We start from the raw sequence: 57,010 nt of genomic DNA, 5'->3' as shown, positions 1-57,010 counted from the left end.
GAATTCGGCCACTACTGGGTCGCCCGCCGCTGCGGGGTGAAGGTGCTGCGCTTCTCGGTGGGCTTCGGCAAGCCGCTGTGGTCGCGCCGCGACCGCCATGGCACCGAGTTCGCGGTCGCCGCGATCCCGCTGGGCGGTTACGTCAAGATGCTGGACGAGGCCGAGGGCAACGTGCCCGCCTCGCAGCTCGGCCAGGCCTTCAACCGCAAGCCCGTCCTGCAGCGCATCGCGGTGGTGGCCGCCGGCCCGATCGCCAACCTGGTGCTGTGCGTGGCCCTGCTGTGGGCCATGTTCGTGCTGGGCAAGCAGGATTTCTCCGCCACGCTGGGCAACGTGAAGGGCATCGCCGCCGAGGCGGGCTTCCAGCGCGGCGACCGCCTGCTGCGGATCGGCGACCGCGACATCGCCACCTGGACCGAGGCGACGATGGCGCTGACCAAGTCCGCCATCGACGCCGCCGACGTGCCGGTGCGGGTGGAAACCGCCGAGGGCCGCATCCAGTCGCGCACGCTGCCGCTGTCGCGCCTGCCGGTCGGCTTCGACCAGGAGAACGCCACCACGCTTGCCGGCTTGGCGTGGCGCCACTGGCAGACGCCGGCGGTGATCGGCGAAGTCAGCCCCGGCGGACCCGCCGACGGCAGGCTGAAGACCGGCGACCTGGTCACCGCCGTCGATGGCCAGCCGGTCAGCGACTTCAGCCAGATCTCCCCGCTGGTGCAGGCGCTGGGCGAGCGCGGCGGCAACGCCATGGTCGAAGTGGACCGCGCCGGCGAACGGCTGGCGCTGGAACTGGCCCCACGCCGCATGCGCGACCCGCAGACCGGTACCGAGTACTGGGGGCTGGGGCTGGCCTCGCCCAAGACCCGCGAACTGCCGCCCTACGACGCCATCCAGCAGTTCGGCCTGCTGGCCGCGGTCCCGGCCGCGTTCCGCGAGACCGGCAAGCTGGCCACCGACGCGCTGGGCATGATGCGCCGCATGCTGACCGGCGACGCGTCCCTGAAGAACATTTCCGGTCCCATCACCATTGCGCGCACCGCCAATGTGACAGCCAAGCGCGGGGCGGACTGGTTCCTGTATTTCCTCGCCCTGCTGTCCCTGAGCCTGGCGATCATCAACCTGCTGCCCATCCCCGTCTTGGACGGCGGGCACCTGCTGTATTACCTTATCGAGTTGGTCAAAGGCAGCCCGCTGAGCGAACGCGCCATGGTCACCGGGCAATACGTCGGCCTGGCCTTGCTGGCCGGCCTGATGGGCCTGGCGTTCTACAACGACATCCTCCGTCTGGTGACTTGATGCCCTTGAACTTTTTTGCGCCGGCCCGCTCCAAAACGGCTTGCTCCCCACCGGCAGGCCCCACGCCAACAAGCTCCACGCCAGCCTTTCCCCGGCAAACCCCTGCCTTGCAGGAACGACCCCAATCGGATGTGATGATGACGCGACCGCCTTCCCGCCGCCTGCTCGCCCTCGCCCTGGCCTCGGCCATCGCCATGCCGGCCCTGGCACAGACGACGGAACCGGCGCCCGCCGCCCCGGCGGCCGCACTGCGCGGCAACCAGGCCTTCACCGCCACCGATATCCGCATCGACGGCCTGCAGCGCATTTCCGCCGGCACGGTGCTGACCTACCTGCCGATCGAGCGTGGCGACACGGTCACCCAGAGCGGCGTGGTGGAGTCGATCCGTGCGCTCTACAAGACCGGCTTCTTCGAGGACGTCCGCCTGGACCGCCAGGGCGACATCCTGGTGGTGACCGTCACCGAACGCCCCGCCATCAACAAGTTGACGCTGACCGGCAACAAGGACATCAAGACCGACGACCTGCTGAAGGGCCTGAAGGACATCGGCCTGGCCGAAGGCGAAACCTTCGATCGCCTCAGCCTGGACCGGGTGACCCAGGAACTGGTCCGCCAGTACAACAACCGCGGCAAGTACAACGTGGAGATCACGCCCACGGTCAGCCAGCTGGACCGCAACCGCGTGGACGTGACCATCGCGGTGAAGGAAGGCAAGGCCGCCAAGATCCGCCACGTCAATGTCGTGGGCGCCGAGAAATTCCCCACCGAGGACCTGCTGGACAGCTGGGAATCCAAGGAAACCAGCTGGCTGTCGTGGTACCGCCGCGACGACCAGTATTCCAAGGAAAAGCTGTCCGGCGACATCGAGCGCCTGAACTCCTACTACCTTGACCGCGGCTACGTGGACTTCAGCATCGACTCCACCCAGGTGTCGATCAGCCCCGACAAGCGCGACATGTTCATCACCGCCGGCATCACCGAGGGCGAGCGGTACACGATCTCCGACGTCAAGGTCACCGGCGACACCGTGCTGCCGAAGGAAGAGATCGAGAAGCTGGTCATCGTGAGGAAGGACCAGACCTTCTCGCGCGTGCTGCTGGAACTGACCTCGGATTCGATCACCGCCACGCTGGGCAACATCGGCCATGCCTTCGCGCAGGTGAACCCCATCCCGACCATCGACCGCGAGAACCGCACCGTCGCCATCAACCTGCAGGTGGTGCCCGGCCCGCGCGTCAACGTGCGCCGCATCGTCTTCAAGGGCAATACCCGCACTTCGGACGAGGTCCTGCGCCGCGAGATGCGCCAGTTCGAAGGCAGCTGGTTCTCGCAGGTCGCCGTCGACCGTTCGCGCGTGCGCCTGCGCCGCCTGGGCTACTTCGAGACGGTCGAAGTGGAAACGCCCGCCGTGCCCGGCACCAACGACCAGGTCGACGTGGTGTTCAACGTCAAGGAAACCACGTCGGGCAGCTTCGTGTTCGGCCTGGGCTACTCGCAGCTGTCCGGCCTGACCACCTCGATCCAGCTGTCGCAGAACAACTTCCTGGGCGGCGGCAACCGCGTGTCGGTGGAGGCGCAGCGCAGCGATTACCTGCAGCGGTACTCGTTCTCCTTCATGAACCCGTTCTTCACCGACGAGGGCATGTCGCTGGGCTACAACCTGTGGTGGCGCGAGTTCGATTATTCGGACTTCAACACCGCCCAGTACTCCACCACCAGCGCCGCCGCGCAGGGCGTGCTGGGCCTGCCGATCACCGAGAACGATACCGTCTCGCTGCTGTTCGGCATCGACAGCAACGAGATCCTGACCTTCGGCGGCTCCACCCCGCGATCGATCATCGACTACATCGATGCGGTCGGCCAGCGCACCTTCCATGCCTGGCGCACCGAACTGGGCTGGGCGCGCGATACCCGCAACGACTACTTCATGCCCACCGGCGGCACCTACCAGCGCATCTGGACCGAGATCGCGCTGCCGGGCTCCACGGTCGAGTACTACAAGCTCAACTACGAGTTCTCCAAGTACTGGTCGCTCAGCCCGTCCTTCGTGCTCAACACCCGCGCGGAACTGGGTTATGGCGATAGCTATGGCTCGGACAAGGTGCGCTACATCTGCCTCGCCAATGGCTCCGATCCGCAGATTCCGGGGCAGCCGCCCTCCAGCGGCAACGCGGGCAGTGACTCCTCCTGCGCCGACGGTGGCACCCTTCACCGCACGCTGGTGGCCAACGGCCTGCCGTTCTTCGAGAACTTCTACGCGGGTGGCGTGCGCTCGGTCCGTGGTTTCCGCGACAACACGCTGGGCCCGCGCTCGGAGGTCATCGCTGGTTTCCGCGGACAGCCGCTGGGCGGCTCGCTGAAGACCACCGGCTCGGTGGAACTGGTCTTCCCGAAACTGTTCGACTCCAACGCAGCGCGCGTCTCCGCGTTCTTCGACTTCGGCAACGTGTTCGATGGCGTGGACAACTTCGAGACCAGCGAACTGCGCGCATCGACGGGCGTCGCGCTGCTGTGGCGTGCGCCGGTGGGCCCGATCTCGATCAGCTACGCCTTCCCGCTGCGCAAGCAGGACGGCGACGAACTGGAACGCCTGCAATTCACCTTCGGCGGCGCGTTCTGATAGATACGGGCGCAAACGTTTCCATGCCGACGGGGGCCTTCCATGGGCCCCCGTATGTTTTTGGGGCGTCCGTGCGAAGCGGCATCCCCATGGCCGCAGGCGCTAAACTAGGCGCATCATGACCGTTTCCAGTTTCTCCGCCGCCGAACTCGCCGAACGCTTCGGGCTTGCCCTGCGCGGCGATGGCGACCTGCGCATCGAGGGCGTCGCCACGCTGGCGCGCGCCGGAGTCGGCCAGCTCGCCTTCCTCGCCAACTCCCGTTACCGCGCGCAGCTGGCGGACAGCCAGGCGAGCCTGGTGGTGCTGCGCGCCGACGACGCCGAAGCGGCGCCCGGCGCCGTGCTGATCGCCAAGGACCCCTACACCGCCTTCGCCAAGATGGCGGCGCTGTTCGACAACAAGCCGGTGCGCGAACCCGGCGTGCACCCCAGTGCGGTGATCGACCCCAGCGCGCGTATCGCCCCGAGCGCCCACATCGGTCCTTTCGTCGCCATCGGCGCGCACAGCACGGTAGGCGATGGCTGCATCGTCGGACCGGGCTGCGTGATCGGCGACCACTGCGAAGTAGGCGACGGCAGCGAACTGATCGCGCGCGTCACCCTGGTCACCCGCGCGCGGCTGGGCAAGCGCGTACTGGTGCATCCCGGCGCGGTGATCGGTGCGGACGGCTTCGGCCTGGCGATGGACAGCGGCCACTGGATCAAGGTGCCGCAGCTGGGCGGCGTGGTGATCGGCGACGACTGCGAGATCGGCGCCAACACCACCATCGACCGCGGCGCGCTGGACGACACCGTGCTGGAAGAGGACGTGCGCCTGGACAACCAGATCCAGATCGGCCACAACGTGCGGATCGGCGCGCATACCGCGATGGCCGGTTGCAGCGCGGCGGCCGGCAGCGCGCGCATCGGCCGTTACTGCCTGATAGGCGGCGCGGCCGGCGTGCTCGGCCACCTGGAAATCTGCGACCGCGTCGTCGTCACCGCCATGTCGCTGGTGACCAGTTCGATCACCGAGCCGGGCGAATACTCCTCCGGCACGCCGCTCACCGACAACCGTACCTGGCGCAAGAACGCCGCCCGCTTCAAGCAACTGGACGTACTGGCCCGCCGCGTGCTGGCGGCCGACAAGGAAACCCGATGAACCAAGACGTGCAACTCCCCATCGACGCCACCACCATCCGCAAGCTGCTGCCGCATCGCTATCCGTTCCTGCTGGTGGATCGCGTGGTCGAGTTGGAACACAACAAGCGGGTGCTGGCCTACAAGAACGTCACCCAGAACGAGCCCTTCTTCACCGGCCATTTCCCCGAACGTCCGATCATGCCGGGCGTGCTGATCATCGAGGCGCTGGCGCAGGCCGGCGGCCTGCTGACCCAGCTCTCGCACGAGGGCGACACCGCCGGCCGCATGTTCTACATGGTGAAGGTCGAGAACGCGCGCTTCACGAAGATGGTGGCGCCGGGCGACCGCCTGGACCTGGAGGTCACCCTGAAGCGCCTGATCCGCAACATGGCCTTCTACTCCGGCGTGGCGTCGGTGAACGGCGAGCAGGTCGCCTGCGCCGACGTGCTGTGCGCCGAGGACACCCGCTGAGATGAGCGCCCCCACCGTCATCCATCCCAGTGCGGTCGTCGATCCCGGCGCGCGGCTGGGCGAAGGCGTGCGCGTGGGTGCGTTCGCCTACATCGGTCCCGAAGTGGAGATCGGCAACGGCACGATCATCGGCCCCCACTGCACGGTCACCGGCCCCACCCGCATCGGCCGCGACAACCATTTCATCGGCCACGCCGCGATCGGCGGCGACCCGCAGGACAAGAAGTTCAAGGGCGAGCGCGTGGAACTGGTGATCGGCGACCGCAACCAGGTGCGCGAGTTCGTCACCCTCAACCGCGGCACCGGCACCGGCGGCGGCATCACCCGCATCGGCAGCGACAACATGCTGCTGGCGTACACGCACGTGGCGCACGACTGCCACATCGGCAACCACTGCGTGTTCTCCAACAATTCGACGCTGGCCGGGCACGTGACCGTGGAAGACTGGGTGATCACCAGCGGCTTCTCCGGCGCGCACCAGTTCTGCCGCATCGGCGCGCATGCCTTCATCGGCATGGGCGTGCTGCTGAGCGGCGACGTGCCGCCGTTCACCATGATGGCGGGCGAGCCCTCCGGCCGCCCGCGCGGCATCAACAGCGAAGGCCTGAAGCGCCGCGGCTTCGATGCCGAACGCATCAGCGCCATCAAGCGCGCCTACCGCACGCTGTACGTCGCCGGCCTGCCGCTGGCCGAGGCCAAGCAGCAACTGGCCGAGCAGGCGCAGGCCAGCGACGACGTGAAGGCGCTGCTGCACTTCATCGAAAGCGGCGAACGGCCGTTGCAGCGGTGAATCCGGGGAATCGGGAATCGGGAATCGGGAATGGGCAAGGCGATGCATCGCGGCCGACGATCTTCGCTTCATCCATTCCCCATTCCCCGCTCCCCATTCCCGGCGCACGCGCCTTGCACGTGGCCCTCGTCGCCGGCGAAGCCTCCGGCGACGGCCTGGGCGCGGGCCTGATCGCGAAACTGCGCGAGCGCTTCCCCGATGCGCGGTTCGCCGGCATCGGCGGCGATGCGATGCGCGCCGCCGATTGCGAGACGTGGTTCGACGCCGGCGAACTGGCGGTGATGGGACTGGCCGAAGTGCTGCGCCACCTGCCCCGCCTGCTGCGTCTGCGCACATCCTTCCGTCGACGCGTGCTGGACTGGAAACCGGATGTCTTCATCGGCATCGACGCCCCGGACTTCAACCTGGGCGTGGAGCGCTGGCTGAAACAGCGCGGCGTGCGCACCGTGCACTACGTCAGTCCGTCCGTATGGGCCTGGCGCGAGAAGCGCGCGGAGAAGATCGGCCAGAGCGCCGACCGCGTGCTCTGCCTGTTCCCGATGGAGCCACCCATCTACGCGCGCCATGCCGTCGATGCGCGCTTCGTCGGGCATCCGATGGCCGATGCGATCCCCCTGCATCCGGATCGCGGCGCCGCGCGCGCGGTCTTGGGACTTCGCGCGGACGCTCCGGTCCTGGCCGTGCTGCCGGGCAGCCGGCTGGGCGAGATCCATCGCCTGGCGCCGGTGTTCCTGGAAGCCGCGCGCAAGGTGGCGGCTGAAATCCCCGAACTGCAGGTGGTGGTTCCCGCCGCCAATGCCGCATGCCGGCAGGCGCTGGAAAACCTGCTGTCCGACACACACTCCCCTCATTCCGGCTTCCGGCTCATCGACGGGCAAGCCCGCGAAGCGATGATCGCCAGCGACGCGGTGCTGCTGGCTTCCGGCACCGCCACACTGGAAGCGATGCTGTGCAAGCGCCCGATGGTGGTGGGCTACCGCATCGCGCCGCTGACCTACACGCTGGTGAAGGGGCTGGGCATGCTGAAGGTGGAACGTTACGCGCTGCCCAATGTGCTGGCCGGCGAGGACCTGGCGCCGGAACTGATGCAGGACGACTGCACGCCGGAGAAGCTGGCCGCTGCCGTGCTGCGCTGGTTCCGCCATCCCGACGCCGTCGCCGCGCTGCGGCCCGCCTACCTGCGCCTGCACGAGCAACTGCGACAGGATGCCTCCGCGCGCGCGGCCGATGCGGTGGCGGAGCTGGTCGCCGAACCGACCCCTGTAGGAGCGACGTAAGTCGCGACCGCACGGCATGAACGTCCTCGGCATCACACCGCCCCCGATGATCGATATCCGCATCCGCCGTGTGCATATACGGCGGACAGGCTATTCCGCGTGGCCCGGATCGATCCGGTCGCGACTTACGTCGCTCCTACAAGGAGGCACGGAATGACCACCGGCTCGCTGTTTCCCATGGCCGAGTTCCGCCTGATCGCCGGCGTGGACGAAGCCGGGCGCGGGCCGCTGGCCGGTCCGGTATCGGTGGCGGCGGTGATCCTGGACCCGCAGCGCCCCATCGCCGGACTGGACGACTCCAAGAAGCTCAGCGAAGCCAGGCGCGAGGCGCTGTTCCCGCTGATCGTGGAGCGCGCATTGGCGTGGCGCGTCGAATTCGTCGGGCCGGAGGAAATCGACCGGCTCAACATCCTGCAGGCCACGCTGGAAGGCATGCGCCGTGCGATCGCCGCGCTGCAACCCGCACCGGAACTGGCCCGCATCGACGGCAACCGCGCACCGAAGGGATTGCGCTGTTCTTCGGAAACGCTGGTGGGCGGCGACCGCCTGGACCCGGCGATCATGGCCGCGTCGATCCTGGCCAAGGTGTCGCGCGACCGCGCCATGGTCGCGCTGCATGCGGAATTCCCGGCCTACGGCTTCGCCGTGCACAAGGGCTATCCCACGCCCGCGCACCTGGCGGCCCTCGCGCAACACGGACCCTGCCCGCAGCACCGGCGCAGTTTCGCGCCGGTGCGTGCCTGCCTGGAACCCCGCTGAGCGCACGCGTCAGCGTGGGCGGATGATGATGGCCGGGTCCAGCCGCTTGCCGTTGGCGATGACGTCGTACTTCAATCGCGTTTCCAGGGCCACGTCCCGCGCCTCGATCTTCACCTTCTGCCGCCCGCCCTGCGGCGAGGACGGGAAGTTGCGCTGCTCGCGCCCGCTGGCGCCGAGCCGTGCCGTGCCGGGCGAACCATCGCGGAAATCCAGGTCGAACGCGGCCGTCACCGACGCCGGCGTGCGCCAGACGATTTCGGTGCCGGAAAGCACCCGGCAAACCTGCGGGTTGACCGCTGGCATGCCGTTGGCGGCATAGGTGATCTCGATATAGACATTGCCCTCGACGGCGGTGCCGCAGAGCGCGCCGTCCGCATCGGGCGAGGCGACGGGAGGCAATGGGACGGGCTTGACCTCGGGCGTACAGCCGGCAAGCGCCAATGAACCCGCCGTCGACAACACAAGCGACATGAGACGCATAACATTCTCCTCAGGCTGACCCGCACGCGCGGGATGGGTCTTGCGGGATTCCCCCTGGATGAGTCGTGGTCATCGCGTGGCCACCAATGGCTGCAATGCCGGCGCGGTGGCGATGCGCTGTTCCGGGATGCCTTCGCGCCGCGCGCGCGCGATGCGCTGTTGCGCCGCCGCCCTATCGCCAAGGCGCGCCAGCGACTGCGCGCCCCACAGCGCCACCTCGCCCGCCTGCGTGCCCGCGGCCTCGGCCCTGGCCAACCACTCGCGCGCCGCCTGCGCCTGGCCCAGGTTGGCGTGGTACCAGGACAGCACGGCCAACGCGTAGGCATCGTCGGATTTCACCGCCACGAAACCCTCGGCCTGGCGCGCCGCACGCGCATAGGCCTCGTGCGCCATGGCTTCGTTGCCCGGCAGCATGGCCAGCGCATCGCCCAGGTTGCCCCAGGTCAGGTAGTCGTCCGGCTGCAGGGCGGCGGCGCGGCGGTACATGTCGGCCGCGTTCTCGTAATCGCCCTGCTCGAACTTGATCGTGCCCAGGTTGCTCAACGCGGCGTAATTGGGCTCGATCGACAGCGAGAGCGAGAACGCGCGCCCCGCCTGCGTCGCATCGCCCTTGGCCAGATACAGGCCGCCCAGGCTGCTCCACAGCCGGCTGTCGCGCGGTTGCAGGGTCGTGGCGGTCGAATACGCCTGGATCGCCTTGTCCAGGTCGCCCCGCAGATAGTGGTGGTAGCCCAGTTGGCTGTAGATCAGGGCGTCGCCGGGCCGCAGCGCGGCGGCCTGCTGGAACAGGCGCAGCGCCGTCTCGTTCTTCCCCAGCGCCGCGTGCGTGCGCGCCATGCCGATGGAGGCATCGGCACGCAGCGAAGGATCCTCCATCGCTTGCTCGTACAACCGCAATGCGCGCTCGTGCTCGCCGCTGACGCGGGCGATCTCGGCCATGGCCAGGTTCACCTCGCGCAGCGTGGGGTCCATCTGCGACGCGAGGCGGCAGGCGGCCTGCGCGCGCGCGAACGCGACGGCTTCGCGCGCGCTCTCCAAGCGGTTGATCTCGGCGCGGCAGATGCCGGCCTGCGCGCGCGCGAACCCCTTGTCCGCCTGCAGCGCCGCGCGGAAATGGCGGATCGCGCGATCCAGGCTGTCCTCGCCGCTGGGACGCTGCAGCTCGGCCAGGCCACGCAGGTAACTGTCGTAGGCGCCCATGTCGGCGGTGGTGGCGAAACGTGTTTCCAACGCCTGCGGTTGCCCGGGCAGGTGTCCAAGCAGGGCCTCGACCACTTCGCGGGCGATGTCGCTCTGCAATGCGAAGACATCGGCGGCCTCGCGGTCGTAGGTGTCGCTCCACAAGGTGAAGCCGCTGCGGGTATCGGCCAGGCGCGCGTTGATGCGCACGCGCGGGCCATCGCGGCGCACGCTGGCGTCCAGCACCGCGGCCACGCCCAGGCGCGCGCCCTGCGCCCGCATGTCCTCGGGCTTGTCGCCCTGCCTGGCGCCAGCGCCGTGCGCGGCGACCTTCAGCCCCGGCACGCCGGCCAGCGCGTCGTGCATTTCCACCGCCAGTCCCTCGGCGAAGTAGCGATCGTCCGGATCGTCGCTCAGGCTGATGAACGGCAATACCGCGATCGAGGCTTCCGTCGCCATGCCCGCGCGCGGGTCGCGCCATGGCCCCCATCCCCACACGGCCAGCGCGACGACCAGCAGCAGCGCGGATCCGGCCCATGCCCATCGGTGCGGGAGACGCGCACCTGGCGGCATGCGAGCGTCGTCGTCTCGCGGATGGAATGGCACGGCCGGCTCGACCTTCGCACCAGAAGCTTCGGCCGTCGCTGGATCAGCGCCGGCATCCGGCGCCAAGGCGGGCGCCGCCGCATCCTCGCGGGTGGTCCGCAGCACGCCGATGAACCGGTAGCCCAATGCATGCTGGGTCTGGATGTAGCGCGGGCGCTGGGAGTCGTCGTCCAGCGCGCTGCGCAGTTGGGCGATGGCGCGGGTCAGCACGCCTGGGGTGACGTGGCGGTGCCCCCACACGTCATCCAGCAGTTCGTCCCGGCCCAGCAGCTCACCCGGACGCCGCAACAGTGCCAGCAACACGGCGAACGCCTTCGGCTCGAGCGGCTGCGGCCGGCCATCGCGCAGCAGCGTGTGCGCGGCCTCGTCCACCACCACGTCGTCGAAGCAGTAACGCCCGTTCTCCGCGCCGTTGCCGGGGGCGTGGCCGTCGATCGCCGGCTTCATCGCCACTTCCTCATGATTGCCTCATGAATTCAGCCAAGACTGGCGGAAAGGTCGCGCTTACCTCATGACTCGTCGTTGCCTTGCCGGGAATCTGGCCCGGCGCCGGCACTGCCGCGCCCATCCCCTTCCTGGAGAAACACCATGAACGCCATGCTGAACATCCCGAACCCGAGCCACCCGCTGCCGGCCATCCTGGATACCGTGCCGACCTCCAGCCTGCCGCGCCGTCGCAAGAGCATCGGCCACTACCGGCTGAACTCGGTGGACCTGGACCGCTTCAACCGCCTGCTGGCGCGGCTGGGCCGCCGCCAGGGGCCGTTGGCGATGGACCAGGTGGCCACCGCGGCCCGCCAGCTGGCGGCGCCGGGGGGCGACAAGGCGCCCGAATGTATTGCCCAACGGATTGCGCGGCTCGAATCGGTCGCGGCCATGGTCGGCGATACCGCCTGGGAAGCCGCCAACGACGCCGCCGACTGCGCACGGCTGGTGCTGGACTACGCCAGCGACCACGAGGACCTGATCCCGGACTGGCTGCCGCGGATCGGCCGGCTGGACGACGCCATCGTGGTGGAGGCCGCCTGGCCCACGCTGGCGCGCGAAGTGGCCAGCTACCGCGATTTCCAGCGCCTGCGCGCGCTGGAAGCCCATCTGCGCGGCTGCGCGCCGCAGGAGCTGCCCTTCAGCCGCGAGGCCTGGGAGGCCACCCGCCGCCACGAGGCCGCGTTGAACGCCCACCGCCGGCGGGTGCGCGAAAGCAGCTACGCCCCGGTCGAGGCCCCTTGCTTCCGCGTGCATTGAGTGCCGCCCCCATGACCGTCGGCCGGGTGGACCGGAACCACCCTGCCCATGGTCACGGTGGCTTCCAGCAGACGCCCGCGCGGTTCCGACCCGGCACCATGGAACCGCATCCCACCGACAAGGACGTCGGGATTCCCCCGTCCCCCGTGAGGTGTTCCATGTCCATTTCCCTTGTTTCCGCCCCGGCATTGCCGTCGGAGCGAACCGCACCCCGCGATGCGCCATCGGGCGCGGCCGGCGCCGAGCGCCTGCAGTTGCTGCGCTGCATGCTGGCCGACCGCGACTGGAGCAGCGATCCCCTGGTGCGTGCGCGCCTTGAGCGCATCGTCGAGCAACTGCGCCGGCCCGGCGGGGCGCCCGCCATCGACGAGGCCGGTTGGACCCTGCTGGCCGACGAGACCGCCAACTACCTGGACTACCGCCGACTGGGCAAGGTGGAAGCCGAACTGCGCGGCTGCGCGCGCAACGAGTTGCGCTTCACCCGCGCCGACTGGGAAGTCTCCCGCCTCGCCGAAGCCGCCCTGCACGCCCACCACCGCCAGGTCCGCGAAGGCAGTTACGCCCCCGAACCCGCCCCGCTGTTCCGCATCCACTGACCCCACTCAGCCAAGCGCGCCCCAGAGCGCGTCCGCAGCCCCCGACCCGAGCCCCCGAGATTTCCCCAATGCCGCCCACCCGGGCGGCTTTTTTTCTGAGGCAGCCGGATTTCCCGGGGCAGTGGCCCCGTTGATGGGAGAAGTTGGCCGGATAAGGGGGAGCGGAACCAGGCGACGCGACGCTCGTCGTGGCGGATAGAGCGCGCAAGGGGCTGGAATCCCGCACGCGATGCCTCTGCCGGGCACCGAATCGCAGCGGCGCCGTCGGCCCCCCACCCACCCGCCTCCGGCACCCTTTCCCCGCAAGCGGGGAGAGGGGAGCAACCCAGGCGATCCATGGTTGCCGGCCCTCATTTCCGCTGGCAAACCCGCGCCGTTGGGCGTGCGGCGATGTCAAGCCTTGCCCCACCCTACCCCCACCGGTACGCTGGCCCGACAGCATTCCCGAGTCAGCATGTCCCCCCGCTTCGTTCATCTCCACCTGCACACCGAGTTCTCGTTGGCGGATTCCATCATCCGCGTGCCCGAGAAACCGGATCAGGCCGACCCGAAAAAGGCCAAGCAGCCCAATGTGCTGAGCCGCGCGGTGGAGCTGGGCATGCCGGCGCTGGCGGTCACCGACCGCAACAACCTGTTCGCGCTGGTCAAGTTCTACAAAGCCGCCGAAAGCGTGGGCATCAAACCCATCGCCGGCGCCGACATCAGCATCGCCGAAGGCAACGAATCGCCGTGGCAGATGACCCTGCTGTGTCGCGACCGCACCGGCTATCTGTCGCTATCGCGCCTGCTGACGCGCGCGTGGATGGAAGGCCATCGCACCGACGGCGTGGCCATCGACCCGGAATGGCTGCGCGCCGACCATGAGGGCCTGTTCGCCATCGTCGGCCGCCCCAGCATGGCCGGCCGGCTGGCCCTGGGCGGCCGCCACGACCTGGCCGAACAGCACCTGGCCGACTGGCAGCGCTGCTTCGGCGACGACCTGCACCTGGAACTGACGCGCACGCAGCGCGACGGCGAGGAAGCCTTCAACGCCTTCGCGTTGCACGCGTCCTCGACGCGCAGCTTGCCGGTGATCGCCAGCAACGACGTGCGCTTCCTGTCGCCGGACGGCTTCGAGGCGCACGAGGCGCGGGTGTGCATTTCCTCCGGCCGCGTGCTGGACGACCCCAAGCGCCCGCGCGACTACAGCGCCGAGCAGTACATGAAGTCGGCCGAACAGATGGCCGGACTGTTCGCCGACGTGCCCGACGCCATCGACAACACGCTGGCGCTGGCGCAACGCTGCAACATCGAACTGAAGCTGGGCGAATACGCGCTGCCCGCCTATCCCGTGCCCAGCAACGAGACGCTGGACAGCTGGATCCGCAGCCAGTCGCACGCCGGCCTGGCGCAGCGGCTGGAGAAGAATCCGCTGGCGCCGGGCCACACGCGCGAGGATTACGAGCAGCGGCTGGACTTCGAGCTGGACACCATCTGCAAGATGGGTTTCCCCGGCTACTTCCTGATCGTGGCCGACTTCATCCAGTGGGGCAAAAGCCACGGCATCCCGATCGGCCCCGGGCGCGGTTCCGGCGCCGGCTCGCTGGTGGCGTGGGCGCTGCAGATCACCGACCTGGACCCGCTGCCGTACGGCCTGCTGTTCGAGCGCTTCCTGAATCCCGAACGCGTGTCGATGCCCGACTTCGACATCGACTTCTGCATGGACCGCCGCGACGAGGTGATCGAATACGTCGCCGGCAAGTACGGCCGCGACCGCGTCAGCCAGATCATCACCTACGGCACCATGGCCGCGAAGGCCGTGGTGCGCGATTCCGGCCGCGTGCTGGGCTATCCGTACGGCCTGGTCGATGGCGTCGCCAAGCTGATCCCCAACATCCTGGGCGTGACGCTGAAGGATGCGATGGGCGAAGGCAACAGCGAGATGGCCTCGCAGGAACTGATCGAGCGCTACCGCGACGAGGACGACGTCCGCGACCTGATCGACCTGGCGCGCCAGTTGGAGGACCTGACCCGCAACGCCGGCAAGCACGCCGGCGGCGTGGTGATCTCGCCGTCGCCGCTGTCGGACTTCTGCCCGCTGTACGCCGAACACGACGAAGGCGGACGCGGCAAGTCGCCGGTCACCCAGTTCGACAAGGACGACGTGGAAGCGGTGGGCCTGGTGAAGTTCGACTTCCTGGGCCTGCGCACGCTGACCATCATCGACTGGGCGGTGAAGGCGGTGAACGCGCGCCGCGCGCAGGGCGGGCTGGAACCGATCGACATTTCCGCGATCCCGCTGGACGATGCCAGCGTCTACCGCGACGTCTTCGCCAACGGCAATACCGGCTCGGTGTTCCAATTCGAATCCTCGGGCATGCGCCGCGCGCTGAAGGAAGCCAAGCCCGACCGGTTCGAGGACCTGATCGCGCTGAACGCGCTGTACCGTCCCGGCCCCATGGACATGATTCCCTCGTTCGTCGAGCGCAAGCACGGGCGCGAGGAGTTCGAGTATCCCGATCCGCGCACCGAGATCATGCTGAAGGAGACCTACGGCATCATGGTCTACCAGGAGCAGGTCATGCAGATGGCGCAGATCGTCGGCGGCTACTCGCTGGGCGGCGCCGACCTGCTGCGCCGCGCGATGGGCAAGAAGGTGCCGGCCGAGATGGCCAAGCACCGCGAGATCTTCCGCGAGGGCGCCGGCAAGGAAGGCGTGAGCGAGCGCAAGGCCGACGAGATCTTCGACCTGATGGAGAAGTTCGCTGGCTACGGCTTCAACAAGTCGCACGCCGCCGCGTACTCGCTGGTCGCCTACCAGACCGCCTGGCTGAAGAAGCACTACCCGGCCGAGTTCATGGCCGCCACGCTGTCGTCGGACATGGACAAGACCGACAAGGTGGTCGGCTTCCTGGACGAAGCGCGCGGGCTGGGCCTGACCGTCCTGCCGCCGGACGTGAACCATTCGGACTTCATGTTCGTCGCCGACGACGCGCGCACCGTCCGCTACGGCCTGGGCGCGGTGAAGGGCGTCGGCCAGGGCGTGTGCGAGGCGATCGTCGAGGGGCGCCGCGACGGCGGCCCGTACCGCGACCTGCTGGATTTCTGCAAGCGCGTCGATTCCTCCAAGCTCAACAAGCGTGCGCTGGAGGCACTGACCAATGCCGGCGCGCTGGATGCGCTGGGCAGGAACCGCGCCTCGCTGGCGCTGCAGTTGCCGGAAGTGCTGAAGGCCGTCGACCAGCTCAGCAAGAACCGCAGCGCCGGCATCGTGGACATGTTCGGTTCCAGCGGCGGCCACGACGACATCCACGTCGACCTGCCGGAAACAGACGAATGGCCGTTGTCGCAGAAGCTGCACGGCGAACGCGAAACGCTGGGCCACTACCTCAGCGGCCACCCGATGGATCCCTACCGCGACGACCTGCGTTCATTGGTCGGCAACGACCTGGGCGACCTGGACCGCATCTGGGCCTCGCAGCCCACGGGCGAGAAGAAGGGCTGGCGCCCGGAAGTCACCACGGTGATCGCCGGCCAGGTGATCGGCGTGCGCCGCAAGGGCGACAGCCAGGTGTTCGTGCAACTGGAAGACGGCCAAGGCCGGATCGAATGCAGCGCGTTCTCCGACGCGCTGGCCGAGTTCGGCCCGCTGCTCACGCGCGACCGCATCCTGGTGATCAAGGGCGGACTGCGCGAGGACGAATTCAGCGGCGGCTTCAGCCTGCGCATCCGCCAGGTGTGGGACTACGCGCAGCTCTGCCAGCACCACGCCCAGCGCCTGCAACTGCGGCTGGACCTGCGCGTGCCCGGCCTGTGGGAGCGCGTGGACGCACTGATGGCCAAGCACCGCCCCGGCGGCACGCCGTTGCGCGTGGACCTGCTGATGGACGCCGGCGACACGCCCATCGCCGGCATGCTGGACCTCAACGGCCAGAAGGCCGTGCGCGTGGACACCGAACTGCTGGACGCCTTGCGCGCCCTGCCCGGCGTGCGCACGGCCAAGCCGGCGTTCCACCGGCCCTGGGTCAACTGATCTGCCGACCCTGTAGGAGGGGCTTCAGCCCCGACCGCACTCCACGCAAAAGGCATCGGGGCTGAAGCCCCTCCTACAGGGACCCCTACCCCCCCGTACGTAACCGTGAAGCCGCTTCGGCTACACTTTCCCCCTTTCCGGCCCATGGCCCGCAGATGAATCCGAACTACCTCGATTTCGAACAGCCCATCGCCGATCTGGAAGCCAAGATCCAGGAACTGCGCAACGCCAGCACGGGTCCGGCGGTCAATGTCGATACCGAGGTACACGCCCTGCAGGACAAGCTGCGGGTGCGCACCGCGCAGATCTTCCGCGACCTGACCCCCTGGCAGGTCTCCCAGTTGGCCCGCCACCCGGCACGGCCCTATACGCTGGACTACATCCGCGTGTTCTGCGACGAGTTCCAGGAACTGGCCGGCGACCGCGCCTTCGCCGACGACGCCGCCATCGTCGGCGGCCTGGGCCGCATCGACGGCCGCAGCGTGATGATCATCGGCCACCAGAAGGGCCGCGACACCAAGAGCAAGATCGCCCGCAACTTCGGCATGCCGCGCCCGGAGGGCTACCGCAAGGCGCTGCGCCTGATGAAGATGGCCGAACGCTTCAAGCTGCCGCTGCTGACCTTCATCGACACCCCCGGCGCCTACCCCGGCGTGGGCGCGGAAGAGCGCGGCCAGTCCGAGGCCATCGCGCGCAACCTGCTGGAAATGGCCGAGTTGAGAATCCCGGTGATCTGCACGGTGATCGGCGAGGGCGGCTCCGGCGGCGCGCTGGCGATCGGCGTGGGCGACCGCACGCTGATGCTGGAATACGGCACCTATTCGGTGATCTCGCCGGAAGGCTGCGCCTCGATCCTGTGGAAGTCGGCCGACAAGGCCAAGGACGCGGCCGAGCAACTGGGCCTGACCGCCAAGCGCCTGCTATCGCTGGGCCTGGTGGACAAGGTGATCCGCGAACCCATCGGCGGCGCCCACCGCAACCCGCGCCAGATGGCGACGCGCCTGAAAGCCGTCCTGCTCAACGAACTGGACGCGCTGGAACGATTCCCCACCGACGAACTGCTCAAGCGCCGCTATGAACGGTTGCGCGGTTACGGCGCGTACGAGGCGGCCTGACCGAAGCCGACCGGATGGGCGCGTGGCCGAAATGGGTCTTCGCCGCTTCCCTGACCCTGGCATCGCTCTATGCCCTCGTCTGCTGGGGGCTGTATGCCTGCGGACGCGCCATGCTTCCGGACGAGGGCCTGGCGCCGACGACCTATCGGGCACCGGCGTCGATCCGCGCGCAGCTGACAGCCGTTGAATTCGACGGCACGCAATCCATTCCACGGTTGAATCCATTTACCGCCGTCCCTGCACTCCTCATGGCGGCGACGCAGCCATCATCGGATCGCGAGCGCGGACTGCGGATACTGAGCCATGCCTCCCGGGTCGCATCGCTGCGCGCACCTGCGATACGCGGGAACCTCCGTCGCCACCTGGCGGACATGGCACGCGCCATCGTCATCAGTCGCCACTGGTCATCCGGGCAGATCGGCAATACCTTGCTGGCCGAATCCCATTTCGGCCGGAGCGCGCGCGGCGTCGAACAGGCCGCCCTCGCCTACTACGGGTTGCCCGCGAACCAACTGCGTGCGGAAGAGTCGCTGGCGCTGGTGACGCTGATGCGCGGACCGCGCTATTACGATCCTGCCTGCCATCGTGAACGGTTCGAAGCCCGGTATCTGCGCGCCGCCGAAGCCACAGAGGCGAAGGCGCCCAACCTGGCATTGGACCGAGCCATGGAACGCATGCTGCAGACAGCGGATTGCGGTACCACCCGCAACCGGGCGACGGAAAGCTGATCGGCCCCGATGGCTCGTCAGCGATGTGCTTGCGATGGGACCGGGCATCTCATTTGAACGAACCTATCACCTTTCCGGTGATGTCCTCGCGCCGCGTCAACGGCTGCCATCGGCTGTCCATGCTGTTGTCCCGATTGTCGCCCATCATGAAATAGTGGCCCGCAGGAACCGTCACGGCCGGCATCGTCAGCGAATAGTCCGCTCGCCTGTTGTCCGGCGACACGTAGTTTTCCTCCAGCGGACGCCCGTCCACGTGCACCCTGCCCGCCTCTATCGCGATGGTTTCCCCGGGCAAGCCGACGATCCTCTGAAGCCAGACCTGTCCCGGATGTTCGGGGATCAACAGAGTGACCACATCACCCCGCGAAGGTGATTGCCTTGCGTAGTAACCCGCCCGCGTAACGAGTACCTGTCCCGGCATGACGGTGGGCTCCATGTTGGACGACGGCACGCGGTAGAGACCATGGCCGGTGATCCTCTGCCTGGGATCCAGCGAGCGGACGCCGAACGGGTTGATGAAGTAGACCACCGCCGATGCCGTGGGAATCACCACCATCAGGCTCACCAGCAACCTGACGATCCAGCGCCTTGCTCCGGTCATGCGTACTTGCTCCTTTGGACGCCGAGGCCGGCCGCAAGGATGCCCGAATCGATCCGCTCATGCGACCATGCCGGTCGTCCCGTCCACTCCCGCCCGCAAGGGATCATCGCCTGCCATGAGCCCCATCCTCATCCTCTCCATCGTCTTGCAGGTCGCCTGTTGCGTGCACGTCGTGCGCACCGGCCGGCCGCTGTACTGGGTGTTCATCCTGCTGCTGTTTTCCTACATCGCGGTGCTGATCTATTTCATCGCCGAGATCCTGCCCGACCTGCGCCACAACCCGTCGGCGCGCCGCACGGTGCGCAACGTGCGCAACCGCATCGATCCGGATCGCGACCGTCGCGATGCCGAGCGCCTGCTGAGGGCCGCCGACACCCCCGAGAACCGCCGGCGGCTGGCCGAGGAAAGCCTGCGCAGCGGCGATTACGCGCACGCCGCGGAGTTCTACCAACAGGCCCTCAAGGGCCTCTATGCCACCGACCCGGACCTGATGCTGGGGCTGGCCAAGGCGCAGTTCGGCATGGGCGAATCGCAGCAGGCCCGCGATACCCTGGACGCCCTGATCGCCGCCAACCCCAACTTCCGCTCCAGCGAGGGTCACCTGCTGTACGCGCGTGCGGTGGAGGACACCGGCGACACGGCGGCGGCGGTCCAGGAATACGAAGCCGTCGTGCAGGGCTACCCCGGCGAGGAAGCCCGCGCCCGCTTCGGCCTGCTGCTGCGGCGCACCGGCGACGCCGCGCGGGCGCGGCAGGTGTTCCAGGAGATCGTCACCCGCTCCGACGCGGCCCCCAAGTATTACCAGCGCGAGCAGCGCGACTGGATCGAAGTGGCCAAGCGCGAACTGGCCAGCCTTCCCGCCTGATCGCCGGAACCGGCGGGCGGCAGCGCTCCCGTTGATCACGATCAAGGCGCACACTGGACTCCGCCCACAAGATGGCGATGCCGGGCCGCCTCGCGCCCGGCACCTCGTCCCGGACCGGAGAACCGCCATGAACCTGCTGTCCTATCCCTGGTGGCTGCTGCCGTTGGCGCTGCTCGCCGTTCCGCTGGCGGTCGTGCTGGCCGTCAACCACTGGCGCTTCCACAAAAATGGCGCCAACCAGAATCTGGTGCTGGGATTGTTCGTCAGCGCCTGCTGGCTGGGCGCCATCATCCTGATCCTGCAACGCGTTCAGTAGCGCCGCCGCCCCTGCATCGGGGCATCGCAGCGGCTAGCATGGCGGGGTGAATCGCCAAGCCCCTTCTTCCGCACCCCTGCGCCTGCCGGCGCCCGCCCGGCAGGCGCCGGTCTGCGTGGGTTTCAGCGGCGGGCTGGATTCATGGGTATTGCTGCACGCGCTGGCCAACGACGCGCAACAGCGGCGACACGGGTTGCGTGCCGTGCATGTCCACCATGGACTGCACGCGCAAGCGGACGACTGGGCCGCGCACTGCCAGCGCATGTGCGATGCGCTGGGCATCGGACTGCTGATCGTTCGCGTCCATGTGGAACGCGACAGCGGCGACGGCCCGGAAGCCGCCGCGCGGCGGGCGCGCCATCGCGCCTTCGCCGATGCGCTCGACCCGGGGGACATCCTCGCCACCGCGCACCACCGGGACGACCAGGCCGAGACCTTCCTGCTGCGCGCGCTGCGCGCGTCCGGTCCGGACGGACTGGCCGCCATGCGCCCGTGGCGCGCGTTCGCCGGCGGCTGGCAGTGGCGGCCGCTGCTGGATACGCCGCGCGCCGCGCTGCTCGCCTACGCACGCCAGCATGCGCTGACGTGGATCGAAGACCCCAGCAACCAACGACTCGACTTCGACCGCAATTTCCTGCGCCACCAGGTCATGCCACTGCTGCGCCAACGCTGGCCGCATGCCGATGAAACCTTCGCCCGGAGCGCCATGCTCTGCGGCGAGGCCAGCGACCTGCTGACCGCCGAGGACGCCGCCGCGCTGGCGCAGGCGCGCACGGCCGATCCGGCGGCATTGCGGGTGGACGTACTGGCCACATGGCCCGCATCCCGCCGCGCCCGCGTGCTGCGCCTTTGGGTGGAACAGAACGCGCTGCCGCCATTGCCGGCCGAAGGCGTGGCGCATATCGAAACCGACCTGCTGACCGCCGGACCCGATGCCCGGGCCGAATTCGCCTGGCAGGGCGCGGTGATCCGCCGTTGGCGCGGCCTGCTGCACGCCGAACGCCAGCGCCCCGCGCTCGCCCCGGACTGGCAAGCCGAGTGGGACGGCCGCGGTCCGCTGGCGCTGCCCGATGACGGCGCGTTGGCGCTCGAAGGCGCCGCCGATGCTTTCGATGCCCCGCTGCGCCTGACCGCACGCCACGGAGGCGAGCGCATCACCCTGCCCGGCCGCAGCCATTCGCACGCGCTGAAGGATGTGTTGCAGACGCAGGGCATCCCGCCGTGGGAACGGCGCCGACTGCCGCTGCTGTGGGCGCCCGATGGGGCACTGTGGGCCGTCGGCGACCTGGTGCTGTCCGACGGCTGCGATGCCTGGCTGCGCCAGCGTGGTGCCCGCCTGCACTGGCGGCGCGGTTGATCCGCATGCGTTGACCTTGTCGGGCGCGGTCCGCACACTTGCCCCATGGCAAAGAAGAACACCCCCGACGCCTCGCCGGTCGCCCATTTCGAGCAGTCGCTGGACGAACTGGAAAAGCTGGTCGAGAAGATGGAACACGGCGACCTGAGCCTGGAGGAGTCGCTGGCCGCATACGAACGCGGCGTGGGCCTGTACCGCCAGTGCCAGACCGCGCTGGAGCAGGCCGAGCTGCGCGTGCGCCTGCTGAGCGATCCGGAACAGCCCGACAGCGGCGAACCCTTCGCCCCCGCGCCCGATGGCCGCTGAGCCGCCGTTCGCCCGCTGGGCGGCGCGACTGGAAGATCATCTGGACCATCTGCTGCCCCCGGCGGACGCGGCGCCCCAGCGCCTTCACGCGGCCATGCGCCATGCGGTGCTGGGCGGCGGCAAGCGCATGCGTGCGCTGCTGGTGCATGCCGCCGGCGCGCTGCTGGGCGCGGACGAGAAGCGACTGGACATACCAGCCGCCGCGGTCGAACTGATCCACGCCTATTCGCTGGTGCACGACGACCTGCCCGCGATGGACGACGACGACCTGCGCCGCGGCAAGCCGACCGTGCACGTCGCCTTCGACGAAGCCACCGCGATCCTCGCCGGCGACGCCTTGCAGACATTGGCGTTCGACCATCTCGCCACCGCCGATGCGCCCGCGCAACTGCGGGTGGACTGGCTGGCGACGCTGGCGCGGGCCTCCGGCGCGGACGGCATGTGCGGCGGGCAGGCGCTGGACATCGACGCCACCGGCACGCGGCAATCGCTCGACGCCTTGCAACGCATGCACGCGCTGAAGACCGGCGCGCTGATCCGCGCCGCCGTGCGCATGGGCGCGCTGGCCGGCGACGCCGACGACGCCGCGCTCGCTCGGCTGGATACCTTCGCCGCCGCGCTGGGCCTGGCCTTCCAGGTGCGCGACGACATCCTCGATATCGAAGCCAGCTCCGAACAGCTCGGCAAGACCGCCGGCAAGGACGTCGCACAAGCCAAGTCGACGTATCCGGCGCTGCTCGGCATGGACGGCGCGAAGGCCAAGCTGGACGAACTAGCGGCTATCATGCGCGATGCGCTGGCGCCCTGCGACGAACGTGCCGATGCCCTGCGTGCACTGGGCGAGCTTGCGATCCATCGCTCGCATTGAAGAAACCGCACTGTAGGAGCGACGTGAGTCGCGACCGGGATGTCCATTGGCCACGGATCGACGCAGATAAACGCGGATCAAAGCCATGAGCGCTCCATCAGTGTCCATCCGCGTGATCCGTGGCTATCGCTTCTGTTCGGCTCCCGGTCGCGACTCACGTCGCTCCCACAACAGGCGGCCAAAGAAAAAGCCCGGACATGCCGGGCTTTTTCGTGTTCCGCCGTGACCCCTTACTTGATCAGGCGCAGGGCGAACGGATAGCGATAGGCACTGCCCTTGTTGGCCTTGAGGGCACCGATGATGCTCAGCACTAAATTGGCGAGCGGAACCAGCAGGCCCAACAGCGAGAACAGGGCGTTCGGCGAGACCGCCATGACCAGCACGGTGATGAGTATCCAGATCGCGATGTAGGCGATCATGGCCGTGATCGCCCAGTTGAGGGCTTCGGTGGTCTGATCCTTCGCGAACGCTCCCTTGTCCTTGAAGATCGCCCAGCCGATGAGTGCGCCGATCACTCCCAGGAAAGCGGTCAGCAGATAGGTGGCAAAGGCGCCGGTGCGCTCTTCCGGGGACACAGTGGATGGGGACATGGAAACTCAACTCCGAGACAGGAAAGGGAAACGCGGAAGCGACCGACCGTTTTACCGGCACCGGCGGATTCGTTTCCGCCGCCGATCGGCTCCACGCGCAGCGACAATTCTAGGGATGGGCGCCACGGAATGCATGTAAATAGTTGATATTGTTAGTAAAATCACATTAACCGCATTCCGCTGGGACAAAGAAAAAGCCCGGACGTGCCGGGCTTTTTCTGTGCGCGCATTCGATAAAGCGCCTGTCTATTTCACCAGCCGTAGCGTCAACGGATAACGATAGGCTTCGCCATTGCTCGCCTTGATCGCGGCGATGATCGTGAACACCAGCCAGGCGATGCCGATGGCGCCGGCGGCGAGATAGAACAGGAAGCCGATCAGCACGATCAGCAGGATGGTGCCGACGATGGTCAGCGCGACGACGGCGATCAGCACCGTGATGTTGAAGTTCAGCGCTTCCTTGCCCTGGTCGTCGGCGAACGGCAGGGTGTCCTTCTTGACCAGCCAGACGATCAGCGGACCGATCACCGCACCCAGTCCGCCGGTAAACAGCGCGGTCAGCGCCGACAGATGCGCGAACATGGCCCACTGTTTCTCTTCGGCGGTCGGCACGCCGGGCGGCGGAGGCGGTGCAGCGGTTACGTTTTCGAACTCACTCATTGAAGATCCCCTTTCGATTCGGAAGAAAGATGTCTCTCGGACCGCCCGCGAACGCCGTCAGGCGGCACGCCGGGCCCTTCCAAGCATAACGTCAATCCCCGCCGGCAACGGTCATTCGTCCGCGCCGCGCTTCGCCGATCCCCATGGGTCCGCCATGACCGACGACGGATCGCTACTGCTCGCCCGCCACCATCATTTTCCCGATCAGGATAGAGCCGGTGCCCACGTGCGAGCGCGGGTCCACGTCGCTGCCCACCGCTTCGATGCCGGCGAAGATGTCCTTGAGATTGCCGGCGATGGTGATGCCGTCCACCGGGTGGGCGATGGCGCCGTTCTCCACCCAGAAGCCGGCCGCACCGCGCGAATAGTCGCCGGTCACCGGGTTGACGCCCTGTCCCATCAGCTCGGTCACCAGCAGGCCGCGCGTCATGCCGCGCAGCAGGCTGTCGAAGTCGCCGGCATTGGCCTTCACCTGCAGGTTGTGCACGCCGCCCGCATTGCCGGTGGTGGCCAGGCCGAGCTTGCGAGCCGAATAACTGCCCAGCACGTAACGCTGCAGCACGCCGTCCTGCACCAGGTGAGAGCGCTTCGTCGCCACGCCTTCGGCGTCGAAGGCGGTGGAACGCAGCCCCTTGCGCAGGTGGGGCAGTTCCTCGATGTCGAACCACGACGGGAAGATCCGCCTGCCGGCATGGTCCAGCAGGAAGCTGGCGCGGCGGTACAGCGCGCCGCCGGACACCGCGCCCAGCAGGTGGCCGATCAGCGAACGCGCCACGTCCGCGGCGAACAGCACCGGGTACTGGCCCGTGGCCACGGAGCGCGGCTGCATGCGCGCCAGCGTGCGCTCGGCTGCGATCCGGCCGATGACATCGGGCGCCTGCAGGTCCAGGTGCGACAGCGCCGTGCTGTACCAGCCATCGCGCTGCATGCCGTCGCCCTGCCCGGCGATCAGCGCGCAGCCGAGGGTGTGCTGGGTATCGCGCTCATGGCCGACGAAGCCGTGCGAATTGGCGTACACCGACAGGCTTTCGCCGCTGCCGACCGAGGCGCCGTCGGAATTCTCGATGCGCGCGTCGGCCTCGCGGCCGGCGGCTTCGCAGGCCAGCGCCAGGTCCACGGCCCGGTCGGTGTCCAGCGCCCACGGATGCCACACGTCCAGGTCGGGGAAGTCGCGCGCCATCAGCGCGGCGTCGGCCAGGCCGGCGGCATCGTCGTCCTCGGTGTAGCGGGCGATCGCGCAGGCCTGTTCGACCGTGGCTTCCAGGCTCTCCTCGCGCAGGTCGGCGGTGCTGGCGCTGCCCTTGCGCTGGCCGAAATAGACGGTGACGCCGATGCCGCGGTCGCGGGTGGATTCCACCGTCTCCACCGCACCCAGGCGCACGCTGACGTTCAGGCCGGTTTCCTCGCTGCAGCTGACCTCGGCCTGGGTGGCGCCGCGCGCCTTGGCGCGCTCCAGCAGGCGCTGGGACAGCGCGGCCAGGCGCTCCAGCCGGGCCAGGCTGTCGTCGGTGGGAATCAGGGCGGTGGCGTTCAATGCTTTATCCTTGTGGTCCTGTCGATCCGGCGGCATGCCGCCCCGGACACCTGTTCTTGAATTCCCGCCGCGCAGCGCCCGGCCGGAACGTTGTGGAGGCATCACCCATGCGCGGACGCGACCCCGAAACCGGCGAATTCTATAGCCCCAGCCGGTCCCAGCAGCGCGAGGACGCGCTGGAGATCCGCAGCCTGGCCGAGAAGCTGGTGGCGCTGCCGGCCGCGCAACTGGCGCGCCTGCCGATTCCGGAAGACCTGATGCCGCACATCGTCGAAACGCAGCGCATCACCTCGCACATCGCGCACAAGCGCCAGTTGCAATACCTGGCCAAGCAGATGCGCCGCGAGGACGATGAAACGCTGGAAGCCATCCGCGATGCGATGGACGAAGGCGGCGACGCTGCGCGCCGCGAGACCGCGCTGCTGCACCGTGTCGAACACTGGCGCGATCGCCTGCTGTCCGACGGCGACGTCGCGCTGGGCGACCTGCTGGCCGAACACCCGGCCGCCGACCGCCAGCACCTGCGCCAATTGATCCGCAACGCCGGCGAGGAACGGGCGAAGAACAAACCGCCGCATGCGTTCCGCGAATTGTTCCGGGAGTTGCGGGAGTTGCTGGTCGCGACCCGTGGCAACGACACAGAAGAAGAAGACGGCGACGGCACGCTTTAGCCCCTCTCCCCCCGGGAGAGGGGTTGGGGTGAGGGTTCGGCGAAGTCCGGCTGGTTTGAACGCCATTGACTTCGCCGTACCCTCATCCGCCCTACGGGCGCCTTCTCCCGAAGGGAGAAGGGAAACATAAAGACGCTTCACGCCTTCGTACCACCTACCGTCAGCCCTTCGATCAGCAGCGACGGCTGGCCCACGCCGACCGGCACGCTCTGGCCGTCCTTGCCGCAGACGCCGACGCCGGCGTCCAGCGCCAGGTCGTGGCCGACCATCTTCACCTTCTGCATGGTTTCCGGGCCGTTGCCGATCAGCGTGGCGCCCTTCACCGGCGCGGTGATCCGGCCATCCTCGATCAGGTAGGCCTCGGTGGCCGAGAACACGTACTTGCCGCTGGTGATGTCGACCTGGCCGCCGCCGAAGTTGACCGCGTACAGGCCCTTCTTCACCGAGCGGATCATGTCTTCCGGGTCGTGCTGGCCGGCCAGCATGTAGGTGTTGGTCATGCGCGGCATCGGCAGGTGCGCGAACGATTCGCGGCGGCCGTTGCCGGTGGGCGCCATGCCCATCAGGCGCGCGTTGAGCGAGTCCTGCATGTAGCCCACCAGCACGCCGTCCTCGATCAGCGTGGTGCAGTTCGTGGGCGTGCCTTCGTCGTCGATGTTCAACGAGCCGCGGCGGCCCGGCAGCGTGCCGTCGTCGACGATGGTCACGCCCGGCGAGGCCACGCGCTGGCCCATGCGGCCGGCGTAGACGCTGGTCCCCTTGCGGTTGAAGTCGCCTTCCAGGCCGTGGCCCACCGCCTCGTGCAGCAGCACGCCGGGCCAGCCGGCGCCCAGCACCACCGGCATCACGCCGGCCGGCGCGTCGATGGCGTCCAGGTTCACCAGTGCCTGGCGCAAGGCCTCGCGCGCGAGATCCTCCGGCTTGCCGTCGGCGAACAGTTCCGTGTACGAATAGCGCCCGCCCATGCCGGCATAGCCGGATTCGCGGCGGCCGTTCTGCTCCACGATCACCTGCACGTTCAGGCGCACCAGCGGGCGCACGTCGGCGGCCAGCACGCCGTCGCTGCGCGCGACCAGCACGGTGTCGATGCCGCCGGACAGGCTGACGGTGACCTGTTGCACGCGCGGGTCGGCGGCGCGAACGTAGCGGTCCACCGCACGCAGCGCTTCCACCTTGGCGTCGTTGCCCATCGCGTCGATGGGATCGTCGCCGGAATACAGCGCCCGGCCATCGCTGCGCACCAGCGCGCGCGGCGCATGCGCCGCGCCGTCGCGGGCGATGGCGCGCGCCGAGTGGGCGGCGCCCAGCAATGCCTGCGCGTTGATGTCGTCGGAATAGGCGAAGCCGGTCTTCTCGCCGGAAATCGCGCGCACGCCGACGCCCTGTTCGATCGAATGCGCGCCGTCCTTGACGATGCCGTCCTCAACCGTCCAGCTCTCGCGCCGCGCATGCTGGAAATACAGGTCGCCGAAATCGATGCCCGGCCCCAGCAGGGTGCCGAAGGCGCGATCGAGGCCGGAGGGATCCAGGCCGGCGGGCAGGAGAAGACGGGATTCGGCGAGCGCGAGGGATTGGGTCATGGTCTGGGCCTGTTAACGCTATTGGGGCAGGTCACGTTGCCGCTCCCAAGCCGCCAGGGGTTCGTGCGTGGCGCAGCGGCAGGCTGGCCGCCTGTCCAAGCCACGCGCGGGCGGCTGGCGGCTTGGGAGCGGCAACCCTTCGGGCCGTGCCTGGGTGGGCGCGGGACTGCATCATCATTCGGTCTTGTATCGGCATACACTTCCTCATTCTTCCTTGCCACGCACGCATCCAGGCGCGGCGTGGCCTGTCCCAATAGCGTTAACAGGCCCTAGATGGGGGCGCCGCCCGCCGACGGCAAGGTCGCGGGCGCCGGGTCGGGGTCAGGGAACGCCGGCGTTGCCGGCGCTTTCGGCGGCACGGGCCCGCGACTGTTCGCGGCCCACCACTTCGACCTTGGGCGATTTCCAGGGGCCGGTCACGCGGTACGTTTTGGCGCCCATCTCGCCCAACGGCTTCTTCAGCACGGCATTGGCAACCGCTCCGACGGCGGCGCCGACCGGGCCGCCGGCCACCGCGCCGACCGCGGTCAGCACATTGGCCGACTTGGGTTTCACATCGACTGTCTGGTCGAAACTCTCCGCGCGCAGGTCGGTATCGCCGCGGATGCGGATTTCCGCCGCCGGGCCATCGATCACCAGATTGTCGCTGCTGGCCAGTCCGGCGGACAGGCGGATGTCGCCTTCCATCGTGTTGAAGGCGAAGCCCTTGGCGAAGAAGTCGCTGAAGTCCAGCATCAGGCGGCGGCGCACTTCCGCCACGCTGAGCAGACCCAGCACGCGGCCGGCGCCGGGTTCCACTTCCAGCAGATGGCCGTCGCGCGCCGCCAGCCGGATGGTGCCTTCCAAGTTCCCCAGTTGGAATGCCGCCGGGCTGCCCGCCCAGCCGGCATCGATGCGCACGTCGCCATGGCCGCCGCCCACGCGCTGGCCGTAGCCCAGGTCGTTGAACAGCCCGCCGAAGTCCGCGCTTTTCACCTGCACGTCCAACCGCGTGCGGGCGGTCGCGCCCAGTCCCGTCCATTGCCCGCTGGCATCGATCTGCTGGCCCGGCGAACGCAACTGCAACTGTTCCACATGCATGCCGTCGGCCTGCTGGTGCGTGCGCAGCCTGGCGTTGCCCAGGCGCGCATCGTCGAAACGCAAGTCCTCGATGTCCAGCGACAGCGATGGAATCCCGGCCGGGTCGATGTCGTCCGTCATGCTGCCGGGCCTGGGCGTGGACGCTCCACCGTCGGCCGCGGTGCCTGCGTTCGCGTTGCGCCAGTGCATCCGCGCCAGCCGGCCGGCGATGGGAGCGCCCTTCGCATCCGGCACCAGCAGCGCACCGGACAACGCATCGCCGTCCAGCGAGACGGCCAGCGCCTGTTGCGCGGGCGCCAGTTGCAGCCGCGTATCCGGGAAGACGGAACCGATCATCAGCAGGCGCTCGGCGGTGACGTCCACGCGGCGCAACGCCAGCTTGCCGCCTTCGCCGCCGCCCTTGGCCAGGGCCACCCATTCCAGCGCGTCCAGCGTGCCGGTGCGGCCGGTCGCCACCAGGCCCGAGGCCGGTGCCGGCTCGCCGACCTGACTGCTGCCCAGCACCACCCGCACGCCGGTCTGGCCGTTGGTCTCGCGTGCGCGCAACGCCAGCCGCTCGCCGAAGGCCACGTCGATCTGGCCGCTGCCCATCGGCAACGGTGCTCGCACGGTGGTGCTCAGTGGCGTTGCGGCCGGCTTGCGCAGCGGCGCGGGCAGTTCCATGGCCGTGCCCACCAGGTCCGACGTCAGGTTCAACTGGGTCGGCGCATCGGGCTTGCCGGCGGCCGTGCGCGGTATCGTCACCCCGACCGTCCATTGCGACGCCCCTTGCATGTACGGCTTCAGCCAGGCCAGTTCGGGTGCGCGGTCGAGCAGTTCGCCGGCGCCGATGCGCGCCGTGAGATCCGCCTCGAACGCCTGGGTGCGATCGTGCGCGCCGCTGCCGGCGCGCAGGGCCAATACGCCCGGCTGCCCCTCATGCACCACCTGCAAGGCGTCGGACGCGAAGCCGCCGTCGTCGTAGCGCGCCTTGCCGCGCACCTGGTCGAACAGCAGGTTCCAGCGCTTTTCCGACAACTGGGCGCCTTTCAGCTCCACCGTGCCGGCCAGTTTCCTTCGCGTCGGCTTCTGCGCATGCAGCGGTTGCAGCAACGCGAACGTGGCGGATACCGGACCCTTGGCCTGCAGGTGGTCCATCGTCTCGCCATAGGTCTCCTGCAACGGACTCTGCCGCAGCAGGGCCAGCAGCTTGCCGGCGTCGGTGTCCACGCGCGCATCGATCTTCAGCTCGGCGTCGCCGAAATCGGCGATGCCGGCGTCGTAGGCCGGGATCGCCACGCCCGCCAACGCACCGCGCCCCTGCAACTGGAAGCCGTCGCCGATGAAGGCGATGTCGGCATCGACCTGCTCCAGCACGGGCCAGTCGGGCTGGAACTTGAACCGTCCGCCCTCGATCCGCGCGGTCGCCTCGAAGCGGCCGTTCCGCTCCACGAAGGGCCAGTCGTCCAGGTCGCCGCTGACGATGGCGCGGCCGCCCCGCACGCGGCCGTCCACCAGCGCCGCATTCAGCCATTCCACCGCCGCTTCCGGCATCTTGTGGTGGATCCAGAAACCCTTGGCCGCCGACACCGGCGCGTCGTCCAGCTCCGCGGCCAGTTCGATCCACGGCCGCGTGCCGTCGCCCTGGAACCACAGGCTGCCACGCACGTGCGCACCGTAATCGGCGCCACGCACGTCCAGCGAAGAGGTCCCCATACGCCAGCCCGCGCCCTCGCGCCAACCCAGCAGCGCTCCCTGCAGGCGCACGTCGTGCGCCACGCCGAAACCGCGCGGCCAGTCGAAGCGCACCGGCGCCGCCTGATCCAGCGTCAGCGCGAAGCCCTGCGCATCGCCGGTGAACCCGCCGGCCAGCCCACTCAGGCCGGGCGCGTCGCCCACGGCGGCGAAGCGCACATCGCGCAACTGGCCCTGGCCCTGCATCGCACCACCCCGCTGTCCCGCCAACGACACATGCGCCAGCTTGGCACCGGGGCGCGCCTGCGCCAGCCAGTCGCGCAGGCCGGGCTCGATGCGGTCCGACAGGCCCAGCACCGCGAACAGCGGCTCGGCATCCACATTGTCGGCCAGCAGCGCGTAACGCTCGCCGCCGGCCAGTATCAACCCGTCCAGCGTCTGCGCCGCGGGCCCGCTGCCCACGCGCAGGTAAGGTGCGTCGAAACGCCAGCCGCCGGACACCAGCCGCCAGCGCATGCGGCCCTCGATCCGGTCGAAGCGCACGCGCGGCGCGTCGGCCTGATCGGGCAGCGGCGCGCCGCGCAGGCCCAACTGCTGCACGTTGGCGTCCGCGGTCACCATCACCACGCGGTGCTTGCGCAACTCGGTCCAGCCGCGCACACGGCCGTTGCCGCGTTCGGCCACGATGCCGGCGTAGCGCAACAACGGCGACCACGCGCCGATGTCCTGCGCGGCGACATCCAGGTAGGCGCGGCCGTCGCCGGCCCTGCGGTCGAAGTCCACCGCCACATGCAACGGTGCGGCGTCCTTGCGGATCCACGCGCGCGTACCCGCGCGCACGCGGTCGCCGTCCACGCGCAGGCGCAGGTCGATCTCCGGCAACTGGATATCCCAGCCCAGCGATGGCGCCTGGATGGACAGCCGGCCGTCGATCACCTGCAGTTCGCCCAGGCCTTCCAGGCTTTTCAACGGGTCCCCGCTCGTCTGCTGCCCCGGCAAGCCGCGCACCGACCACGCACCGTCGTCGTCGCGCTGCAGGGTCAGCGACAATCCGCGCAAGCGCAGTTCGGTGAAGGAGCGCCCCGGCAGCAAGCCGCCATATATCGCCACCAGCACCTCGGCCTGGCCGATCCGCACGCCGGCCCCTCCCTCGTCGCCCACGCGCAACCCGTCCAGTTGCAGCAGCGGACCGCGCCGCGTCCATTGCGTCTTCACCGCATCGAACGCCACCGGCCGCCCCGCCCGTTCGCTCAACCACGCCGCGATACGATCGGGATTGCGCTCCACCAGCGGCAACACCTGGCTGGCGACGCCCAGCACCACCGCCAGGCACACCAGCACCAGCGCGATGCCATAACCGGCACCACGGCGGGCCAGACGCAGACGGCGGCGCAGGGGGGTGGGCATCAGCGGAATGCCGGGATTGGGGATTCGGGATTGGGGATTCGGAAAATCAAGGTCCGGGCATCGCTTCCACGAATCCCGAATCCCGTCTCCCGAATTCCCGTTTCAGAGCAGTACCACATCGAACTGCTCCTGCAGGTACTGGTCGTCCGCCTGGAAGCGGATCGACTTGCCCAGGAATTCCTCCAGTTCCGCCACCGCCGACGATTCCTCGTCGGTGATGCGCGCCACCACCTTCGCCGACGCGATCACCAGCAGCCGCGCCGCGTCGAACTGGCGCACCGCGCGGGTGATCTCGCGGAAGATCTCGTAGGTCACCGTCTCGGCGGTCTTGATGCTGCCGCGCCCGCCGCATTCCGGGCACGGCTCGGACAGCTGGCGCTCCAGGCTTTCCACCGTGCGCTTGCGGGTCATCTCCACCAGCCCCAGCGGCGAGAACTCGTACACCGTGGTCTTGGCGTGGTCGCGGGCGAGCGCCTTTTCCAGCGTGCGCAGCACCTGGCGGCGATGCTCGGGATCGTCCATGTCGATGAAGTCGATGATGATGATGCCGCCCAGGTTGCGCAGCCGCAGCTGGCGCGCCACCGCCTGCGCCGCTTCCAGGTTGGTGCGGTAGACGGTTTCCTCCAGGTTGCGCTGGCCCAGGAAGGAACCGGTGTTGACGTCGATGGTGGTCATCGCCTCGGTCTGGTCGATGACCAGGTAGCCGCCGGATTTCAGCGGCACCTGCTTGTCCAGCGCGCGGCCGATCTCGTCCTCCACGCCGTAGAGGTCGAAGATGGGGCGGTCGCCGGTGTACAGCTCGATGCGCTCGGCCAGCACCGGCATGTAGCGCGCCACGAACGCCTGCAGGCGCTCGTAGGTTTCGCGCGAATCCACCTTCACCTTCTCCACGTCCTTGCGGATCAGGTCGCGCACGGCGCGCAGCGGCAGGCTGAGGTCTTCGTACAGGATGCTGCAGGTGGGCAGCTCGCGGCTGCGCCTCTCGACGATGTTCCAGACCCGCGACAGGTAGGCCAGGTCCTCGGCCAGCGCCTCGGCCGGCTGGCCCTCGGCATTGGTGCGGATGATGTAGCCATGCCCGCCATGCTGCGCGGACAGCTCGGTGACCACGGACTTCAGGCGCTGGCGTTCGGCTTCGTCCTCGATGCGCGCGGACACGCCGACGACCCTGGATTGCGGCAGCAGCACCAGGTAGCGCGAGGGAATGCTGATCTGCGTGGTCAGGCGGGCGCCCTTGCTGCCGATGGGGTCCTTGACCACCTGCACCACGATGTCCTGCCCGTCGCGCAGCAGGTCCATGATCGGCATGGCCGGCGGGGTCGGCAGGGGTGCGTCTTCGCCCTCGGTGATGGCGGCGGGCGCGGCGCGCACGATGTCGTTGGCGTGCAGGAACGCCGCGCGGTCCAGCCCCACCTCGACGAAAGCCGCCTGCATGCCGGGCATCACCCGCTGCACCTTGCCCTTGTAGATGTTGCCCACCACGCCACGGCGCCAGCCGCGCTCGATGTGCAGTTCCTGCAGCATGCCGTTCTCGACCACAGCCACGCGGGTTTCGCGCGGGGTGACATTCACCAGGATCTCTTCGGACATCGGGGTTCCGTCCCTCAGGCGGCCGCGATCGCGGCGGGTGCAGGTGCGTGGATGCCGAACTCGCGCAGCAACTTCGCCGTCTCGTACAGCGGCAACCCCATCACGGCCGAATAACTGCCGGCCAGGCGGGTCACGAACTGTTCGGCGCGGCCCTGGATGCCGTACGCGCCGGCCTTGCCCATGGCTTCGCCGCTGGCGACGTAGGCTGCGATGTCGTCGTCGCCCAGTTCGGCGAAACTCACCTCGGTGGCCACCAGCGCCTGCGCTTCGCGTTCGGCGTTGACCACCGACACCGCCGAGACGGCCAGGTGGGTGCGGCCGGACAGCCGGCGCAGCATGGCGGCGGCATCGGTTTCGTCCCGTGGCTTGCCGAACACTTCGTCGTCCAGCACCACCTCGGTGTCGGCGCCCAGCACCACCGCGCCGGGGCTGGCCACGACCTTCAGCAGGCCGGCGCCGGCCTTCTCGCGCGCCACCCGGCGCACGTATTCCACGGCGGCTTCGCCGGGCTGGCGGTGCTCGGGGATGTCCAGGTCGATACGGCCGAACGATAGCCCCAGGCGGGTCAGCAGTTCGGCGCGGCGGGGGGATTGGGAGGCGAGATAGAGCATCCGTCGAAGGATAACCCGCGCCGCCTGACTGAATGCTCCTTGATCATGGCTGGTGTCCCATAACCCTGCACGGGATCACGGCGCGTTCATGTCATCGTGAACACCCTTCCCGTCCAAGATGACCGGGTGCGCCACGCCCCGACCCCGTGCTACCACAAGGAGACGCCATGCACCTGCCCCTGATCCGCCCCCTGCTGCTCGCCCTGACCCTGTCCCTGGGAACCACCGCCACCATGACCACACACGCCCAGACCGCCCCCGCCTACGCCGTGCCCGCCGACGGCACCCTGTTGAACGTGTCGGCCCAGGCCGAGGCCTCGCGCGTGCCGGACGTGGCCGCCATCTCGGCCGGCGTGGTCACCCAGGCCGCCGACGGCAACGCCGCCATGCGCCAGAACGCCGAGCAGATGGCCCGGGTGGTGGCCGCCATCAAGGCCGCCGGCATCGCCGACAAGGACGTGCAGACCAGCGGCATCAGCCTGAACCCGCAGTACCGCTACGTCGAGAACGAAGCGCCGAGGATCACCGGTTACCAGGCCAGCAACAACGTCAACCTGAAGGTCCGCGACATCGCCAAGCTGGGCAAGGTGCTGGACGCGCTGGCCTCGGTGGGCGCCAACCAGATCAACGGCCCCAGCTTCGAGATCGACCAGCCCGAGCCGGTCTACGACGAGGCCCGCCTGGCCGCGCTGAAGAAGGCCCAGGCCCGTGCCGAGACCTACGCCAAGGCGCTGGGCCTGAAAGTGCGCCGCATCGTCAGCATCTCCGAGGGCGGCGGCAACTTCCGTCCGGTGCCGATGATGGCCATGCGTGCGCAGGCCATGGACAAGATGGAATCCACCCCGGTCTCGCCGGGCGAAACCACGCTGTCGGTGAACCTGGACGTGGTGTTCGAGCTGGGCAGGTAAGCCACCCATCACTCCCGCTCCACGGAACGGCGTCCTGCGGGACGCCGTTTTCGTTACGGGTCGGGTTACGCCGTCTGTCACACCAGCCTACGCCGATGGTCGAATCCCACCCCTCTTGCGGCCACCGTGCGCCGGAGTACAGTCTGGGCTTGCGGCGCGGGGGCGTTTGCAACCCCATTCCCCGCGGCCGAGCGTTGTTCCGTTCACAGCCCTCAGGAGGTGGATCATGGTTCGCGCACTACCCTTCCGTCCCGATTCCCGCATCGACTTCGGCCGCGTGGCGGCCATCGCCGCCGCCATCGCCCTGCACGCCGCCGCCCTGCTGATGCTGCTGATGCCGATGGCGGCACCGCCCATCGCCGCGGTCGCCAAGCCCAAACCCATCGTCCAGTGGTACGACAAGGAAGTGATCAAGCCCGAGGTCGTCCCTGTCGTCGAGGAACGCAAGATCACGCCGGTCCGCGAAACACCGAAGGTGGTGCAGACCCGGCCGACCATCGCACCGCCCGTCGCGGAAACACAGGTGATCGTCGATGGCGGCACCGAGGCGGTGATCGAAACCCCGGCGGAAAGCACGGGCGACGTGGCAGGCCCCGCCATCACCACGGGCCCGATCGCTTCCGCCTCGCTGGAATACGTGAAGGCATCCGCGCCCCGTTACCCCATCGCCGAGATCCGCAACGGCGTGCAGGGCACGGTGATGCTGCGCGTACTGGTGGACACCGACGGCACGCCGATCGACGTGCAGATCGAAAAGAGCAGCGGCAACCGCAACCTGGACAAGGAAGCCCGCCAGCACGTGCTGCGCACCTGGCGCTTCAAGCCCGCCCTGCGCGACGGCGTGCCGGTACAGGCCTACGGCCTGGTGCCGATCGACTTCAGCTTGCAGTAACGGCCCAAAGGCACAGCTCGAAGCCCGCCGCCATGGCGGGCTTCTTCGTTCGGCCGCACGCTGTAGGAGCGACGTCAGTCGCGACCGACCACCAGCATGTCGTTAGCCACGGATCGACACGGAATGCGCGGATGAAGCGAAGGTGTGTCGTCCGCGCTCGTTCGCAGCAACGGGTTTCTTGTCTCGTGCGGTCGCGACTGACGTCGCTCCTACAGGGCGCTTCACCATCACGCGCGATGGTAGGGATGGTTCGCCAGCATCGCGGCGGCGCGGTAGACCTGCTCGGCCACCACCAGCCGCACCAGCATGTGCGGCAGGGTCAGCGGACTGAGCGACCATTTCTCGTGCGCGGCGGCCACGACGTCCGGGGCATGGCCCTCTGGGCCGCCGATCAGCAGCGCGATGTCGCGGCCCAGCGTGCGCCAGTGTTGCAGCCGTTGCGCGAGCTGCTCGGACGAATACGGCTTGCCGGTGACTTCCAGCGCCACGATGTGCGCGCTCTTCGGCAACGCCGCCAGCACGCGCTTGCCTTCGTCCTCGATGGCGCGCTGCGGATCGCGGCCCTTGCCGCGCAGACCCGGCTCGATCTCCACCAGTTCCAGCGGCAGCCAGTGCGACAGGCGCTTCTGGTATTCGGCGAAGCCCTGCGCCACCCAGGCGGGCGCGCGTTCGCCGGTGGCGATGAGTCGGCATTTCATGCGTCGATGATAGCGGCCCGCCGCGCCGTGCGCCGATGCACCGCGCCCGGCTGAAAGCCGGTAAGTCGTGCGCCGCGCGCACGGGCAAGTCGGCGGCTTTGCCGCCTGCAAGTCAGGAGCAACGGCGCTTCTCCTTACCCTTTGCAGGCGGCGAAGCCGCCGACTTGCCTCTTATCCCTTACTGCTCTGACTTGCAGGCCGCGCGGCAACCGACTTCGCCCCAGGGCGCTGTCGCGTGCATCGATTCGGCAGAACCGGCGCCTTCAGAGCTGCGATTCGTCCGCCGTCTCGACGTCGCTCGGCGGCTGGTCGCCCACCGTCCACAGGCGCTCCAGCGCGTAGAACTCGCGCACGCGCGGCAGCATGATGTGGACGATCACATCGCCCAGGTCCACCAGCACCCATTCGGCCTCGCGCTCGCCTTCCACGCCCAGCGGCATCACGTCCAGTTTCTTGGCGAACTTGACCACCTCGTCGGCGATCGACTTGACATGGCGGGTGGAGGTCCCCGAGGCGATCACCAGGTAGTCGGAGACGCTGGACTTGCCGCGCACATCGATCTCGACGACATCCTTGGCTTTCAGTTCCTGCACCGCGGCATGCACCGTGGCGAGCAGGTCCGGCAGGGCCGGCGGGGGGCTGGGGAGGCGGGTCTTGATGACTTGGGCTTGGCTGGACAAAGGTTTGCGGGCTCCGGGAGTACGGTCGAGATTATAGCGGACCGGGATCGGTGGCCCGTGACAAGTACAGCCTTTCGTCGGTTATGGCGGCTGCGACCGCCGGCGGCACCAGGTGCCGCCAGGGCCGGCCGGCGGCGATGCGAAGGCGGATATCGGTGGCCGATTCCGGCTGCAACGGCTGGCGCAGGCGGAACACGCGGCCCGCCGGAGCATCGGACAGGGCCATGGGCGATGGCGCCCAGCGCGCCGCCAGCTCCGTCGCCAGGATGTCCGGCAGGTCTGCGTCCAGCGGGCTGCCGGTGCGTTCGGCGACGACGAAATGGGCCAGGCCGAACAGCGCGCGCCACTCCCGCCACGTCGGCAGACCGATCAGGCTGTCGGCGCCGATCAGCAGGGCGATGGGGGCGTCCTGGCCGAGTTCGGCACGCAGTTCGCGCAGGGTGTCGACGGTGTAGGAGCGGCTGTCCGGCTCGCGTTCGGCGCGGCGCAGTTCGCGGCGGTCCACGGACAGTCCCGCTTCGTCCTGCACGGCCAGATCGAGCAGGTGCGCCCGCTGGCGCGCATCCGCACCCGGCGGCGCCCGGTGCGGCGGATCGGCGGCGGGCATCAGCCGCACCGGCACGCCAAGTTCGTCGCGCGCGGCGCGCGCGATGGCGAGATGACCGTCGTGGACCGGGTCGAAGGTGCCGCCGTAATAGAGGCGGAGCAGGGAATGCGGAGTGGGGAGTGGGGAATGGGAAGAATCCATGGCTTCGGACACCGTCCGCACTCCGCTTTTCCGATTCCCCATTCCCGACTCCCGATTCCCGGCCGTCACGCCACCAGCAACCGCACCGCCTTGGCGTCGGCGATGGCCAGCAGCAGGCGTTCCATCGCCACCCAGGCGTCGCCGTCGCCGCGGCCCTTGGCGATGCGGTCGATCTTCGAGGCCTCGGCGACGAAGCGGTCCCAGCGCGCGGGCGAGGCATGCCGTTGCAGCGCGCGCTTGAAGGGCGCCTGCTTGGCTTCCCAGATGCCCTGCGCCTTCATCTCGGCGCCCAGGTTGCCGCCGTTGGCCTGCACGCGGGCCAGTGCGGCGGTGCGCAGCAGTTCCTTCACCACCATCGGCATCAGGCCGGCGACCACGTCGCCTTCGGCGCGCAGGCCGGCGATGATGCGCGACACCTGCGCGCCCTGCCCGGCCAGCACCGCGTCGGTCAGGCGGAACACGTCGTAGCGCGCGGCGTTGGCGACCAGCGACTCCATGCGCTCCAGGTCCAGCGTGCCGCCGTCGGACAGCAGCGCCAGCTTGTCGATTTCCTGCGCGGCGGCCAGCAGGTTGCCTTCCACACGGTCGGCCAGCAGTTGCACGGCGTCGCGATCGGCGCGCACGCCCTTGCTGCGCAGGCGGCTTTCGATCCAGCCGGGCAACTCGTGCGGCTTGATCGCCCAGGCCACGGCGACCACGCCGACGCGGGCGATGGCATCGCTCCACTTGCCCTGATAGGCCTTGCCCCATTCGCCAGCGGTGATCAGCAGCACCACGTCCGGCGGCGGGTTGGCACAGAAGGCGGTGATGACCTCGGCACCATCCTTGCCCGGCTTACCGCCCGGCAGGCGCACTTCCACCAGCCGGCGCGCACTGAACAGGCTGGGCGCGTTGAATGCGGCATCGAGCGTGTCCCAGTCGAAATCGCGGCCGTCGGCATCGAAGACTTCACGCTCGCCGATGCCCTGCGCCCGCGCCTGCGCGCGCACCGCGTCGGCGGCTTCCAGCACGCGCAGGGTTTCCGGCCCGGCGATCAGGTAGACCGGATGCAGCGGTTCGGACGCGCCGCGCGCGGCCAGCTGTTCCGGCTTGAGTTCCATCAGCGTGCCGGGTTGACCTGGCCGGAACGCACCACGCCGTCCACGCGGCGCAGGATGGAGGCGGCCATTTCCCGGCGCAGTTCGTCGGCCAGCACTTCGCGCTCGGTGGTGGTGCCGGTGGCGTTGTCGGGCTGGGACACGTAGTCGCGCGACAGTTCCACCACCTGCCGCGGAACCAGGTCGGTGCCATCGGCCTTCTTGAACACGAACACCACCGCATAGCGCAGGTTGTACTCCTGTGCGCGGCCCACGGCGTCGATGGCGATCGGCAGATCGCCCCAGCGCTCGGAAACGATCTGCAAGGTCGCAATCGGCTCCTTGCTGGTGGACCGCTCTTCGCCGATGCCGGTATCCAGCGTGGCGCCCGCCGCCTGGAGACCGCGTGCGACGCTGGTCGCCAGCTCGCTGTAGGAGGAACCGGACGCAGTCACCCGCACGGGACCCAGGTCGGCGGGCAAGGCGATCTTGCTGCGCAGGTGGAAGCCGCAACCGGACAGGACGATCAGGGCGATGGCGAGGACAGGCAGGCGGAATCGTGTCATGTGGGAAGTCTGGACGAGCCCGTCATGGGCGGCAATAGCCTAGCCGGACCGGAGGTGAACGCCGGGGCAAGACCCGGTGGGAGCGGCCGCCGGCCGCGAGTGCCTTCCTGCAAATCCGGGGCGAAGAGCTCGCGGCCGGAGGCCGCTCCTACAATTCAGGTCAGCCCGCCACGATGTTGATGATCTTGCCCGGCACGATGATGACCTTGCGGATCGTGCTGCCTTCCAGGAACTTGGCGGTGTTGGGTTCGGCCTTGGCCAGCGACTCGATCAGGTCGCGCGGCGCATCGGCCGCGACCTCGATGGTGCCGCGCAGCTTGCCGTTCACCTGCACCGCCAGCGTCACCGAATCGCGCACCATCGCATCCGGATCGGCCTGCGGGAACGGCACGTCCTCCAGCAGCGTCTCCTCATGGCCCAGCGCCTGCCACAGCGCGTGGCTGGCGTGCGGGGTGATGGGGTTGAGCAGCAGCACCGCCGCTTCCAGCGCTTCCTGGCGCACGGCGCGGCCCTGCGCGCTGGCGTCGTCGAACTTGCCCAGCGCGTTGGACAGTTCCATCACCGCGGCGATGGCGGTGTTGAAGCTGTGGCGCTTGCCGTAGTCGTTGCCGACCTTGTCGATGGTCTCGTGGGTCTTGCGGCGCAGCGCCTTCTGATCGGCATCGAGCGCAGCCACCTCCAGCGCCGGCACCGCGGTGCCGTCGACGACGTGCTTGTGCACCTGCGTCCACAGACGGCGCAGGAAGCGCGCCATGCCTTCCACGCCTGCCTCGTTCCATTCCAGCGACTGTTCCGGCGGCGCGGCGAACATCGAGAACAGGCGCACGGTGTCGGCGCCGAACTTCTCCACCATCGTCTGCGGGTCCACGCCGTTGTTTTTCGACTTGGACATCTTCTCGACCGGGCCGAGCTTCACCGGCTGGCCGTCGGCCTTCAGCATGGCGCCGACCATGCGCGCCTTGTCGTCGCGCTGGATCTCCACGTCGGCCGGGTTGATCCAGTCCTTCGAACCGTCCGCGTTGTCGCGGTAGAACGTCTCGGCGATCACCATGCCCTGGGTCAGCAGGTTGGTCGCCGGTTCGTCGCTGTCCACCAGCCGCGCGTCGCGCAGCAGCTTGTGGTAGAAGCGGAAGTACATCAGGTGCAGGATGGCGTGCTCGATGCCGCCGATGTACTGGTCCACCGGCAGCCAGTAGTTGCCGCGCTTGTCCACCATGTCCTTCGCGCCGGGCGAGGTGTAGCGCGCGTAGTACCAGCTGGACTCCATGAAGGTGTCGAAGGTGTCGGTCTCGCGCTCGGCCGCACCGCCGCATTCCGGGCAGGTGGTCTTGCGCCATTCGGCGTCGGCCTTGATCGGCGACTTCACGCCGTCCAGGGTCACGTCTTCCGGCAGCACCACCGGCAGTTGCGAATCCGGCACCGGCACCGCGCCGCACTTGGCGCAGTAGATGACCGGAATCGGGCAACCCCAGTAGCGCTGGCGGCTGACCCCCCAGTCGCGCAGGCGGTAGTTGACCCGGCGCTGGCCCTGGCCCTTGCGTTCGAAACGCTCGGCCAGCGCCTCGAAGGCGCCGCGGTAGTCCAGCCCGTCGAACTCGCCCGAATTGACCAGTTCCAGGTCGTCGCGGGCCTTGTCGCCGTACCAGTCGCGCCAGGTGTCGGGGTCGTAGGTCTTTTCTTCCTCGTTGCGCGGCGACTTCAGCGCGATGACCTGCTGGATCGGCAGCGAATACTTATGCGCGAACTCGAAGTCGCGCTGGTCGTGGCCCGGCACCGCCATCACCGCGCCGGTGCCGTAGCCCATCAGCACGAAATTGGCGACCCACACCGGCACCTTCTCGCCGGTGACCGGATGCACGGCCTTCAGGCCGGTGTCCATGCCGCGCTTTTCCTGCGTTTCCAGTTCGGCCTCGGACACGCCGCCGTGCTTGAGTTCTTCCAGGAACGCGGCCAGCGCCGGGTTGGACGCCGCCGCCTTCAGCGCCAGCGGGTGTTCGCCGGCGATCGACACGAAGGTCACGCCCATCAGCGTGTCCGGCCGCGTGGTGAACACGTTCAGCACGTCGCTGCCGCCTTCGACGGCGAAGGCGATCTCCAGGCCTTCGGAGCGGCCGATCCAGTTGCGCTGCATGGTCTTGACCGATTCCGGCCAGCCTTCCAGCGTATCCAGGCCGTCCAGCAGTTCCTGCGCGTAGTCGGTGATGCGCAGGAACCACTGCGGGATCTCGCGCTTCTCCACCAGCGCGCCGCTGCGCCAGCCGCGGCCGTCGATGACCTGCTCGTTGGCCAGCACGGTCTGGTCCACCGGGTCCCAGTTCACCACCGAATTCTTGCGGTAGGCCAGGCCCTTGCGCAGCAGGCGGGTGAACATGCGCTGCTCGTGCACGTAGTACTCGGGCCTGCAGGTGGCGAACTCGCGCGACCAGTCGATGGCGTAGCCCAGCGACTTCAGCTGGCTGCGCATGTGCTCGATGTTGGCGTAGGTCCACTTGGCCGGTGCGGTCTTGTTCTTGATCGCCGCGTTCTCGGCCGGCAGGCCGAACGCGTCCCAGCCCATCGGCTGCAGCACGTTGTGGCCGGTCATGCGCTTGTAGCGGCTGATCACGTCGCCGATGGTGTAGTTGCGCACATGGCCCATGTGCAGCGCGCCGGATGGGTACGGCAGCATCGACAGGCAATAGAACTTGGGCTTGTCGGACTGCTCGTCGACCTCGAAGGCGCGGCGGTCCTCCCAGAAGGCCTGGGCATGGGACTCGACGGATTTCGGATCGTAGGGGATGGGTTCGGCGGCAGTGGACATGGCGAAAGCGTGCGGACGCGGCTACGGCAAAGCCTTAAAGGGTACCGCAGCGCACCATGGGCCGCCATGCCACGGGTTAGGATGGCCCGGTCGAAACCCGGGGAACCCGCATGCCGCCACGCTTGATCGCCGTCGCCTTCGCCAGTCTGACCGCCCTTCCCGTCCATGCCGCCGAGCCGGCCGCGCCCGCCACTCAGGCCCTGCATTGCGGCAAGCTGTTCGATGCCCGCAGCGGCCGGGTCCTGGGCGAACACACCGTAGTGGTGCGCGACGGTCGGATCGCCGAGGTGTTGCCCGGCCGGGTCAAGCTGGCCGACGCCGAGTCCATCGTCCTGTCCGACCGCACCTGCCTGCCCGGCTGGACCGACCTGCACGTGCACCTGGGCAGCGAATCCAGCCCGCAGAGCTATTCCGAAGGCTTCCGGCTGGACCCGGTGGACTACGCCTACCGCTCGGTCGGCTACGCCGAGAAGACCCTGATGGCCGGCTTCACCAGCGTCCGCGACCTGGGCGGCGAAGTCAGCCCGCACCTGCGCGATGCGGTCAACCAGGGCCTGGTGAAGGGCCCGCGCATCTTCGCCGCCGGCAAGTCCATCGCCACCACCGGCGGCCATGCCGACCCCACCAACGGCTACAACGACCGCCTGTCGCACCTGATCGGTCCGCCCGGCCCCACCGAGGGCGTCATCAACTCGCTCGACGACGCCCGCCAGGCCGTGCGCCAGCGCTACAAGGAAGGCAGCGACGTCATCAAGATCACCGCCACCGGCGGCGTGCTGAGCTACGCAAAATCCGGCGACGCACCGCAGTTCACCGTCGAGGAGGTCAAGGCCATCGTCGATACCGCCAACGACTACGGCTACAAGGTGGCCGCGCACGCGCACGGCACCGAGGGCATGAAGCGCGCCATCCTGGGCGGCGTGACCAGCATCGAGCACGGCACCTACATGACCGATGAGGTCATGCGGCTGATGAAGCAGCACGGCACCTGGTACGTGCCGACCATCTACGCCGGCCGCTTCGTCGCCGACAAGGCGAAGATAGACGGCTACTTCCCCGCCGTGGTCCGCCCCAAGGCGGCGCGGATCGGCGCGCAGATCCAGGAAACCGCAGCCAAGGCCTACCGCAACGGCGTGAAGATCGCCTTCGGCACCGACATGGGCGTGGGCCCGCACGGCGACAACGCCCGGGAGTTCCTCTACATGGTGGAAGCCGGCATCCCGGCCAGCGTCGCCCTGCAGGCCGCCACCATCCGCGCCGCCGAAGTGCTGGGCGTGGACGACCAGGGCATGCTGGAAGCCGGCAAACGCGCCGACATCATCGCCATGCCCGGCGATCCGGTCGCCGACATCGACGCCGTGCTGGGCGTCGACTTCGTGATGAAGGACGGCAAGGTCTACCGGCTGCCGCGCCTCGATTAGCCCTGCCCGATGATCGCGATGATGGGCGCCCCGCAGCGCGCCCGACTGTGGAGCGGCCGGCCTTGGGCGTACCTCATGACGCCCGGTCGGGGCTGAAGCCCCTCCTACAGGGATGGCTGGACTGCAGGAGGGCTTCAGCCCCGACCGGAGATTCCGGTGAGGCATGACTCCGCCCGCCTCCCCAGCAGGCGCCGCGCTACCGCGATCCCCGCGCCGCGACACACAGCCAGCCCAGCCATGCCGCATAGCCCAGCCGCTGTGCGGCGCCGGCAGGCATCAGTTCCACTGCCAGCAGAGCCACGAACAGCACCAGCAGCGCGGCGACCACGCTGGCCCACGCCAGCAGGCGCCATCCTCCGCGTCCACGCAGACCTGCAGCGAGCAACAGCGCGCCCGGCACGAACGCCACCCACCACAGCATCCACGCGGTCGCATGCAGGCTGCTGGCGTTGTTGTGCAGGTCCGACGGATCCAGCGGCAGCAACCCGAGCGCGATGAACCCCAGCGCCGCCAGGAACGCCAGTTGCGACCCCACGCGCATCGGCCAACCCGCATCGCGCGGCAGACGCTGGCGCAAGTCCATCGCCACCACGCCGGCCAGCATGCCCGGCACCACGAAGGCGACCAGGTTGAACGCCAGGGCATGGGGAATGCCTTTCGCACCCAGCACGGCGACCGGATGGAGCGCGTGCGAATAGCCTTGCAGCGACAGGCCGAAGACGACCAGTGCGGCGATGAACAACACCGCGGCGGCGATGCCGGCATGCGGCAGCCAGCGTTTCATTTCGCTTCCCAACGGAACACCTCTTCCACGCCCACGCCAAAGGTCCGCGCAATGCGGAACGCCAGTTCCAGTGAGGGTGCGTAGCGCCCCGCCTCCAGCGCTATGATAGTTTGCCGCGTCACCCCGCACGCATCCGCCAGCGCCTGCTGCGTCATCTCGCCCCGCTCGAAGCGCAGGCGGCGGATGTCGTTGGTGATGGGGGTGCCGGTCATCGGCGGTCGCGCCAATAGTGAACCACTCCCACCAGCGAGTGAATGACCAAAGAAGCAAACATCAGGAACATCAGCCCGCTTCCCAGCCAAGCCGGCGATCTTGATCGCCAGAAGACGTCGTAACCCTCCAGTCCCAGCGTCGCGCAGACGACGATCATCAGCGCCAGGGACATATATCCGGCATTGGCGCGCCTTGCCTCTATCGACCTGTCGCGCTCGTCGGCGAGCGGAGACGCATCGCGCCGCTTGATGAAGTACGCGGCCAGCAGGAACAGGATCATCAGGCGCGCGGCCGTCGATGCCGTATCCGGGTCGGGTCCCTCGATCGGGAGCACGGATACCGGGAAGAGATGAACCGCCAGATAGAAACATCCCGCCAGCGACACGGCCAATCCAAGCCGTGCCAACTTTTCCTGTTTGCTCAACGATACGGCTCCTTCGCTTTCCATCACACCCTCCTGTCCGTCCAGTCCATCACCATCGTGGCCGCGTACTCGCACAACCATCCTCCATTCAGGACAAGGACCAGCAGGTTGGCGATGTGAAGACGAACAGCACTACGGCGGTGCCGGCATTGCCCAAGGCTGGGACCGCCATGCCGTAGCACCATGGTGTCACCTTCAACGGACTCTATGTCCGTTATAGATTACATTCGACGCAAGTGATGTCAAACACTTTTTACATCACCTTGTATCCTGCCTCGCACGACACCATCTCAGCGCCAAACCTGAACCCGGGACCCCCATGAGCGATCTGCCCCACGTTTTCGACGCCACCACCGAGACTTTCGAGGCCGAGGTCCTGCAGAAATCCCTGCAGGTGCCGGTGCTGGTGGATTTCTGGGCGACGTGGTGCGGGCCGTGCAAGACGCTGGGGCCGCTCCTGGAAAAGCTGGCCGGCGAATACAACGGCGCCTTCGAGCTGGCCAAGGTGGACGTGGACAAGGAGCAGGAGATCGCGGCTGCGTTCCAGATCCGCTCGGTGCCGACCGTGTTCCTGGTCAAGGGCGGGCAACTGGTGGACGGCTTCCCCGGCGCGCTGCCGGAGGGCCAGTTGCGCGAATTCCTGAAGCAGCACGGCATCGAGCCGGCCGAAGCCGCCGAGGAGGACGTGGCCGACGCCGCTCCCGTCGACCCGCATGCGCAGGTGCTGGCGCTGCGCCATGCCGTGGAAGCCGAACCGGACAAGGCCGAACTGAAGCTCGACCTGGCCCTGGCGCTGCTCAAGATCGGCGCCGCCGCCGAAGCCGAGACATTGCTGGACGGCCTGCCGGCCAACCTCGCCACCGACGACCGTGCGGTCAGCGCGCGTGCGCGGCTGGGCTTTTCGACCGCGTTGAAGGACGCACCGCCGGTCGAGGTGCTGCAGGCCGCCATCGCGGCCAACGCCGACGACCTGCGCGCGCGCCACCTGCTGGGCGTGCACCACCTGGTGGCGGGCGAATCGGAAGCCGCGCTGGAACAGTTCCTGGAGATGCTCAGGCGCGACCGCGCGTTCGGGGACGGACTGGCGCGCAAGAGCCTGATCGATGCGTTCCGGGTGATCGAGGATGAGGCGCTGGTGGGCCAGTACCGCCGGAAGATGTCGTCGCTGCTGTTCTGATCCGCGGCGCGCAGCACGCCTTCCCTTCTCCTGCCCGAAACCGCACCGAATGAAACCCAGCACCCTGCGCCACGTCTTCAACCTGTGGCCGCCTTTCCTGTTCTCCGGCATCCACGTCACCGAGATGGCCAACGACTGGAGCTTCGCGCGCGTCGAACTGCGCATGCGGCCCTGGAACCGCAACTACGTGGGCACGCACTTCGGCGGCAGCCTGTTCGCGATGACCGACCCGTTCTGGATGATCCTGGCCAAGGAACGCCTGGGGCGCGACTACTACGTGTGGGACAAGGCCGGCGAGATCGAGTTCGTGAAGCCCGGCAAGGGCACGGTGCACGCCGAATTCCGCCTGGACGACGTGGTGCTCGATGAGATCCGCGCCGAAGCCGCCGACGGTCAGAAGCACCTGCGCTGGATGCCGGTGGACGTGTTCAACGCGCGGAACGAAGTCGTCGCCCGCGTGCGCAAGCAGATCTACGTGCGCCTCAAGCCGGAAGCGCGCGGGCCGGCCGGCTGATCAGGGCAGCGGCTCGCCGGCCATCCAGCCCGGCACCGGCAACTGCCACGCGTCGCCGTTGGATCGTTCGTACATCGCGATCGCCAGCGTCCTGCCGTCCTTGCCGACGCGGATGTCGCGACTGGCGCGCTTCAACGCTTCCGGCCGCGACGCCAGCCGCTCCGCGAGCGAGCCCTTGTCGGCCGCGTGGTCGCGCAACCACAACCAGCTGGCGACCAGTTGCTGGCGCGCTTCGGCATCCTGCAGCCGCAGGCCATAGTCGGTGTACGCAGGGGCCTGGATATCCGTCAGGATGCAACCGATGGCGTTGGACGCGCAGCGCAGGGACCAGCGCGATGGCGGTGGCCCGGGACGATGCAGCGGCCGGTCCGTGCCGATCAATCCACGCGCTTCCTCGCCACAGAACCAGGTGAAATCCGGCGCGACGCGTGCCGCGGTCCTCTCGACATCGAACAGGAGGCCCGCGCTCCATCGCGGTTCGATCTGTCCCTGGCCCAGGGAACGAAAGCTGCCCGTGGCGAACCGCCCTTCCCCGATCATCGTCGGACAGATGCCCGCCGCCATGGCGCCGTCGGGTCTGAACACGCGCCCGCATCCGGCCGGAACGGGGTGATCGGCGGGCAGCTCCGCCAGCATCTCCACGAAGAGACGGCTCGCTCCCTTCATCATCGCGGCGCCGATCATGCTGCCGATGAGAGTATCGCCGCTGGCGATTAGCTTGCGAGCGATCGAGGCATCGCGGCAGACGCCCTCCAGCGCCAGCGCGGCGTCGCCGCGCACGAACGCATGCGCATGCACCGACAGGTTGTGCGTCAGCCACTGGTAGGCGGGGATCGGCATGTCGAAGCGCGGCGTGAACGGACTGCGGAAGTAGTCGTACGCATCCAGCGCCGCCACGCGCGAGGCGATCTTCCCACGCTGTTCGATCCGGGCTTCGTACTCCGGCAACGACGCACGCACCTTGTCCAGGCAACCGGTCTCGTTGGACCGGCACTCGAGCGTGGAGTCCGCAAGCCCCTCGTCCAGCCGTGGCAGCGAATCCAGTACGGGCGTGAAGACCGCCGAATCGTCGCCGCCATCCGGGACCGGCGTGGCGGCGAAGCGGGCGGCCTCCCGCTCCAGCAAATCCTCCGCCTGCTCCATCGGCACGTCGTAGGCGAGCAGCCACACGGCGGCGAATCCGTTCCTGCCGGGCAGCGGGTCGGGCGCATCCAGCATCGCCAGCGCGGCGGCCTCCCGCTCCGGAACCGGCATCGACCGGCTCACCGCGTAAAGCAGCGCGACCGACACCACCAGGCCGAAAACGACGATCCCGCCCCACTTGAACACCCTGCCCATTCCATTCCCCCCGACGCCAGTGTCCTATCCCAATAGCATCAACAGGCCCTATGGCTATACAGCCCGATGCCCGCGTAACCCTACAATACCGGCATGCCCCCCGACTCCCACGCCCCCCGCCCCTCCCTGCAGAAGCTGTTCCTGACCGGCCTGCTGACCCTGCTGCCGATCTGGCTGACGTGGGTGGTGATCAAATTCGTCTTCGTGCTGCTGTCCGGCATCAGCAAGCCATGGGTGGAGCCGTTGTCGCACCAGATCGCGGCCAGCTTCCCGCAATCCATGGGCTGGTTCAACGGCGTGTGGGTGCAGAACACCATCGCGATGATCGCCACGCTGTTCGTGATCCTGGCGGTCGGCGCGCTGACCCGGCGCGTGATCGGGCAGCGGCTGCTGGGCTGGTTCGAGAAGCTGGTCGCGCGCATCCCGCTGGCCAACGTGATCTATACCAGTGCGCGCAAGCTGCTGGACATCCTGCAGACCCAGCCCGGCAGCACCCAGCGCGTGGTGCTGATCGATTTCCCGCACCGGGACATGAAGTCGGTCGGCCTGGTGACGCGGGTGATGCGCGAGGAAGGCACCGGCCGCGAACTGGCCGCGGTCTACGTGCCCACCACGCCCAACCCGACCTCCGGCTACCTGGAGATCGTGCCCGTGGAACTGCTGACGCCCACCGACTGGACGGTGGACCAGGCCATGAGCTTCATCATCTCCGGTGGCGCGGTGGCGCCGGAGGCGATGCCGTTCACCCGCGCCGGAGATCGCTGACCGCATGCCCGTGGGCCGCACGCTGGACGATCGCGCGGTCAAGCTGTTCATCGCGCTGGCCGCGTTCTTCTGCGTCAACGCGGTGCTGGCTGAGTTCATCGGCGTCAAGATCTTCGCGCTGGAAGACACCCTGGGCATCGCGCCGCTGGAGTGGAACCTGTTCGGCCGGAGCGGTTCGCTGAACTTCACCGTCGGCACGCTGCTGTGGCCGTTCGTCTTCATCCTGACCGACACCATCAACGAGTTCTTCGGCAAGCGCGGCGTGCGCTTCATCTCGTGGCTGGCGGTGGCGCTGATCGTGTTCGGCTTCGTGTTCGCCTTCCTCGCCATCGCCGCGGCGCCGGCCCGCTGGTGGGTGACGGCCGCGCAGGACCAGGGCGTGCCGGACTACCAGGCCGCGTTCGCGGCGATCTTCGGCCAGGGCATGTGGTCCATCGTCGGTTCCATCATCGCCTTCCTGATCGGCCAGCTGATCGACGTGTCGGTGTTCCACCGCATCCGCAACGCCACCGGCGAGCGCTGGGTGTGGCTGCGCGCCACCGGTTCCACCGCCGTTTCGCAGCTGGTGGACAGTTTCGTGGTGATCTGGATCGCCTTCGTGCTGGGGCCGCAGAAGTGGCCGACCTCGCTGTTCCTGGCGGTCAGTTCGGTCAACTACGCCTACAAGATGCTGGCGGCCGTCGCGCTGATCCCGCTGCTGTACCTGATGCGCCACGGCATCCGCCGCTACCTGGGCGAAGCCCGCGAGCGCGAACTGCGGGCGGAAGCCGCCGCGGATTGAGATCGCGCGGACGCGTTGCCCTTCCACGCCGGCACAGGGACGGGGATGCGGACATCGGCCGAGGCGGTCCGGCCCGGGTTTGTAGTCACATTAAACGGGCCATGGGGACGAGGCGGGCGCATCGACTCCCCGAAGCCCCGCCCCTCCCTGGCCCGGCCCGCCCGTGGGGCGTGCCCGCGCCCATCTCCCGACCGGCCGTCATGCGCTTGCACCCGTCCGGATGCAGAATGCCGGCGGGGAGGTGTGGGACGTCCACGCAATCCATTGCCGCAACCGGCCATTTCCCGGGCCGTCCTCCCCTATAATTGTGACCGCTGCAACATTTTCCACCAGGGGGATCACTTGAAGGACGTCGGTTCTATCCAGCGGGCCGGGAAGCGCGTGGCGTTGCTCATCGCACTGTGGATCGCCTGCCTGCCCGCCTTTGCCGAGGACTGGGCCTATCGCGTGCGGCCCGGCGACACCATCTGGGACCTGGCCGGCGAATACCTCAAGCCCGACGTGCCGTGGCAGCGGCTGCAGGAATACAACCGCATCACCAACCCCTACCAGCTGCCGCCGGGCTCCACCTTGCGCATCCCGTTGGCCTGGCTGAACCGCCAGCCGGCGCGGGCCAAGGTCGTCGCGGTGCGCGGCGATGCGGTCGCAACGGACAAGGGCCAGAATGCGCCGATCACGGCGGGCATGTCGCTGGGTACCGGCGCCGTGTTGAAGACATCGCCCGAAGCCTCGCTCAGCCTGCAGTTCGCCGATGGCTCGCGGCTGATGCTGCTGGGCGACAGCGAACTGCTGCTCGACCGCCTGACCCGCTTCGGCCGCTCCGGCATGGCCGACACCCGCCTGCGCCTGCAACGGGGCCGCATCAGCAACGAAGTGCGCCCCACCCGCGGTCCGGCGGCCTCCTTCATCGTCGACACGCCCAGCGCATCGTCCGCCGTGCGCGGCACGCAGTTCCGGGTGGAGTCCAGCCAGGCCGTCACCTACACCGAAGTGCTGGAAGGCCGTGTGGCCGTCAGCTCGCCGCGCAACAGCGCGCTGGTGAAACGCGGCTACGGCACCGTGGTCGCCGCCGGACAGGCCGCCATCAAGCCGGTCGCCCTGCTGCCGGCACCGGACCTGTCCCGCGTGGCGCCCACGCATGTCCGCGCGCAGCCCGAGCTGGCCTGGCCCGCGGTGGAAAACGCCCGGCAGTATCGCGTGCAGGTGGCCGACAACCGTCGGTTCGACACCCTGCTGGCCGACCTCGAGACCGCCACGCCCACCGTTGCGCTGCCGACACTGGAGGAAGGCGCCTACTTCCTGCGCGTGCGCGCCGTCGACGCCGATGGGCTGGAAGGCCTGGACGCCGTGGTCCCGTTCCGCATCGAAGGCCAGCCGGAACCGCCGTACACCATCGCGCCCACCGAGGCCGCCGTGGTGCGCACGTCGGCGGTGCGCTTCCAATGGACGAAGGCCCCGGCGGCCACCGGCTACCAGTACGAGATCGCCGGCGACGGCGATTTCACCGCGCCGGTGGCGCAGGCCACGACGAAGGACAGGACGTCCGCCGAGATCGCCTTGCCACCCGGCGAGTACGCCTGGCGCATCCGCAGCGTGGATGCCGGCGGCAAGGCCGGCCCCTACAGCGACGCCCTGGCCTTCACCGTGCGCCCCCTGGCCGAAGTCACCGACATCGACAGCAGCGCCGCCGGCCAGAGCCGGCGCGACGTGACCTTCCGCTGGCCCGCCGGCCAGCCGGGGCAGCGCTACCGTTTCCAGATGTCGCGCACCGCCGACTTCAAGGAGCCGCAGATCGACCGGACGGTCGATACCGCCGAGATCACCCTGCCCCGCCTGCGGACCGGCACCTGGTACCTGCGCGCGCAGACCATCGACGTGGACGGCTTCGAAGGCCCGATGCCGCCGCCGCAGATCGTGGAAGTGCCTTGCCGCCTGTGCAAGATTGGCATCGGCGCCGGCGCCTTGCTCATACTGCTGGCCTTGTGAGTACTCCTTCGCCCGTACCCAAGTTCAAGACCCGCCTGCTGACGGCGGTGGGCGCGGCCGCGCTGGTCGTGCTGGTCACGCTGTCGGGCCTGACCCGCAATGCGGACGCCTGGGTCTACGACGTGCTGGTGCGCAGCGCCGCCCCCGCCGCCGACGGACGCATCGTGGTGGTGGACATCGACCAGAAGAGCCTGGCCGAACTGGGCCGCTGGCCCTGGTCGCGGCGCCTGCATGCGCAGCTGATCGACCGCCTGCACCTGGCCGGGGTCAAGGGCGTGGCATTCAACGTGCTGCTGTCCGAACCGGCGCTGTTCGATCCGGAAGGCGATGCGCTGCTGGCGCGCGCCCTGGGCCGCAGCGGACGCGTGGTGCTGCCGGTACTGGCCGAACAGGTGCAGCTCAACGGTCCCAGCGTGGAGCTGATGCCGATCCCCGAGTTCGCCGCCTCCGCCGCGTCGCTGGGGCATTCGGAAATGATGCTGGACGACGACGGCGTGGCGCGCAGCGTGTTCCTGCGCGCCGGGCTGGGCTCGCCGCACTGGCCGGCGCTGGCGTTGGCGTTGCACCAGTTGGACACCCCGCCCGGCGGCACGCCCGAGCTGCCGGGACGGCGGATGGCTTCCATCGACAAGGACGCCTCTCCCTACCAGTGGGTGCGCGACCATCAGGTGCTGATCCCCTATGCCGATCCGCCGAATGCCTTCCGCCATGTGTCCTACACCGATGTGCTGAACCAGCGCATCCCGCCGACGATGCTGCGCGGCCACTGGGCGATCGTGGGCATGAATGCCACCGGCGTGGGCACCGAGGCCAAGGTGCCCGGCCATTCGGCCAACGCGCGCATCAGCGGCGCGGACTACCAGGCCAACCTGTTGAACATGCTGTTGAAGGACGCCGCCATCACGCCCATGCGGGAAGGCGGGCAGGCGCTGCTGTCCATGCTGATCGTGATGCTGCCATTGCTGCTGTGCAGTCTGCCCGGCCTGCAGCGCATGTGGCGGCCCACGGTGCTGACGATGGGACTGGCGAGCCTGCTGTCGGTACTGCTGCTACGCTTCGCGCACCTGTGGTTTTCACCAGTGCCGGTCCTGCTGGTGCTGGCCCTGGCCGCCAGCCTGTGGCTCTACCGGCTGCTGCGGCGCACGCACAAGCAAGCGCAATCGGATGCGCTGACGGGCCTGGCCAACCGCAACCGCTTCGACCATGCGCTGGACCAGGAACTGCGCGTCGCGCGGCGCACGGGCCAGCCGCTGTCGCTGCTGGTGATGGACATCGACCACTTCAAGCAGCTCAACGACACCCAGGGCCATGCCGCCGGCGATGCCGCGCTGAAGGCATTGGCGCGCGTGCTGCGCAGCCGCGCGCGCAGGCCGCGCGACCTGGTGGCGCGGTTGGGCGGCGACGAGTTCGCGGTGCTGCTGCCGGAAACCTCCGCGCAGGCCGCCGCCACCATCGCCACCACCATCCACGTGGACCTGGCCAACCTCGCCACCCGGCCGCATGGCGCCAGTGTGGCCGCGGTGCCGGCGTTCACCACCAGCATCGGCATCCATACCACGCAGCCAACCGGCGACGAGCTGGGCCCGGAAGACGTCTTCGACCGCGCCGACGCCGCGCTGTACCGGGCCAAGCAGGCCGGCCGCAACCGCAGCTTCAGCCATACCGGCGAGCACGAGCCGATGGGGGCCGTGGCGGGCCGGGTCGGATAGACAACGGCCAGGGCGCATTCGGGAAGGCATCCGGATGCGTCGCCAGCGGTGGGCCGGGCCCGCCCTACACGTCGATCGCCATTCCCGGCCTTGCCAACGCGACATCCACGCCGTGGCGCTCGCCGATCTCGCCGGCCAGTGCTTCGCGCGCCTTGTCCTCGCCGTGCACCAGGACCAGCGGGGGCGATGGCTGGAAATGGGCGTACCAGTCCATCAGGCCGCGCTGGTCGGTGTGCGCGGACAGGCCGCCGACGGTGTGGCGCTGCGCGTTGACGCGGTAGTCGCGGCCGTGGATACGCACCCACGCCGCGCCATCCACCAGCCGGCGGCCCAGCGTACCCGCGGCCTGGTAGCCGACGAACACCACGTGCGCGTTGCGGCGGCCCAGGTTGTGCTTCAGGTGGTGCTGGATGCGGCCGCCGTTGGCCATGCCGGAGCCGGCGATGATGATGGCGCCGTTCTCGATCAGGTTGATCGCCATCGACTGCTGCGTGCTTTCGGACACGTGCAGGTTGGGCAGGCGGAACGGATTGGGCGATTGCCGCCAAACCGCCTGTGCGTCCTCGTCGAACAGGCCGTGGTGGCGGGCGTACACGTTGACCACCTTGGCCGCCATCGGGCTGTCCAGGAAGATGCGCCAGCGAGAAAGCTTCCAGGCGTCCCAGTGGCGGGCGAACCAGTACAGCAGTTCCTGGGTGCGGCCCACGGCGAAGGCGGGAATCAGCACGTTGCCGCGGTCGCGCCAGGCGTGCTCGAAGATGTCGCCCAGTTCGCGGACCGTCTCCGGGCGGTCGCGGTGGTTGCGGTCGCCGTAGGTGGATTCCATCACCAGCAGGTCGGCCTGCCGCACCACCGCCGGGTCGCGCAGGATGGGCGTGCCCTTCGGCCCCAGATCGCCCGAAAACACCAGCTTGCGGCCGTCGGCCCACAGTTCGACGATGGCCGAGCCCAGGATGTGGCCGGCATCGCGCAGCGCGATGTCCACGCCCGGCAGGATCGTCGTGCGTTCGTCGTAGGACTGCGGGCGCACCTGCCGCAGCGTGGCCTGCGCGTCCTCGGCGGTGAACAGCGGCTGCGCCTCGGGTTCGCCGCGGCGACGGTCGCGGTTGGCGCGCTCGGCTTCGGATTCGGACAGCGAGGCTGCATCCAGCAGCATCACCGGCATCAGTTCGGCGCTGGCGTGCTGGGTGTGGATGGGGCCGCGGAAGCCGCGCTTGACCAGCAGCGGCACGCGGCCGATGTGGTCGATGTGGGCGTGGCTGAGCACCACCGCGTCCAGCGTGGCGGGGTCGAACGGGAATGGCCCGGCATTGCGCGCCTCGGCCTCGCGGCTGCCCTGGATCAGGCCACAGTCCAGCAGGATGCGCCGGCCGGCCGCATGGACCAGGTGCATGGAGCCGGTGACCTCGCCGGCGGCGCCGTGGAATTCGACGTGCATGGGGGTTGTCCTCCTTGCTTGCGGGGCAAGTATGGGGGTGTGGGGGGCATGGCGCCGAAAGCCGTTGGTTCGCCATTCGGGCGCGTTGCGACGCGCTCAAATTCACCTGCGCCGACGGTTTAAGGGGGCGCCCCCATGACCTTCGACACACCTGCCGACGCGTGCAGGGGCGTAGAGTCGCGCGCACGCCCCCGATGGGGGTTTCCTTTTTTCATTGCCTCCTCAAGGGGGCCGGAGTAGACCGTGATTGCCCGCAAACCCCAGATCCTGCTGCTGTCGCTTGCCGTAACCGCCGCGCTGGCCGCCTGTTCCAAGAAGGAAGACGCCGCGACCGCCACGCCCGCCGACAGCGCCGCGCTGGAGCTGAAGCTGGATGAAGCCGCGCTGCCGGGCGTCAACCGCTTCCAGCTGGCCGACCTCGACGGCGACAAGAACGCCTGCACCGACTTCGCCGGCTACGCCAACGGCAAGTGGCTGGCCGCCAACGCCATCCCCAGCGACCGCACCAGCTGGGGCGCCTTCGAGATGCTGGCCGAGCGCTCCACCGCCGTGCAGCGCCAGCTGGCCGAGCAGGCCGCCGCGCACCCCGAGGCGACCGGCGTGGAGAAGATCGTCGGCGACCTGTGGGCCACCGGCATGGACGAGGCCAAGGTCAACGCGCAGGGCATCGAGCCGATCCAGCCCGAGCTGGCCGCCATCGACGGCCTGCAGGACAAGGACGCCATCGTGGCGTACCTCAACGACAGCGCCGCCAAGGGCCAGGCCTTCCTGTTCGGCTTCGGCGCCGAAGCGGACTTCGACAAGCCCGACACCAACCTCGCCTACGCTTTCCAGGGCGGTTTGGGCCTGCCGGACAAGAACTTCTACTTCGACGCCGACAAGAAGGACATCCGCGACGGCTACCTGGCCCACATCGCCACCGTGCTGGAGCTGTCCGGCGTGGCCGCGGACGACGCCAAGCGGCAGGCCGAACAGATCATGGCATTCGAGACGCGCCTGGCCAAGGCGTCGAAGTCGCGCGAGGAGATGTCGCGCGACGTATCGCTGTACTACAACCCGGTGACCCTGGCCGACGCGGACGCGCTGACGCCGAACTTCTCGTGGACCCGGTTCTTCGAATCGCAGGGCGTGGCGCCGCAGGAGAAGTTCTCGCTGGCCATCCCGGCCTTCCACCAGGAAGTCAGCAAGATGCTGGGCGACACCGACGCCGCCATCTGGCGCAGCTACCTGCGCTTCCACACCGTCGATGGCGCCGCGCCGTACCTGAGCGATGCGTTCGCCAACGAGAACTTCAACTTCTACAACAAGACGCTGCGCGGGCAGAAGGAAATCCAGCCGCGCTGGAAGCGCGTGCTGTCCACCATCGAGAACCAGACCGGCGAGGCGCTGGGCCAGTTGTACGTCAAGGTGGCCTTCTCGCCCGAGTCCAAGGCGAAGATGGAAACGCTGGTGGCCAACCTGGGCACCGCGCTGAAGGCGCGCATCGAGAACCTGGAGTGGATGGGCGACGAGACCAAGGCCAAGGCGCTGACCAAGCAGGCCGCGTTCACCACCAAGATCGGCTACCCGGACAAGTGGCGCGAGTGGACCGGCCTGACCACCGGCCGCGACAGCTACATCGGCAACGTGCTGGCCGCGCAGGAGTTCAACTACAAGTGGAACCTGGGCAAGATCGGCAAGCCGGTGGACCGCACCGAATGGGGCATGCCGCCGCAGATGGTCAACGCGTACTACAACCCGCTGCAGAACGAGATCGTGTTCCCGGCCGCCATCCTGCAGCCGCCGTTCTTCGACCCCGACGCCACCGATGAGATGAACTACGGCGGCATCGGCGCGGTGATCGGCCACGAGATGACCCACGGTTACGACGACCAGGGCAGCCGCTTCGGGCCGACCGGCAAGTTCGAGAACTGGTGGAGCGAAGCCGACGCCAAGGGCTTCGCCTCGCGCACGGACAAGCTGATCGCCCAGTTCAACGGCTACCGCACCGACGCGGGCCAGGCGATCAACGGCAAGCACACGCTGGGCGAGAACATCGCCGACCTGGGCGGGTTGGCCACGGCCTACGACGCGATGAAGAAGGCC

General features: G+C 68.6%; 49 protein-coding genes (2 of these 49 cut by a window edge). 28 read left to right on the top strand and 21 right to left on the bottom strand.

The genetic code is table 11. The features are described from left to right. The 7 genes from rseP to rnhB form a co-directional block, all read left to right on the top strand. On the top strand, positions 1-1,296 hold the 3' portion of the coding sequence (gene rseP / locus AAD027_RS05825) for an RIP metalloprotease RseP (RefSeq protein ID WP_341725073.1). Its footprint begins 66 nt before the window's first position; only the last 1,296 of its 1,362 coding nucleotides appear in the window; its start codon lies off the left edge, out of view; the stop codon is at positions 1,294-1,296. Between the two features lie 137 nt (positions 1,297-1,433). Beyond that, positions 1,434-3,917 (top strand): outer membrane protein assembly factor BamA, encoded by a 2,484-nt coding sequence (gene bamA / locus AAD027_RS05820; RefSeq protein ID WP_341725072.1) that lies wholly within the window; start codon positions 1,434-1,436, stop codon positions 3,915-3,917. Positions 3,918-4,035: 118 nt separating this feature from the next. Continuing rightward, the gene (lpxD, locus tag AAD027_RS05815; RefSeq protein WP_341725071.1) at positions 4,036-5,058 is read left to right on the top strand and encodes a UDP-3-O-(3-hydroxymyristoyl)glucosamine N-acyltransferase; all 1,023 of its coding nucleotides are present in this window, start codon (positions 4,036-4,038) and stop codon (positions 5,056-5,058) included. Then, entirely contained in the window at positions 5,055-5,510 is a 456-nt protein-coding gene (gene fabZ / locus AAD027_RS05810; protein ID WP_341725070.1) for a 3-hydroxyacyl-ACP dehydratase FabZ, read from the top strand. The genes lpxD and fabZ overlap by 4 nt, the downstream gene beginning before the upstream one ends. A 1-nt stretch (position 5,511) precedes the next feature. After that, positions 5,512-6,300, top strand: coding sequence for an acyl-ACP--UDP-N-acetylglucosamine O-acyltransferase (lpxA, locus tag AAD027_RS05805; RefSeq protein WP_341725069.1), 789 nt, complete (start codon positions 5,512-5,514; stop codon positions 6,298-6,300). Continuing rightward, positions 6,297-7,577, top strand: coding sequence for a lipid-A-disaccharide synthase (gene lpxB, locus AAD027_RS05800; RefSeq protein WP_425605401.1), 1,281 nt, complete (start codon positions 6,297-6,299; stop codon positions 7,575-7,577). The genes lpxA and lpxB overlap by 4 nt, the downstream gene beginning before the upstream one ends. Positions 7,578-7,730: 153 nt before the next feature. Further along, positions 7,731-8,336 carry a ribonuclease HII gene (gene rnhB / locus AAD027_RS05795; protein WP_341725068.1) on the top strand — a complete coding sequence of 202 codons (606 nt, stop codon included), beginning with the start codon at positions 7,731-7,733 and terminating at the stop codon, positions 8,334-8,336. Positions 8,337-8,345: 9 nt separating this feature from the next. Here rnhB and AAD027_RS05790 read toward each other — a convergent pair whose 3' ends face one another. Continuing rightward, positions 8,346-8,807, bottom strand: coding sequence for a hypothetical protein (locus AAD027_RS05790; protein WP_341725067.1), 462 nt, complete (start codon positions 8,805-8,807; stop codon positions 8,346-8,348). Between the two features lie 78 nt (positions 8,808-8,885). After that, the gene (locus tag AAD027_RS05785; protein ID WP_341725066.1) at positions 8,886-11,048 is read right to left on the bottom strand and encodes a tetratricopeptide repeat protein; all 2,163 of its coding nucleotides are present in this window, start codon (positions 11,046-11,048) and stop codon (positions 8,886-8,888) included. Positions 11,049-11,189: 141 nt separating this feature from the next. Between AAD027_RS05785 and AAD027_RS05780 the strand changes: the two genes are divergently transcribed. The 5 genes from AAD027_RS05780 (at position 11,190) to AAD027_RS05760 (ending at position 18,297) form a co-directional block, all read left to right on the top strand. Beyond that, the gene (locus AAD027_RS05780) at positions 11,190-11,846 is read left to right on the top strand and encodes a DUF1232 domain-containing protein (RefSeq protein ID WP_341725065.1); all 657 of its coding nucleotides are present in this window, start codon (positions 11,190-11,192) and stop codon (positions 11,844-11,846) included. 158 nt (positions 11,847-12,004) lie between these two features. Next, entirely contained in the window at positions 12,005-12,442 is a 438-nt protein-coding gene (locus AAD027_RS05775) for a hypothetical protein (protein WP_341725064.1), read from the top strand. Between the two features lie 229 nt (positions 12,443-12,671). Next, a complete protein-coding gene (gene dnaE, locus AAD027_RS05770) occupies positions 12,672-16,454 on the top strand; it encodes a DNA polymerase III subunit alpha (protein WP_425605400.1) in 3,783 nt (1,260 codons plus the stop codon). Between the two features lie 155 nt (positions 16,455-16,609). Then, positions 16,610-17,569, top strand: coding sequence for an acetyl-CoA carboxylase carboxyltransferase subunit alpha (locus AAD027_RS05765; RefSeq protein ID WP_341725062.1), 960 nt, complete (start codon positions 16,610-16,612; stop codon positions 17,567-17,569). A gap of 14 nt (positions 17,570-17,583) precedes the next feature. Then, positions 17,584-18,297: a transglycosylase domain-containing protein gene (locus tag AAD027_RS05760; protein WP_341725061.1), complete on the top strand. Its 714-nt coding sequence runs from the start codon at positions 17,584-17,586 to the stop codon at positions 18,295-18,297. Positions 18,298-18,346: 49 nt separating this feature from the next. Here AAD027_RS05760 and lepB read toward each other — a convergent pair whose 3' ends face one another. Then, positions 18,347-18,898 (bottom strand): signal peptidase I, encoded by a 552-nt coding sequence (gene lepB / locus AAD027_RS05755; protein ID WP_341725060.1) that lies wholly within the window; start codon positions 18,896-18,898, stop codon positions 18,347-18,349. Positions 18,899-19,013: 115 nt separating this feature from the next. Between lepB and AAD027_RS05750 the strand changes: the two genes are divergently transcribed. From AAD027_RS05750 to AAD027_RS05730, 5 genes are all read left to right on the top strand, one after another. Further along, positions 19,014-19,763, top strand: coding sequence for a tetratricopeptide repeat protein (locus AAD027_RS05750; RefSeq protein WP_341725059.1), 750 nt, complete (start codon positions 19,014-19,016; stop codon positions 19,761-19,763). A gap of 127 nt (positions 19,764-19,890) precedes the next feature. Continuing rightward, a complete protein-coding gene (locus AAD027_RS05745) occupies positions 19,891-20,079 on the top strand; it encodes a hypothetical protein (RefSeq protein WP_341725058.1) in 189 nt (62 codons plus the stop codon). A 46-nt stretch (positions 20,080-20,125) separates the two neighbouring features. Continuing rightward, positions 20,126-21,436, top strand: a complete 1,311-nt coding sequence (gene tilS, locus AAD027_RS05740) for a tRNA lysidine(34) synthetase TilS (protein WP_341725057.1) — start codon at positions 20,126-20,128, stop codon at positions 21,434-21,436. A gap of 45 nt (positions 21,437-21,481) precedes the next feature. Then, the gene (locus tag AAD027_RS05735; protein WP_341725056.1) at positions 21,482-21,742 is read left to right on the top strand and encodes an exodeoxyribonuclease VII small subunit; all 261 of its coding nucleotides are present in this window, start codon (positions 21,482-21,484) and stop codon (positions 21,740-21,742) included. After that, a complete protein-coding gene (locus tag AAD027_RS05730; protein ID WP_341725055.1) occupies positions 21,732-22,610 on the top strand; it encodes a polyprenyl synthetase family protein in 879 nt (292 codons plus the stop codon). Before AAD027_RS05735 ends, AAD027_RS05730 begins: the two co-directional genes overlap by 11 nt. A 230-nt stretch (positions 22,611-22,840) precedes the next feature. On the opposite strand, the gene AAD027_RS05725 is transcribed toward AAD027_RS05730, so the two are convergent. The 3 genes from AAD027_RS05725 to pmbA all read right to left on the bottom strand — a co-directional run bounded on the left by AAD027_RS05725 (position 22,841) and on the right by pmbA (position 25,394). Then, positions 22,841-23,200: a DUF4870 domain-containing protein gene (locus AAD027_RS05725; RefSeq protein WP_341725054.1), complete on the bottom strand. Its 360-nt coding sequence runs from the start codon at positions 23,198-23,200 to the stop codon at positions 22,841-22,843. A gap of 246 nt (positions 23,201-23,446) precedes the next feature. Next, the gene (locus AAD027_RS05720; protein WP_341725053.1) at positions 23,447-23,860 is read right to left on the bottom strand and encodes a DUF4870 domain-containing protein; all 414 of its coding nucleotides are present in this window, start codon (positions 23,858-23,860) and stop codon (positions 23,447-23,449) included. 172 nt (positions 23,861-24,032) lie between these two features. Then, complete coding sequence (gene pmbA / locus AAD027_RS05715) at positions 24,033-25,394, bottom strand: metalloprotease PmbA (protein ID WP_425605399.1); 1,362 nt, start codon at positions 25,392-25,394, stop codon at positions 24,033-24,035. Between the two features lie 107 nt (positions 25,395-25,501). Here pmbA and yjgA point away from each other — a divergent pair, with 107 nt between their 5' ends. After that, positions 25,502-26,065 (top strand): ribosome biogenesis factor YjgA, encoded by a 564-nt coding sequence (yjgA, locus tag AAD027_RS05710; RefSeq protein ID WP_341725051.1) that lies wholly within the window; start codon positions 25,502-25,504, stop codon positions 26,063-26,065. A 137-nt stretch (positions 26,066-26,202) separates the two neighbouring features. Here the strand turns inward: yjgA and tldD are convergent, their stop codons facing one another. From tldD to AAD027_RS05690, 4 genes are all read right to left on the bottom strand, one after another. Next, complete coding sequence (gene tldD, locus AAD027_RS05705; protein ID WP_341725050.1) at positions 26,203-27,645, bottom strand: metalloprotease TldD; 1,443 nt, start codon at positions 27,643-27,645, stop codon at positions 26,203-26,205. A 321-nt stretch (positions 27,646-27,966) separates the two neighbouring features. Then, a complete protein-coding gene (locus AAD027_RS05700) occupies positions 27,967-31,806 on the bottom strand; it encodes a YhdP family protein (RefSeq protein WP_341725049.1) in 3,840 nt (1,279 codons plus the stop codon). A gap of 102 nt (positions 31,807-31,908) precedes the next feature. Beyond that, entirely contained in the window at positions 31,909-33,396 is a 1,488-nt protein-coding gene (gene rng / locus AAD027_RS05695) for a ribonuclease G (protein ID WP_341725048.1), read from the bottom strand. A 14-nt stretch (positions 33,397-33,410) separates the two neighbouring features. After that, positions 33,411-34,007, bottom strand: coding sequence for a Maf family protein (locus AAD027_RS05690; RefSeq protein WP_341725047.1), 597 nt, complete (start codon positions 34,005-34,007; stop codon positions 33,411-33,413). Positions 34,008-34,174: 167 nt separating this feature from the next. Here AAD027_RS05690 and AAD027_RS05685 point away from each other — a divergent pair, with 167 nt between their 5' ends. Both AAD027_RS05685 and AAD027_RS05680 read left to right on the top strand, forming a co-directional pair. Beyond that, positions 34,175-34,915, top strand: coding sequence for an SIMPL domain-containing protein (locus AAD027_RS05685; RefSeq protein ID WP_341725046.1), 741 nt, complete (start codon positions 34,175-34,177; stop codon positions 34,913-34,915). Between the two features lie 226 nt (positions 34,916-35,141). Then, on the top strand, positions 35,142-35,807 hold the full coding sequence (locus AAD027_RS05680) for an energy transducer TonB (protein ID WP_341725045.1): 666 nt from the start codon (positions 35,142-35,144) through the stop codon (positions 35,805-35,807). A 227-nt stretch (positions 35,808-36,034) separates the two neighbouring features. Here AAD027_RS05680 and rlmH read toward each other — a convergent pair whose 3' ends face one another. The 6 genes from rlmH to leuS form a co-directional block, all read right to left on the bottom strand. After that, complete coding sequence (rlmH, locus tag AAD027_RS05675) at positions 36,035-36,505, bottom strand: 23S rRNA (pseudouridine(1915)-N(3))-methyltransferase RlmH (RefSeq protein ID WP_341725044.1); 471 nt, start codon at positions 36,503-36,505, stop codon at positions 36,035-36,037. A gap of 263 nt (positions 36,506-36,768) precedes the next feature. After that, positions 36,769-37,185: a ribosome silencing factor gene (gene rsfS, locus AAD027_RS05670; RefSeq protein ID WP_341725043.1), complete on the bottom strand. Its 417-nt coding sequence runs from the start codon at positions 37,183-37,185 to the stop codon at positions 36,769-36,771. Between the two features lie 31 nt (positions 37,186-37,216). After that, positions 37,217-37,933 carry a nicotinate-nucleotide adenylyltransferase gene (nadD, locus tag AAD027_RS05665; RefSeq protein WP_341725042.1) on the bottom strand — a complete coding sequence of 239 codons (717 nt, stop codon included), beginning with the start codon at positions 37,931-37,933 and terminating at the stop codon, positions 37,217-37,219. A gap of 65 nt (positions 37,934-37,998) precedes the next feature. Further along, positions 37,999-39,033 carry a DNA polymerase III subunit delta gene (gene holA, locus AAD027_RS05660; RefSeq protein ID WP_341725041.1) on the bottom strand — a complete coding sequence of 345 codons (1,035 nt, stop codon included), beginning with the start codon at positions 39,031-39,033 and terminating at the stop codon, positions 37,999-38,001. Further along, positions 39,033-39,575 (bottom strand): LPS-assembly lipoprotein LptE, encoded by a 543-nt coding sequence (locus AAD027_RS05655; RefSeq protein WP_341725040.1) that lies wholly within the window; start codon positions 39,573-39,575, stop codon positions 39,033-39,035. The genes holA and AAD027_RS05655 overlap by 1 nt, the downstream gene beginning before the upstream one ends. A 160-nt stretch (positions 39,576-39,735) precedes the next feature. Then, positions 39,736-42,375 carry a leucine--tRNA ligase gene (gene leuS, locus AAD027_RS05650; RefSeq protein WP_341725039.1) on the bottom strand — a complete coding sequence of 880 codons (2,640 nt, stop codon included), beginning with the start codon at positions 42,373-42,375 and terminating at the stop codon, positions 39,736-39,738. A gap of 110 nt (positions 42,376-42,485) precedes the next feature. Here leuS and AAD027_RS05645 point away from each other — a divergent pair, with 110 nt between their 5' ends. Further along, positions 42,486-43,796, top strand: coding sequence for a metal-dependent hydrolase family protein (locus AAD027_RS05645; RefSeq protein WP_341725038.1), 1,311 nt, complete (start codon positions 42,486-42,488; stop codon positions 43,794-43,796). Between the two features lie 196 nt (positions 43,797-43,992). Here AAD027_RS05645 and AAD027_RS05640 read toward each other — a convergent pair whose 3' ends face one another. Genes AAD027_RS05640 through AAD027_RS05630 form a run of 3 tightly spaced genes read right to left on the bottom strand, consistent with a single transcriptional unit; the run spans position 43,993 to position 45,241 of the window. Then, the gene (locus AAD027_RS05640; RefSeq protein WP_341725037.1) at positions 43,993-44,580 is read right to left on the bottom strand and encodes a DUF998 domain-containing protein; all 588 of its coding nucleotides are present in this window, start codon (positions 44,578-44,580) and stop codon (positions 43,993-43,995) included. Then, positions 44,577-44,792: a helix-turn-helix transcriptional regulator gene (locus tag AAD027_RS05635; RefSeq protein ID WP_341725036.1), complete on the bottom strand. Its 216-nt coding sequence runs from the start codon at positions 44,790-44,792 to the stop codon at positions 44,577-44,579. The genes AAD027_RS05640 and AAD027_RS05635 overlap by 4 nt, the downstream gene beginning before the upstream one ends. Continuing rightward, entirely contained in the window at positions 44,789-45,241 is a 453-nt protein-coding gene (locus AAD027_RS05630) for a hypothetical protein (protein ID WP_341725035.1), read from the bottom strand. The genes AAD027_RS05635 and AAD027_RS05630 overlap by 4 nt, the downstream gene beginning before the upstream one ends. Before the next feature lie 295 nt (positions 45,242-45,536). Here AAD027_RS05630 and trxA point away from each other — a divergent pair, with 295 nt between their 5' ends. Both trxA and AAD027_RS05620 read left to right on the top strand, forming a co-directional pair. Then, positions 45,537-46,394: a thioredoxin gene (gene trxA, locus AAD027_RS05625; RefSeq protein WP_341725034.1), complete on the top strand. Its 858-nt coding sequence runs from the start codon at positions 45,537-45,539 to the stop codon at positions 46,392-46,394. Between the two features lie 49 nt (positions 46,395-46,443). Further along, a complete protein-coding gene (locus AAD027_RS05620) occupies positions 46,444-46,908 on the top strand; it encodes a DUF4442 domain-containing protein (RefSeq protein ID WP_341725033.1) in 465 nt (154 codons plus the stop codon). Here the strand turns inward: AAD027_RS05620 and AAD027_RS05615 are convergent, their stop codons facing one another. After that, entirely contained in the window at positions 46,909-48,246 is a 1,338-nt protein-coding gene (locus AAD027_RS05615; RefSeq protein WP_341725032.1) for a hypothetical protein, read from the bottom strand. It abuts the gene before it with no gap. 93 nt (positions 48,247-48,339) lie between these two features. On the opposite strand from AAD027_RS05615, the gene AAD027_RS05610 reads away from it, so the two are divergent. The 4 genes from AAD027_RS05610 to AAD027_RS05595 all read left to right on the top strand — a co-directional run bounded on the left by AAD027_RS05610 (position 48,340) and on the right by AAD027_RS05595 (position 53,487). Then, positions 48,340-49,011 carry a DUF502 domain-containing protein gene (locus AAD027_RS05610; protein WP_341725031.1) on the top strand — a complete coding sequence of 224 codons (672 nt, stop codon included), beginning with the start codon at positions 48,340-48,342 and terminating at the stop codon, positions 49,009-49,011. Between the two features lie 4 nt (positions 49,012-49,015). Continuing rightward, positions 49,016-49,792 carry a queuosine precursor transporter gene (locus AAD027_RS05605; RefSeq protein ID WP_341725030.1) on the top strand — a complete coding sequence of 259 codons (777 nt, stop codon included), beginning with the start codon at positions 49,016-49,018 and terminating at the stop codon, positions 49,790-49,792. Between the two features lie 381 nt (positions 49,793-50,173). Beyond that, a complete protein-coding gene (locus AAD027_RS05600; protein WP_341725029.1) occupies positions 50,174-51,778 on the top strand; it encodes a FecR domain-containing protein in 1,605 nt (534 codons plus the stop codon). After that, positions 51,775-53,487 (top strand): CHASE2 domain-containing protein, encoded by a 1,713-nt coding sequence (locus AAD027_RS05595; protein ID WP_341725028.1) that lies wholly within the window; start codon positions 51,775-51,777, stop codon positions 53,485-53,487. The genes AAD027_RS05600 and AAD027_RS05595 overlap by 4 nt, the downstream gene beginning before the upstream one ends. A gap of 64 nt (positions 53,488-53,551) precedes the next feature. On the opposite strand, the gene AAD027_RS05590 is transcribed toward AAD027_RS05595, so the two are convergent. Further along, entirely contained in the window at positions 53,552-54,925 is a 1,374-nt protein-coding gene (locus AAD027_RS05590; RefSeq protein WP_341725027.1) for an MBL fold metallo-hydrolase RNA specificity domain-containing protein, read from the bottom strand. Positions 54,926-55,192: 267 nt separating this feature from the next. Between AAD027_RS05590 and AAD027_RS05585 the strand changes: the two genes are divergently transcribed. Further along, on the top strand, positions 55,193-57,010 hold the 5' portion of the coding sequence (locus AAD027_RS05585) for a M13 family metallopeptidase (protein ID WP_341725402.1). The gene runs 255 nt beyond the window's last position; 1,818 of the gene's 2,073 nt are visible here — the first part of the coding sequence; its start codon is at positions 55,193-55,195; the stop codon falls past the right edge of the window.

This window comes from Pseudoxanthomonas putridarboris (assembly GCF_038321125.1).
GTDB classification, from domain to species: domain Bacteria; phylum Pseudomonadota; class Gammaproteobacteria; order Xanthomonadales; family Xanthomonadaceae; genus Pseudoxanthomonas_A; species Pseudoxanthomonas_A putridarboris.
The sequence above is the reverse complement of the archived record's forward strand: the minus strand, read 5'-3'. Positions and strand labels throughout refer to the sequence as shown.

What these genes read in the sequence shown, in the direction of transcription:
- bamA (WP_341725072.1), top strand. Translation starts at nt 1,434, where the DNA reads ATGACGCGACCGCCTTCCCGCCGCCTGCTCGCCCTCGCCCTGGCCTCG.
- lpxD (WP_341725071.1), top strand. Translation starts at nt 4,036, where the DNA reads ATGACCGTTTCCAGTTTCTCCGCCGCCGAACTCGCCGAACGCTTCGGG.
- fabZ (WP_341725070.1), top strand. Translation starts at nt 5,055, where the DNA reads ATGAACCAAGACGTGCAACTCCCCATCGACGCCACCACCATCCGCAAG.
- lpxA (WP_341725069.1), top strand. Translation starts at nt 5,512, where the DNA reads ATGAGCGCCCCCACCGTCATCCATCCCAGTGCGGTCGTCGATCCCGGC.
- rnhB (WP_341725068.1), top strand. Translation starts at nt 7,731, where the DNA reads ATGACCACCGGCTCGCTGTTTCCCATGGCCGAGTTCCGCCTGATCGCC.
- AAD027_RS05790 (WP_341725067.1), bottom strand. Translation starts at nt 8,807, where the DNA reads ATGTCGCTTGTGTTGTCGACGGCGGGTTCATTGGCGCTTGCCGGCTGT.
- AAD027_RS05785 (WP_341725066.1), bottom strand. Translation starts at nt 11,048, where the DNA reads ATGAAGCCGGCGATCGACGGCCACGCCCCCGGCAACGGCGCGGAGAAC.
- AAD027_RS05780 (WP_341725065.1), top strand. Translation starts at nt 11,190, where the DNA reads ATGAACGCCATGCTGAACATCCCGAACCCGAGCCACCCGCTGCCGGCC.
- AAD027_RS05775 (WP_341725064.1), top strand. Translation starts at nt 12,005, where the DNA reads ATGTCCATTTCCCTTGTTTCCGCCCCGGCATTGCCGTCGGAGCGAACC.
- dnaE (WP_425605400.1), top strand. Translation starts at nt 12,672, where the DNA reads ATGCCTCTGCCGGGCACCGAATCGCAGCGGCGCCGTCGGCCCCCCACC.
- AAD027_RS05765 (WP_341725062.1), top strand. Translation starts at nt 16,610, where the DNA reads ATGAATCCGAACTACCTCGATTTCGAACAGCCCATCGCCGATCTGGAA.
- AAD027_RS05760 (WP_341725061.1), top strand. Translation starts at nt 17,584, where the DNA reads ATGGGCGCGTGGCCGAAATGGGTCTTCGCCGCTTCCCTGACCCTGGCA.
- lepB (WP_341725060.1), bottom strand. Translation starts at nt 18,898, where the DNA reads ATGACCGGAGCAAGGCGCTGGATCGTCAGGTTGCTGGTGAGCCTGATG.
- AAD027_RS05750 (WP_341725059.1), top strand. Translation starts at nt 19,014, where the DNA reads ATGAGCCCCATCCTCATCCTCTCCATCGTCTTGCAGGTCGCCTGTTGC.
- AAD027_RS05745 (WP_341725058.1), top strand. Translation starts at nt 19,891, where the DNA reads ATGAACCTGCTGTCCTATCCCTGGTGGCTGCTGCCGTTGGCGCTGCTC.
- AAD027_RS05735 (WP_341725056.1), top strand. Translation starts at nt 21,482, where the DNA reads ATGGCAAAGAAGAACACCCCCGACGCCTCGCCGGTCGCCCATTTCGAG.
- AAD027_RS05730 (WP_341725055.1), top strand. Translation starts at nt 21,732, where the DNA reads ATGGCCGCTGAGCCGCCGTTCGCCCGCTGGGCGGCGCGACTGGAAGAT.
- AAD027_RS05725 (WP_341725054.1), bottom strand. Translation starts at nt 23,200, where the DNA reads ATGTCCCCATCCACTGTGTCCCCGGAAGAGCGCACCGGCGCCTTTGCC.
- AAD027_RS05720 (WP_341725053.1), bottom strand. Translation starts at nt 23,860, where the DNA reads ATGAGTGAGTTCGAAAACGTAACCGCTGCACCGCCTCCGCCGCCCGGC.
- yjgA (WP_341725051.1), top strand. Translation starts at nt 25,502, where the DNA reads ATGCGCGGACGCGACCCCGAAACCGGCGAATTCTATAGCCCCAGCCGG.
- tldD (WP_341725050.1), bottom strand. Translation starts at nt 27,645, where the DNA reads ATGACCCAATCCCTCGCGCTCGCCGAATCCCGTCTTCTCCTGCCCGCC.
- AAD027_RS05700 (WP_341725049.1), bottom strand. Translation starts at nt 31,806, where the DNA reads ATGCCCACCCCCCTGCGCCGCCGTCTGCGTCTGGCCCGCCGTGGTGCC.
- rng (WP_341725048.1), bottom strand. Translation starts at nt 33,396, where the DNA reads ATGTCCGAAGAGATCCTGGTGAATGTCACCCCGCGCGAAACCCGCGTG.
- AAD027_RS05690 (WP_341725047.1), bottom strand. Translation starts at nt 34,007, where the DNA reads ATGCTCTATCTCGCCTCCCAATCCCCCCGCCGCGCCGAACTGCTGACC.
- AAD027_RS05685 (WP_341725046.1), top strand. Translation starts at nt 34,175, where the DNA reads ATGCACCTGCCCCTGATCCGCCCCCTGCTGCTCGCCCTGACCCTGTCC.
- AAD027_RS05680 (WP_341725045.1), top strand. Translation starts at nt 35,142, where the DNA reads ATGGTTCGCGCACTACCCTTCCGTCCCGATTCCCGCATCGACTTCGGC.
- rlmH (WP_341725044.1), bottom strand. Translation starts at nt 36,505, where the DNA reads ATGAAATGCCGACTCATCGCCACCGGCGAACGCGCGCCCGCCTGGGTG.
- nadD (WP_341725042.1), bottom strand. Translation starts at nt 37,933, where the DNA reads ATGGATTCTTCCCATTCCCCACTCCCCACTCCGCATTCCCTGCTCCGC.
- holA (WP_341725041.1), bottom strand. Translation starts at nt 39,033, where the DNA reads ATGGAACTCAAGCCGGAACAGCTGGCCGCGCGCGGCGCGTCCGAACCG.
- AAD027_RS05655 (WP_341725040.1), bottom strand. Translation starts at nt 39,575, where the DNA reads ATGACACGATTCCGCCTGCCTGTCCTCGCCATCGCCCTGATCGTCCTG.
- leuS (WP_341725039.1), bottom strand. Translation starts at nt 42,375, where the DNA reads ATGTCCACTGCCGCCGAACCCATCCCCTACGATCCGAAATCCGTCGAG.
- AAD027_RS05645 (WP_341725038.1), top strand. Translation starts at nt 42,486, where the DNA reads ATGCCGCCACGCTTGATCGCCGTCGCCTTCGCCAGTCTGACCGCCCTT.
- AAD027_RS05640 (WP_341725037.1), bottom strand. Translation starts at nt 44,580, where the DNA reads ATGAAACGCTGGCTGCCGCATGCCGGCATCGCCGCCGCGGTGTTGTTC.
- AAD027_RS05635 (WP_341725036.1), bottom strand. Translation starts at nt 44,792, where the DNA reads ATGACCGGCACCCCCATCACCAACGACATCCGCCGCCTGCGCTTCGAG.
- AAD027_RS05630 (WP_341725035.1), bottom strand. Translation starts at nt 45,241, where the DNA reads ATGGAAAGCGAAGGAGCCGTATCGTTGAGCAAACAGGAAAAGTTGGCA.
- trxA (WP_341725034.1), top strand. Translation starts at nt 45,537, where the DNA reads ATGAGCGATCTGCCCCACGTTTTCGACGCCACCACCGAGACTTTCGAG.
- AAD027_RS05620 (WP_341725033.1), top strand. Translation starts at nt 46,444, where the DNA reads ATGAAACCCAGCACCCTGCGCCACGTCTTCAACCTGTGGCCGCCTTTC.
- AAD027_RS05615 (WP_341725032.1), bottom strand. Translation starts at nt 48,246, where the DNA reads ATGGGCAGGGTGTTCAAGTGGGGCGGGATCGTCGTTTTCGGCCTGGTG.
- AAD027_RS05610 (WP_341725031.1), top strand. Translation starts at nt 48,340, where the DNA reads ATGCCCCCCGACTCCCACGCCCCCCGCCCCTCCCTGCAGAAGCTGTTC.
- AAD027_RS05605 (WP_341725030.1), top strand. Translation starts at nt 49,016, where the DNA reads ATGCCCGTGGGCCGCACGCTGGACGATCGCGCGGTCAAGCTGTTCATC.
- AAD027_RS05590 (WP_341725027.1), bottom strand. Translation starts at nt 54,925, where the DNA reads ATGCACGTCGAATTCCACGGCGCCGCCGGCGAGGTCACCGGCTCCATG.